Below are 56,468 nucleotides of genomic sequence, written 5' to 3' on the forward strand. Positions count from 1 at the left end.
CACGCCGCTAACCCCTGCCATCCACCTGTTCCTGCTCCATTTATCGTGAGGCTCGGATTCTTCCGACCGTTTCAGCCCCCCAAAGTAGTAGAAGAAAACACCGCCGGAGAGCACCAGCACGACGAAGGCTTTGGCAAGGAATCGAGAGGTGATCTCGCCCCGAAGGAAATAGGTCAACGCGGCGATCAGATCACCGATGATGACGCATGCGGCAATAACCAGCGCCATGTACGTCAACCACTTGCGGACGGGTGAGTTCAACTTCTCCGGGTGGATGCCCTCGTCGTGTAAAACTGCCCGGGAGACCAGCAGGTAAATCGGAAAGGCCACCAGCACCGAAGCCATCGATCCGGCGGCGCTGTAAATATCGTACCCTTGGTAATAGCCTGCTGAAAATAAGGTGTCCGCCAGCCAACGGTCGATCATTGTGAAGGCCAGTACGCCCAAGCCGATCGTCCAAATGGCCAGAGTCGAGAAGATGAGTAAGTGAAAGAAGGCGTCCTTGGCCGCCGTTCCGGTGCCCAGGCGGTGGGGGATCTCCATTCCTGTTACGCGTTCGTAGTGAGCAGCAAGCGCTTCGTAGACTTCTTTCTCCGGCCAGCCTCGAGCCGTGAGAATGCCCACCAGCGACTGCTCTGACGCGCCGCTTGCCTTGGCGCGCTCAATGAATTCGTGGATGCCCGGGCTAGGAGCCATAGCCAGGATCGTATCGTAGTATCTCGTCCTTTTCGAGTGCCTTGTCGGATGAGCCCGGATTCTAATTCGGGGTGCGCGATATTCGACGTTCATTGCAAGACGTGAGGTTGTGGATGGTTACCCTAATTCGCACCCACGTCATGCGTCGCCGCTCCCAACTCCTCCGCGTAGCCATCGATGCTGGCGGCACTTTCACAGATTGCGTTTGGATTGACTCGTCGACCGAAGTCCCATGCGTACGCCAAATAACTATGAAGCTTTTCATGGCCATATATTGCGAACAGATCGGAGGGCCGGAGAGGAGCAGCTGCGTGCCCGTTCTACGCGCGTTCCGGCCTCATTAACAGATCCAGATTGGCAGCTGAGGCAAACGTCCGGAAATCCCGGTCCCGCGTAAGCAACGGGATATCTCGGTCGATACAGGTCTGGGCGATCAGGGCATCACCCAGCCGGGCCTTGCGATGCTTTCGAAGCGCCTTTGCCCGCAGCATCCCCGCCCGTTGCCAGTAGCCAGCTTCAATTTCTATCATGGGTATTTCGGAGAGAGTTTCGGCTACGCCCAAAGGAAGATCAGGGTCGCTCAACAACTCAGTGAGCACGGCAGGGGCCATGACTACCTGCCGCTCGGCGAGCGCCTTATCGAGCAGATCCACATCTTCGCCTCTGGCACCTTCCAGAAAGGCGATCCAAGTGCTCGTATCAGCCGCAATCATTGGTCATAAACTCATTGCTCGTAAATTCAGCGGTCGGCTTTCAGTTCACTAAACGTGCGCGAGAAGAGCACTTTCCCTCGCAGTTTTCTCAAATGGGCGTAGGTCCTCGATGCAGCAACCAGCCGGAGCCCGGTACGGACCGTCTCTGTGATGCCCGCGCCGATGGCTACTTGGGCCTTTTCCAGCAGTTCCCCGGGTACCTCGACGGTGATCTTGCGCACAGTCTCCATATTGACGCCCATTCTACCATATTCCGTACCAGCATTGATTATGGCACTGAGGCCCGCCTCGCGGAATCTAAATTCGCGGCTGTGCCCGGTTCCTCGCGTCCTTTGCGAGAAGAGCCGCCTTTCGCGAGAAGAAGGCTTCGCCGGATGTTACCCTAGTCCTCTCATACCGCATGCCCAGCCGCTCTCAACCCCTGCGCATTGCCATCGACACTGGCGGCACATTCACCGACTGCGTTTGGATTGACTCGTCGACCCGCAGCCTGCGCCTGCTGAAAGTTTTTTCTACGCCGGCCGATCCCTCGCAGGCCATTGTCGAAGCACTCCACAAAATCGCACCTGGCGGAGACTTCCTCCTGCTTCATGGGACCACCGTGGGAACCAACACGCTGCTCGAACGCAAGGGCGCGCGCACTGCTCTCGTCACCACCGCGGGATTCGAAGATGCCATCGAGATCGGACGCCAGGCCCGCCCCAAGCTTTACGATTTCTTCTTCGACCGCGTCGAGTCGCTTGTCCCCGCGAATCTGCGCTTCGGCATCGACGAACGCGTTGCCAGCGACGGCGAAATCCTGACATCTCCCACGGCGGAAGAATTGGGCTCGCTCGTAGAGCGCCTCGCCGACGCGAAGCCAGGGTCGATTGCGATCTCCCTACTCTTCTCATTCGCAAATCCGAAAAATGAACAGGCGATTGCGAAAGCGCTGAAGCGGCTGTCTGTGCCGCTCTCAGTCTCGCACGAAATCCTCCCTGAGTTTCGCGAGTATGAACGCACGTCCACGGTAGTCATCAACGCCTATCTGCAGCCCGTGATGCAGCGCTATCTGCACAACCTCGCGGACCGGCTTCGGGCTCCCGGCTCTCGGCTTTCGGAAACCGATACACTTCCGAGTTCGCAAACCGGAAGCCGGAAGCCAAAAGCCGGAAGCCGCATTTTCGTCATGCAATCCAGCGGAGGCATTACCGCGCTCTCTGCCGCCGCCCGCGAACCGGTGCGCACCGTGCTCTCTGGGCCCGCCGGAGGCGTCGTTGGCGCTGCTGCCACGGCACGCGCCAGCGGCTTCGAACGAATCATTGCCTTTGACATGGGAGGAACTTCCACTGACGTCTCGCTGGTCGAAGGCGAAATCAAAACCGCCACCGACGCCCAGGTCGCGGGCCTGCCAGTGAGTGTGCCCATGCTCGACATTCATACCGTCGGCGCCGGAGGAGGGTCGCTGGCGCGCTTCGACGCTGCCGGTGTTCTTCGCGTAGGCCCGGAATCGGCGGGGGCCGATCCTGGCCCGATCTGCTACGGGCGCGGTATGCAGCCGACTGTTACCGATGCCAATCTTCTTCTCGGCCGGCTGCAACCCACTCGCTTTCTCGGCGGAAATTTCATTCTCGACATCGATCGCGCGCGCCGCATCACGCAGGAATTTTTGAAGAAGCAAGGCTCAAAGCTTACGCTCGATCAATTCGCCGGCGGAGTCATTCGCGTCGTCAACGCCTCGATGGAGAAAGCCATCCGTGTGGTCTCCATCGAGCGGGGCCGCGATCCGCGCCACTTCGCGCTGGTCGCCTTTGGCGGCGCGGGAGGCCTTCACGCTTGCGCCCTCGCCGAAGCGCTTAGAATTCCGCACGTGATCGTGCCGGCGCTTCCCGGAGCGCTCTCGGCCTTAGGCATTCTGGCCAGCGATGTGGTCAAGAATTATTCGCGCACGGTTCTGTGGCGCGTTTCCAAAGAGATTCCCCGGGCGCAACTCGCCGCCCAATTTTCCGCGCTCGAAGGAATGGCCGCCATAGAATTCCGTCGTGAATCATGGGCCGGAAAGCCGGGTTACAGCCGCAGCGTGGATTTGCGCTATCGCGGCCAGGGATACGAACTCAACATCCCGCTCACTAGAAATCTGTTGCCCGACTTCGAACGCGAACACCAGCGACGCTACGGCTACGCGCATTCCAAGCGCGAAGTCGAGATAGTTACCTTGCGCCTGCAAGCCGTGGTGAAAACTCCGAAGCTGGAAGTCACGACGGGTTGCGCGGGGACGGGCGCATTCGCCCGTCCAAGCCGAGCAAGGCTCGGCAGGCCTTCCGTACTCAAAGCCAAGGTCCTGTTCGAAGGCAAGAAATTAGAAACGAAGCTGTACTCGCGTGACGACCTGAAGCCCGGCAGAAAATACTCCGGGCCCGCCATCATCACTGAATACAGCGCCACCACGGTCATCCCGCTCAGTTGCCGTTTCCAGTTCGACCCCTCCGCAAACCTGATTATTAACATCCGATGAAATTCGCAGCCTGTGTACGTAAGCCAGTACTCGGTACTAGGTACTCGCCACCCGCTCCGCTACAATAATTCCGTGAAACCTAGCCTTTTTGTCGTTGAAGACGACCCGGACATTTCCCGCCTCGTTCGCCATCACCTGGAACACGAAGGGTTCACGGTGCGCGTTTATCCTACTGGCGCAAATGTTCTCTCCGACGCGGAACGGCAGCGCCCGGCGCTCTTCGTCCTCGACATTATGGTCCCGGGCAAAGACGGTCTGGAAATTTGCCGCACCATTCGTCAGACTCCGGGGCTCGCTTCGGTGCCGGTGATTTTTCTGACCGCGAAAAGCAGCGAGGCCGATCGCGTGCTGGGGCTCGAACTGGGCGCCGACGACTACATCGCCAAGCCCTTCAGCCCGCGCGAACTGGTGGCTCGCGTCAAGGCTGTGCTGCGCCGCTTCGAGCGTCCGCTTCCACCGAGCCCCATGAAGATTGGGGAGATCGAAATCGATCCTTCGGCCATGACTCTGACCGTGCACGGCAATCTGGTGCCCACCACCGCGACCGAGTTCCGCCTGCTCGATTATTTCGCGCGCCACAAGGGCCGCGTCTTCAGCCGCGATCATCTTCTCGACTCGGTGTGGCGCGATACGGCCTACGTTACGCCTCGCTCGGTGGATGTCTACGTCCGCCGCATCCGCGAGAAAATCGAGCCCGACCCGGAAAATCCGCGCTATCTGAAGACTGTGCGAGGAGCCGGCTATCGCTTCGAGGCTCCGAAGTGAGCTGCCTCGCGAGAATCAGACTCAGAAGAACGACGCTCAGGAGAATCGGGAGAACGTGAAGAATCGGATTTTCTTCAAGCTGCTGGCCGTCTTCCTGATCGTGATCGCCGCCACCGCCGCCATTCTCGACGTTATGCTGGGCGGCGCCTGGGAATCTTCGCTGCGCACCGAGATTGAGCGCAATCTTACCCAGAAGACAGTTCTGTTTGCGCATCGTGTGGAAACCGATCGTACGCATTCCCTGGCCGAAATTGCCGCTCAGGAAGCCCTCGCCGCCGGCGCCCGCGCCACCATCATCGACGCATCCGGGAAAGTGCTCGCTGACTCCGAGGCCAACCCTGCCAGCATGGAGAATTCGACCACTCCCAAAGAGTTTGCCGTGGCCCTCACTGGACAGACCGGCAAGAACGAGCGGCTCAGCGCCAGTCTCGGCGTCCCGTTTCTCTATGTAGCCGTGCCGGTTTCTGGAGGAGCGGTGCGTCTTGCCTATCCCCTTTCCGACGTCGAAGCCGTGCAGGCGCAGGTGCGGCGGCGATTATTTTGGGGCTCAGCGGTAGCTTTGATTATCGCGCTGCTCATCGCATCCTGGGCTTCGGTGTGGACTTCGCGGCGTCTCGAGCGAATTGTGAACGTCGCCGCGCGCATCGAACAGGGCGACCTGCATGCCCGCGTCAAAGACGCTCCCTACGATGAGATTGGCCGGGTCGCCGCGGCCATCGACAGAACTGCCGGCCAGGTCGAGCGCAGCTTTGCCGCGGTGCGCTCCAGCCAGCGCCAGCTCGAAACTCTGCTCAACAGCATGCAGGATGCCGTCATCGCCATTAGCTCTGACGGGTTGGTGCAGTGGGCCAATCAGCCCATGGATCGCCTGGTTCCTCAGCATACGCGGCTGAATGCTCCGGTTGTGGAAACCATTCGCGATCCCGATTTCCTTGCCGCGGTCCAGGGCGCTACCAACACTAAGCAGGTGAAGACCACGCGGGCTACATCGATTGTTCCTGGCCGCGCCTTCGATGTGACCGCGGCGCCCCTGCCCGATGGCGGGACGGTCGCCGTACTCCGCGATCTGACCGAGACCGAACGCGTGGAAAAAACCCGCCGCGACTTTATCGCCAACGTTTCCCACGAACTCCGCACACCGTTGACGTCCATTCAGGGATACTCGGAGACTCTGCTGGACCTCAGCTCCGAGAATTCTGGACCAACGCGTGAGTTTCTGGAGATTATCCGCAAAAACGCAGCCCGCATGGCGCGCCTGACGGAAGATCTTTTGACGCTGGCGCGCGTAGAATCGGGCGAGACTCGCTTCGACACCGAGCCCGTTCCTCCGGTCGAACTTCTGCATGACGCCGAAGAAAGTTTTCGCGAGGTCGCCCGCGGCCAGGAAGTGGATTTGCAGATCGTGGGCGTGCCCAGTCTCAGTCTGGAGATGCTCGAGTCCGGAGCCGAAAAAAGCTCCGGCGAAAAAGGCCCAGTCGAATCGCTGCCCGCAGTGCGAGCCGACCGCGAGGCCATTCATCAGGTATTTTCCAATTTAATCGACAACGCGATGAAATACGGAAGGTCTGGCGGACGGATACTGCTGGGCGCCCGGCCCGTCAGGCGTGGGATCGAATTTTACGTGCAGGATTTCGGCGCCGGCATCGCCTCTGAACATCTTCCCCGTCTGTTCGAGCGTTTCTACCGGGTCGACAAAGCGCGCTCCCGCGAATCCGGGGGCACCGGCCTCGGACTCGCCATCGCCAAGCACATCATGCTGGCGCACGGCGGCTCCATCCGCGCCGAAAGCGAACTCGGCCACGGCAGTACTTTCCTGTTCACCCTGCCAATCGCGTGAACTGCGTTTGCGAAAAATGACGGAAAATTCACAGGTTATTAACCAGACTTTCAACAGGCAGTTCTATGCTTAGGCGTTGGCAATCCCATCTCATAAGCAGCAGAGTCGTGACGACGGTTCTCCCATTTCTCTCCGTCGCCCGCGTTCTCGCTCGGCGGACATAAGTATGAGCACCGCGATAAAGCCTCCCGATCCTGAACCGGCGCATCATTACATCGTGCGCCGGACAGTGGAAGCCTGCAACATGGCGAAGGAGGCGGCCGGGGCCGCGGCCGAAGGCATTGCCACCGGCTCCAGCGCCCTCCTGAATTCTCTGCGCCAGCGCGAGCGCGAACTCGATACGCTCGACATGGAAATCGACAGCGGAGTAACCACCGCGATCACCGAAGTGGGCCCCGCCGAGGCTCGCGAACTGCTCGCCTGCATGAAGTTCATGATCGGGCTGGAGCGAATTGGCGACCTGCTGCTCAGCTTCGCCAATAGCGCGCTGTCGGTCAGCGGGCGGATCGATTCCGAAGACACCCGCGATCTGACCCATATGGCGACGATTCTCGAAAAAATGCTGACCGATTGCGGCGCGGCATTTTCTTCGCGCGAAATCGGTAAGGCCATCGACGTTCTCCGCGCCGACGCCGAAATGGACCGATTACGCAACCTGATCTTCCTGCGTCACATCGAAAATCCCGAAAACCTCGTTCGCCAAGCCAGCCTGCAAGTCATCTTCATGACCCAGTCGCTGGAGCGCGCCGGCGATCACGCCAAGAACCTCGCCGAAGAAGTCTGCCACTTCGTCAGTGGACACACCGTCCGCCACGTCCTCATCGCCTACGACAAACCAGTCGAGCAGATGTTCATCGACTACCTGCGGCGCAGGGATCACAAAGGTTAATTGTTTGGATGTGTTTCGTGTGGGGCGGACACACCTGTCCGCCAGCCGCAGGCAAGCATTTGCCCTATTCCGATCGCAGATCGTTTAACGTTTTGCCCGGCCAGCTGGCGAGATCCACACTCGCTCCGACGCGGCCGGACCAAGCGATACCTTACCCGAGTCAGTGGCCAGCGTGAGCGTCTGATCGTAGTTGCGTTCCAGTAGACGCAGCTTTGCTCCCGGACGCACGCCACGATGCTCGAGAAACTCGAGTAACTGCCGATCGCGTTCGTAGATTCCGCTGACGGTATAGGTCTGGTCGAGTGCGGCCTCGGCGAGCAGCACCAGCCCCCGACGGCGCCGGCTGCCCGGGCCTTCCAGTTCACTTAAGTTCCCGTGCGGACACGCGCCGCCCGAGCCCAGTTTCCCCAGCAGTTTGGCTTCAAAGTCGGGCGAAACGGCGTGCTCCAGACGCTCCGCCTCGTCATGAACCTTCCACCACTCCATGCCAAACAGTTCGGAGAGCATGCGTTCGATCAGGTGATGTCGCAGAGTGAGCTTGCGGGCGATCTTGCGTCCAGCGGCGGTGAGACGAACTTCGCCTTTACCTTCGACGCGGACCAGGCCGTCTTTCTTCAGGCGGCGGAGAGCCATCGTCACCGCGGGCGGCGAGACCTTTAACAGGCCGGCCAGCCGCGCAGAGATGACGGCTTCACCTTCGCTTTCCGCTTCGAGGATCGACTTGAGGTAGTCCTCCTTGGAGACGGTGATCATTGAGGATGATTATACGATGGTGGATTAATCGTGGTTAATGGCGGGACTTAAGGGCGGTGTGCACCAGCGCGAAACTCAAGGGCCTTCGATTGCGCTTCTCCTTCGGGAAGTCCGGTTGGGACGACAATGTTGTGGAGAGGGAACGATGAAGTCGTCTGAGGATTCAGGATTCAATACTGCAAAGCAAAAAGGACAGTCCGGAGCCCCCGAGACTGTCCCTCAAAACCCTCCCGGTTAGAAGGGTAACTTGATGACCCTAAGGTACTGAGGGCATGTTGCAAGGCGATTGCAGAACCATGAATATCTGATTAATTTGAGCCAAGTGTCGCTGCTATAGTAGTCGGTTGCATAAGTTCGATCAGCTGACATCTTTTGTCGTAGGTGCTTCTTGTAGTTGCTTCTCGAAATAATTATCGCAATCATTTGTATCAGTCGAGAGGGCTCGATGCCGCCCACTACATCGCGCAAAACCGAGCAGTCCCGCCGTCTACAACAGCGCGCCGAGAGCATGATTCCCGGAGGAGTGAATTCTCCGGTGCGAGCGTTTCGATCGGTCGGCGGAGATCCGCCTTTCATTGTGCGCGGCAAGGGATCGCACATCTGGGACGCCGACGAAAACGAATTCATCGACTACATCGGATCGTGGGGACCGCTGATTCTTGGTCACGCCGAGCCAAATGTGCTCGATGCCATTGTGGGCGCGGCCTGCAACGGCACCAGCTTCGGCGCGTCGACGCCCGCAGAGGCCGATCTGGCGGAACTAGTTCTCGGCGCATTTCCCAGCATGCAAAAAGTTCGTTTTGTCAGCTCCGGGACCGAAGCGACCATGTCGGCGATCCGGCTGGCACGGGCTTACACCAAGCGCAAATACATTGTGAAATTTGAGGGCTGCTATCACGGGCATGCAGACGCGCTGCTAGTGAAGGCAGGCTCGGGCGTGGCTACGCTGGGGATTCCGGGATCGGCAGGCGTGCCCGAGGAGTTCACGCAATTCACGCTGGCGTTGCCCTTCAATAATCTTTCTGTGGTCGAGCATGCATTCCAGAAATTCAAACATCAGATTGCCTGCGTAATTGTGGAGCCGGTCGTCGGCAACATGGGGTGCGTTCCTGCCGCCGACGATTATCTCGTTGGACTGCGGCTGCTGACCGAGCGCGAACGATCGGTGCTGATTTTCGACGAGGTCATGACCGGGTTCCGCGTGGCATTTGGCGGAGCGCAGGAGTTGTACGGCATTCGCCCTGACCTGACCACGATGGGAAAAATTATCGGCGGAGGATTGCCGGTAGGTGCCTACGGCGGGCCGAAGGAGATCATGGATCTGGTTGCGCCGCTGGGTCCGATGTATCAGGCCGGGACGCTGTCTGGCAATCCACTGGCGATGGCTGCGGGATGCGCGATGCTGAAACAGTTGCGCGATCGGAAAAGCGAGATTTATCCGCAGCTGGAACAAATGAGCGAGGCGTTGGTCAGCGGAGTGGCCGCGGCCGCGAAAGAAGCCGGAGTCGCACTTTGTTACAACCGCGTGGGCTCGATGTTCACCTGGTTCTTCAATCCGGGGCCGGTGACCGATTGGGACTCGGCGTCGAAATCGAATACCGAATCGTTTGGTAAATTTTTCCGCAGCATGCTCGAAAGCGGCGTGTATCTGCCGCCTTCGCAGTATGAGGCAGCCTTCTTGGGAGCCGCGCACAGCGAAGGAGATGTGCAGCGAACCGTGGCAGCGGCGAAGCAGGCATTTGCTGCAGTACGCGGCTAGTCTAGCGCTGCATCATCTGCGGGACGGTTACGAGTTCATAGCCTTCCGATTTGTAGCGGGCGATCAAACATTCCGTCGCGACTACCGTTTGTGAGCGGTCTGCGCCCATCTGCTTATGACCGCCGTCGTGCAAGAGAATCACGTCGCCGCCGTGAATTTGTTTTGTGACCTTGTGTTCGATCACGGCCGGCGGCCGAGAGTTCCAGTCATAGCCCGTCACATTCCACATCACGGGCTCAAGCCCGAACTGGCGGGCGACGCGCAAAACCGCAGGACGCCGTCCGCCAAACGGGGGACGAAATAGGTTGGAATGCTCTCCGATAGCATCGTGGAGCGCTGCCTGGCAATCGGAAAGTTCGCGCCGAATCTCAGCCTCGCTTTTGAAAATCAGCAGCGGATGCGTGAACGTGTGGTTGCCCACGACATGACCGGCCTTCACGATTTCGCGCGCGATCTCAGGCCGTTGTTTCACGTAGCGTCCGATCAGAAAAAAAGTCGCGCGTACATCGTGCCGAGCCAGCACTTCCAGCAGGCGCAGCGTGTGGGGATCGTTGGGCCCATCGTCGTAAGTGAGCGCGAGTTGTCTGGTGCCATGGGGCAGTCCGGTGAACGTGCGCCCGTACCACTGGCCAGTTGGCACCATCGACTGGTAGCCCGCGGCCACAGCGGCCGCTAATGACGCAGATCCGACGAGGACTGGGCCGAGCATGGCAAGGATTGTAGCGGATTGAGTAATTCGGTAATTTTGTAATTGAGTAATTGAAAAGTCTCATCCGCAGAGGAGCGCGGGATTTTCCAATTCCTCAATTACAAAATTCCCCAATTACTCAATTCTTCCTGTTAACTCATTCCGCAATTGCCACTCGGCGTCATCCGAGCTATCCTGCCATATTCGGACACATCGCACGAGGCGTCGCACGGGACATCGCACGAACTCATGGCCAACCTTTTCGAACTGCCCCGGTACATTGCTGTGGAAGGGCCCATCCGAGTGGGCAAGAGCACGCTGGCCCGCATTCTGGCCGAGCGCCTGAATGCACAGCGGGTGATGGAACCCGAGGCCAATCCTTTTCTGGAATCCTTTTATGAAGGCGACCGCGGGGCGGCGTTTCAGACGCAGTTCGCATTTCTGGTGCGGCGCTTTGAGCAGTTGCAGACGCTCGATCCGGGCGCGCGCTCGCAGAAAATCGTTGTCTCCGATTTCATCTTCGAAAAAGACAAGCTTTTTGCCTGCCTCAATCTCACCGACCAGGAACTCGACACCTACAACCGTTATTACAATCATTTCCGTGAGCAGTTGCCTACGCCCGATCTGGTGATTTATCTCCAGGCCACGCCAGAAGTTCTGAAGAAGCGGCTCAAAAAGAAAAATTCCGCCAGTGAGCGGGCGGTAAGCGACGAGTATCTGGAAGAGGTAGTGAAGGCCTACGAGCACTTCTTCTTTCACTACACATCGTCGGATCTACTGATCGTGAATACGTCAGAAATCGATTTCGTGGACCGCAACGAAGACCTGCAAGAACTCCTCCGCAAAGTGACGGAGCCGATTAAAGGCACGCAATATTTCCTACCGCTGGGCGGGCAGGACGCGCTGGGGGCTTGAGGGCAGTCGTTAGTCGTTAGTTGTTGGCCGTTGCTCGTTAGCACTGAAGATTCACTTCTCATGCCTCGGTAGCGTATAGACCGACAGGGCCTTCCCAACCTTGACAAATTCCGGATCGGCCGTGACTAGCCATGCGCCACGCTCGATGGCCAGTTCGGCGGCAAAGGCGTCGGCATAGCCAAGACCGTGCTTTTGTTTCAGAGCGGCCGCACGAGTGGCGCGCTCGCGATCCACCCCCATGATGGCGATAGGCATTTCCTGAAGAACTGTCTCGGCCTGCCAGGCTCCGGCCTCCCCGCGCGTTCTCCACTCCGTATAGAAGACCTCTCCCCAATTGACTGCGGACATCAATAGCGGCACATCTTGAAGGGCGGCGGCGCGCAGAAGGCGTTCAACTTTTTCGGCGATTCCGTGACGATCTTCAAACAGTCCGACAAGCGCGTTGGCGTCCAGTACATACCGGCGAGTTTCCTCGCCACGGAGGCGAGCCATTATTTTTCTCTCCGGCGCTCACGCTCGCGCTCCTCGAACAACGCCTCGAAAGCCGAAGGCTCGCCAGGAGCGGGTTTGAGAAATCCACGGATTTCTCTTATGCGCTCCGCCGTTATGGGAGTGAGCACGAGGCGTCCTTTTTCTTCGCGCCAGGTGGCGGGTGTGCCTTTCGTGAGGCCAAACTGCTCGCGCAGTTCGGCGGGAATGACAACTTGGCCTTTCGAGCTGATGACGGTGCGGTAGGTTGCCATAGGCTTATCTTACCCAAATGTAAGACGATAATCAATATGACTTACCTGCCTGGAAATCTCACTTGCAAGATTCCGCAGGAAGCCGACTTCGAGCTTACTTCCCGCCGGGCTTGCCCAAACTATTGAAAGGAATCAGGAACCATCGTCGCTTCTTGCCGCTTGTTAGCGCTACAATGCCTTAGCGTCATCCAAAGCTGTGGAGGCCACGCTCCTCCGGGAAGAATTAGCTTGAACTGAATCAGGATGACGCGTACAGGCTCTATCCGCCCGAGGCGGAGGGGCACTGGAGGACAGCATGAGTTTGACCCCGATCACCGGCGGTCTTAGTTCGCCTAGACCCGATTCGTCAAGACCCGGCGGCTCCGGCCATAAGGTCACCACCGCTTCTCTGCGGGACCAGAAACTTCGCCATCAACCCATCACCTGCCTTACCGCTTACGACTATGCGTCGGCGCGCCTGATCGATGAGGCCGGTATCGACATGGTGCTGGTCGGCGATTCGCTGGCCCAAACCATGCTCGGCTACGAAAACACGCTCTCAGTCACCGTGGATGAAATGCTGCATCACGTGAAGGCCGTGCGCCGCGGCGTGAAGAACGCGCTGCTGGTCGCCGATATGCCGTATGGGTCTTATCAGATAGACCCTAAAACCGCTGTGACCAATGCGGCCCGCTTCGTGAAAGAAGGCGGCGCCGAGGTCGTGAAAATTGAGGGCGGAGAGAAGCGCGCGGATCTGATTCGCCAGATTATCGACGCCGAGATTCCCGTCGCAGGCCACATCGGCCTGATGCCGCAATCGGTGAACGTGATGGGTGGCTACAAGGTGCAGGGCAAGAGCCTGAGCGGCATTGAGCAGCTCATGCGCGATGCCGTGGCGCTCGACCGCGCCGGCATAGCATGCCTTTATCTCGAGGGGATTCCGCGGGAAGTGGCGGCGATGATCACGGCGGAAGTGAGCGCCCCGACCATCGGCATTGGAGCCGGCCCCGAGTGCGACGGGCAGGTGCTGGTGTTTCACGACATTCTGAATCTGACGTTTGGTCCATCGGCAAAGTTTGTGCGGCGCTATGGTGATGCGGCGGCGCTGATCACGAATGCGGTGCGGTCGTTTCGCGCGGACGTGCAATCGCATCAGTATCCGTCAGACGAAGAGTCATATCATCTGCCGAAGGAGACCAAGGCCGGGCTGGATATAGTCTTGGCCCGCAAGCGCGCGATAGGGCGATGAGGAGTGTAGCCCGCGGAGCGCTATTGATTGCGCGGAAAACACGGAACGGAAACGCTTTCTCATGCGTATCTTTCTGTAGGCCGGTAGGCGCGTGTCCGATGGTGCTAGGCTATAGCAAAGGAGGGAGCCTATGATTCTCTCAACGATTCTGTCGACCTCAATTTTCTCGACATCGAGTCTCTCAACATTTTTCTTCTTCCCATTTTTCGGATTCGGATTCGTGATGTATTTTCTGCCTTCGATCATCGCGCTTGCGAAGAGCAAGCGCGACCTGCTCGCGATCTTTCTGCTGAATCTGTTCCTGGGATGGAGCGTGATTGGGTGGTTTGTAGCTCTGATCTGGGCTGCGAAGAACGACGTTCCCATGGTCGTGAGGTAGCTTCGGAAAAGTCATGCTCAAAACGGAGGCACCCGTGGATGCATGCTAGCTCTTGAAATGGGCTGCCCTTCGCATCTGAATATTTACTTTTGAAAACCCTCACCACCATTCACGACATGCGAAGGGTCTCTCGCGACTCTCGCCACGCGGGCAAGCGCCTGGGATTCGTCCCTACGATGGGCGCGTTGCATGAGGGGCATCTATCGCTGGTGCGGGCAGCGCGAGCCCACTGTGACGTGGTAGCCGTGTCAATCTTTGTTAACCCCACGCAGTTCGGACCGGCTGAGGATCTGGCGCAGTATCCGCGTTCATTCGACCGCGACTTGGAACTCCTTGAGCGGGAAGGTGTAGAGACCGTGTTTGCGCCGTCGGTGGAAGAGATGTATCCCACGGGTGGGGCAACCTGGGTCACGGTGGAAGGTCTGAGCGACAAACTGGACGGCCGTTCACGCGCGGGCCACTTTCGCGGCGTCACGACCGTGGTCGCGAAGTTGTTTCACATCGTGGAACCGGACGTGGCTTTCTTTGGCCAGAAGGATGCCGCGCAGGTGGCAATTATCCGCCGCATGGTGCGGGATCTGAATCTGGCAGTAGAAATTGTGGTCTGCCCGATCGTCCGCGATGCCGATGGCTTGGCCATGAGTTCGCGCAACGCCTACCTCAATCCCGAGCAGAGAAAACAGGCTTTGGTTCTGCATCGTGCGCTGCTGCGTATAGAAAAGTTGGCGGTTGGCGGCGAACGGAATGCAGCCAGGCTGGCGGCCGCGGGGCGCCAGGAATTTGAGCGGGTAAATTCGGTGCGGTTGGACTATGTTGACATCGTTGACCCGGAGACGCTCGATCCCATTGAAGATGTTACGCGTGGAGCGCTGGCTGCGGTCGCGGCCTATGTCGGCGCTACGCGGCTGATCGACAACGTCTTGCTGGCAGCAGCGAACGCCACTTCGCCAAAACCGCCATCGAAATAAAGCGCGAACCACATTCAGTACGGCTCAACATAGTCCGGCGCGTAATAGCCGGGCGTGGCATAACCGTAGCCCCACCACGGGTTATACCAGTACGGCCAACCCCAACCCCAATACGGGCCCCAGAAGCCGCCGAAACCAAAACCGAGTCCCCACCCGCAACATCCCCAACCCCATCCCCCCCAGCCCCAGCCCCCACGCCAGCCACCATGTCCCCAATTACCACGGACGAATTGTGCGCCCCCGCCGATTCTCGCACCCGAAGCCAGCCCTGCCGCAGCGTGGGTGCCTCCGAAAGCATGGAACTGCCCATCGCGAATACCCGCTTCGCTGCCGCCCATTCCGCGAGATGCCACTTCGCGAGTTCCAGTTTCCCGCGCTCCCACTGCACGAGTTCCTGCGGCGCCTACACCGTTACCGCGGCCCGAAAACGAGTGCCATCCGGGTGAGGCATCGCGAGAGCCGCTTCGACTCTCCCATGACCACGCCCTCGCTGTACTGGAATTCGAAGCGCCGCTCTCGCGCCCCGCCGCGCCTCCGCGCATGCCGGTGGACGATCCCCCGTATGCCCCTCCCCGTTCACCGCCATGATAGCCACCGGAATAGCCGCCACCGTGGAAGCCTCCGCCCCCGCCGTATGATCCCCCGCCGTGGAAACCGCCACCGCCGCCTCCACCGTGACCGCCTCCTCCATGTTGAGCAGCAGCAGGAATCGGTGCAATAACCAGGATGAAAGAAGCGAAACCTGGAAGAATAGCGCTCAGTAAATTGGATTTCCGCATAGACAGCTCCCGCCACCAAACACGGTCCAATGGACAATTTTCGTTGAACCAGCCCAACGAACAACCTGAGTGCCTCGCGTGGGCAGACCGTGTGATTGCATCGTACCTCTAGTTGGACTCTGGTTCCAGGGCGGAAGTTGTCCAGAGGGCAGCACAGAACTTCACATTTCAGAGCGCAGGTTTTCGATGGATTCTCGATTACCGAGTCAAAGCCCAGGACAAATCCGAAATCTACAATGAGAAGTCGCCCAGGGCTATGGCGCGGCCATACTCTGGCGGACCAGAGTTTCCACCTGCGTCCAAAGCTTGGGATCGCACTGGCTCTCGAAGTGGTCCGTGGCAAAAGTCCGCTGGAACCAGGAACCGCCTCCCTCGCATTTGACCGGCTTCTTTTCGTAATCGAAGCGATAGTTGCCGAGGATCTGCGTTTTGGAGACGTCGGCGGCGGTGATGCGCGCGCGGCCATGAACCCAGCCGTGCGGCTGATAGAAGTTGGCGGCGGCGGCCACATTTTGGGGAATGACGCCATCCAGTTGCCAGGGCTTGGCAATACTATCGACCTGCACTGTCAGCCGCACTGGAATTCCGGCTCGATTCAGTTCGCGCGCCAGCAGCACCACGGCGGATGCTCCCCAACTGTGTCCAAAAAGTATGATTTGGGCGTGCGCTTTTTCTGCGGCGCTCAGAGTGCCGTCGTGATCGGTGTCCAGCAGGCGAAGAATCGCTTGGTACGCAGCCTTTCTGTGCCGGTTCTCAAAGACCTGGACCGAAGCGCCTGGCGGAAGCACGCGCTGAATTTTCTGCGCCAGTTGCACCGGGCCGTGGCGCAGATCGTCGTGACGCACAAAACCGCCGGCAAAGCCAACAAGAATGTATGAGGTGGCTGGGGAAACGCTGGCCACGGCTCCGTCAGCGGCTGTGAGCAGGGGGGCGGTCGCGAACGCGGACACGAATAGCGTTGACACGAAAATCGCAGCCGAGATCCGGATGCGCGTGAAGCGAGGCACGCGAGCTCCTTTATGCGGTGAGATGAGTCAGGCCACAGCGGGGTTGCGCCGAAACCGCGTTCATCATGGGTAAAGCGCTGCGCGCGAAAAAGCTGATGGGGCAAGGCTTTTGGCGCGATCGATTCGGAGCTGAGTCTACACCCGCTGTCAATGCGAACAGTTTACTTGCGCGCGTTCGCGCGCAAACCCCGGACGGGGGGCGTCCGATGGGTGACGGTGGCCCATTCTAGCCGCGTCTTTTGCGGGCTAGAGTGGGGATTTTCGTGCGGCTGCTCCCCGACTGTCTGGGGCTCCACCAGCTTTTCGTCCTGAGACGAATGGGTTGCCAGCGAGAAAGTAGCGCAGCGGGTGTTCGGCGGCTTTGGTGATGCCGATCCGGGCCGTAACGCGGATTCGCGAGGCGCGATATCCGTCCTCGCCGATCCATAGGCTGCTTGCGCGCGAGGTGAGGTCGCATCCGTTGTCGCGAGCCCGATCGATTCCGAAGGCTTCACAGAGCCTTCCTGGACCGCTGGTAAGTCTGATCAGCTCTTTAATCCTGCTTGGTTCATTCTTGCTTTCCTGAATCTCGAGGCCGCGGGCGAGAGCCATTGCTTCGATGCCGCTGAGAGGTTCGAGTGCCCGAAACAGGACGCCTCCGGCCTGGCCCTCAGGCTCACAGGAGACGTTGAGGCAGTAGTGGTTCCCATAAATGAAGTAGACGTATGCGTACCCAGGGGGCCCGAACAGCACCGCGTTGCGCAGCGTCTTGCCGGCAGCGGAGTGGGCAGCGAGATCTTTTGCGCCGAGGTAGGCTTCGACTTCCACGATGCGTCCAGTAACGATGCGGGCGGTTAGAAGCGCGTCGGCTTCTCGTCTCACCAGCACCTTCCCCAAGAGTTCACGCGCCACGCGGCGCGGATCACGGGAGAAGAAAGCGCGATCCAGGGGACTGATCTGGGCGGTAGAGTGCAACTCGGGCATGCAGTTGAATCCTGAATGGTGAGTGGGGCGGATGAGGAAGGCTGGTCCTTTTTAGTTCGGGAGAGTTGTGGCTTGCATTCGAGGCGAATTCATTGGACTCGCATCTTCTCCGCCTACGCTGCGCCGTCACCCGATTCTTTCAAATACGCCAGCACTTCCTCCGCGTGGTCGTCGGGCTTCACTTTCTCGAAGATATGCTGAATCTTCCCATCCGGGCCGATGATGAACGTTGTCCGCGCGACGCCCCGAACTTTCTTGCCGTACATATTTTTTTCTTTCATTACGCCGAAAGCTTCAGCGACCTTTTTCTCGGCGTCGGCCAGTAAAGCGAAGGGCAGGTCGTGCTTGTCCTGAAATTTCTTTTGCGCTTTGGGCGTGTCGGGGGATATGCCAAGCAGCACGGCGCCGGTTTTCTGAATCTGTTTATAGGTGTCGCGGAACCCGCGAGCCTCGACGGTTCAACCCGGAGTGTCGGCCCGCGGATAGAAAAAAAGGATAACCACCTTGCCCTTAAACTCCTGCAGCGAACGGTCTTTTCCGTTCTCGTCCGGCAAAGTAAAGTCGGGAGCCTTATCATGGATATGCATGAGGATGTCTCGAAAAGAAGCGAAGTGGAATGCCGCGCAAGCTGCGTCGGCCCAGGCCGCTTATTCCAGGATTTTACACTCCAGATTCTTACACACCAGAATTTTATACCGAAGAATTTTCTCCTGGGGAACGGCTCTGGTCGCGCTGCTAACTTGCCTCGCGTCTTTCACTTCGAACGCCGCCGCGCAACGCGAAGAGGAGCGGCCACAGATTATACCCGGCAACCGCAACGTTCCCCGTAAGAAAGATGCCGGGCCGCGAGCCGTGGGCGTGTTGCAGATTACCGCAAACGGCAAATCGTCACTGATTCCGATTGCAATTTTAACCGGCGGCAAGTTCTGGGACGCGACTGCTTACAAAGCCGACCCTATCCCGATGGCATTGGAATCGGGGACTGTCTACGAAGCCGAACGCACCGGCACTTCGCTGGGCTTGTTCACGGTGAGCAGCGCCCTGCACAGTAATGCCGCGAATGTTCCCAGTCCCTGGATCGGCACCGGCAAGTGGGTTCCCGCGGGAAGCGAGCAGAAAACTGCTTTGAAGGCCGAGACAGTGCCGGCGGGAATCGACACGGGTGACGCCCCGCCACGGCTCACGCGCGATCCCGCGAAGGTTCACAATGCACCCGATGGCGGCGCTCGCTCATCGAGTGCCCCCTCATCGACTCCGTCGAAGCCGTCGTCGGATTCTGGCGACGAACCGCCGCGCATCACCAAAGGAACTCCGCCGCTAGCGTCGGCGCCGCCGCCAACGGGTCAAGGCCCGCCCGCGTCTGGCACGCCTTCCAGCACGCCGGCGGGGGACTCCAAGTCTTCTGACCCCAAGCCGTCCGATACCAAGGCAGGCGACAACAAGCCAGATGCAAACGCGAAGACGGCAGAAAACATTCCGGAATCCGACAGCGGAGCCACAGAAGCCAACCGCCCCACGCTGCGGCGAGGCAAGCCGGTCGAGCCTTTGCCCGAGGATGAGATTCCCGGCTATAGCAAGCCGGGCGCGACCGCACCCAGTTCGAGCGGGGCCAAGTCTGCGGAGCCCGCGGCTGGCCTTAACGCTTCGGGGGCTCAGTTAGATAAAGCAGCGGTCCAGCTGATTCCCGCAATTTCCGACGCGACCGGTCCGGACCCGCGTGCGTACGGATTCACGTGGCTCAAGGATGAAGAGGGCGAACGTCGCCAGCAACTGATCGGGCTAGCCAAGGAAAAGGTCCGCGCCTACGTCGAGGCTCGCGCCAAAGCCAGGATTTCGCCGGTGCCCGCGCACGCCGCGTCCACGAAAACGTCATCCATGAAACCCTCGTCCCCGAAAGTTAAAGATCCCATTCTCGAAAACGTGCAGATGGCCGCCTACGATTTGTGGAATACCAATCAGCCCGTAATCGTCTTCAGCGCCGAGGCGCACATGCCGCCGCCGCCGGCGGGCGCTGCCTTTTCGGCCGTAGACGCGGAGCTGACTTATCCGGTCACGCTAGTGGCTTATCCTGACATCTACAACAACCTGCATCCGATCTATGTCGGCGTGACCGACAAGTTCCATCTCGACCTGACGCCGCGCCTGGAATTGATCGACGCGGTCGACGCCGATGGCGACCTGCGCGGCGAATTGCTGTTTCGCCAAACTTCCGATGTGGGCACCGGTTGGGTGATTTACCGCGCCAGCGCCGACAAGCTGTGGAAGTTGTTTGACAGTTTGCACCCGGAATGAGAACTTAGTGCGCGGACGGCACTAAAGTTCCTCCCTTATCGATGTTCTATAACCTAACATGAGGGAGCGCCGAGTTGGCCCTGGCCGTCACACTTTTGAAGGAGCTCGAGTCTAGTTGCGTCTGACACGCCGCAAGTTTGTTCAAGCAATCCTTGGAGCTGGCGCCGCCGCCGGCTTGCCCGTATTTTCTTCGGGCTGCAGCGGATCCTCCAGGGCCAGCACTTCGACCGCGATCGCTGCCGCCAAGGCACATCCGTTCGCGCCATCTCAAGTTTCTCAATTCACAACGTCTTCTAACATCGCCTTCCCCAAGGGATTCTTCTGGGGCACCGCTACGGCGGCCTATCAGATCGAAGGGGCGTGGAACGAAGATGGCAAAGGCGAATCGGTTTGGGACCGCTTCTCGCACACTCCCGGGAAAATCAAGAATGGCGACACCGGCGACGTGGCTTGCGATTCCTACCACCGCTGGCGTGAAGACATTGCACTAATGCGGGCGATGAATCAGAACAGCTACCGTTTTTCGGTCTCATGGCCTCGCATTCAGCCGGCAGGAACTGGCTCGGCGAATTCCAAAGGCATCGACTACTACAGCCGTCTGGTTGACGATTTGCTGGCGGCACGCATCCGCCCGCTGGTCACGCTCTATCACTGGGATCTGCCGCAGACGCTCGAAGATTCCGGGGGATGGACTAACCGCGATACTGCCGCGCGTTTTGCGGAGTATGTGCAACTGGTGGCGCAAGCCCTGGGCGACCGGGTGACAGATTGGAATATTTTCAATGAGCCGGCGGCCTTCGTCGATTTGGGTTATCTGGAAGGAACGCATGCTCCGGGCCGCAAGAGTCTACTCGATTTTCTGCGGGCGACCCATGTGGTCAACCTGGCGCAAGGCGCGGGATTCCGCGCGTTGAAGGCGGCCCGACCCTCTTCGCGTGTGGGCACCGCGTTCAGCATGTCGTCGTGCGAGCCGGCCACCGATTCCGAGGAGGATAAGCTGGCAGCGGAGCGCGCCCACGCCATCACCAACACGTGGTTCCTGGATCCTGCTCTGCGCGGGCGTTATCCCGATGCGCTTACATTCCTGCCGGAGACGGCCATGCGCATTCAGTCGGGCGATATCGACAAGATGCGTGCCCCGCTCGATTTCATCGGCATCAATCTTTACTACCGCCTCATCGCGTCCGCACCTGGCGCCATCGAGCGGGCTGCTCACGCCCAGGACTGGCTGTTCCCGGTGAAGATGGAAGGCGGGCAACAGGGTTCGAAGACCGACATTGGCTGGGAGGTTTGGCCGAAAGCTCTTTACGATATGGTCATGCGCCTCACGCGCGACTACAATCGGCCCGCGATCGAGATCACCGAGAGTGGATGCTCCTATAACGACGGACCGGATGCGAGTGGAGTGATTCACGACAGCAGAAGGATCGCGTATCACCACCAATACCTTGCGGCGCTGGGACAAGCCATGGCTGAGGGCGCCGACGTCCGCGGATATAACGCCTGGAGTTTGCTCGACAACTTCGAGTGGGCCGCAGGCTACGGCCAGCGCTTCGGCCTCACCTATGTTGATTTCAAAACGCAGCAGCGCACAATAAAAGATTCCGGCCGCTGGTACGCGAAAGTGGCGAGTGAAAATCGGGTGAGGGCGGTAGATCGCGGATAGATTTCAGATTGCCGATTTCAGTTTGCCGATCTTCGAATCGCAGATTTCCAATTTAGAACCCCATATTCAAGCAGCGGGTTTTTCAATCTGAAATCAAAATCGAAAATCTTAAATTGTTCCTTACTTCTGCTGCATCACCAGTTCCCCGTTCTCCACTTTCATCGCGCCAACATTGTCCGGCAGTTTCAGGCGATCGCGCTGCTCAGCGAGCTTTTTTTGTAGAGCAGGATTCACCAGCGAAACAGGGACGCTCAGGTCGCCGACCTTGAACTCGGTGGGATCGAAAGTCGCGTAGCCGTCTTTCTCGCCAATATGCCCAGAGACAGTGATCCAAACGTCTTTGCCGGCGACTTCGGTGAGAAACTGTCCGTGCACCAGGTCGCCATCGAAACTCACTTGCTGATCTTTAATCGTGGGCGCGGCGCTGCCGATACTCGAGTCCGGAGTAAGGGCCGCTCCACCCGTGCCCAGCGACTGCGCCAGCACAGCGCTGATTTCATCGGAATTGATGTGGACTTCTGCCTTCGAAGTCTCTTGTCCAGCATCGGGCTTCGCTTCGGATCCACCCTTCGCGGGCTGCGTGGCCTCTGTGAACTCGGCCATCTTCTGGTCAAACGACTGAGCATGTTCTGCAATGGTTGCGGGCGCCTGCTTCACCGCCACGGGTGCCGGCTTTCGCAGCAGCAGTAATACGGCCACCAACGAGGCTACTAGAGTCACGATACTGATAATCCGATTAAGATTTTTCACGCTAGGCCTCGCGATGCGGTCAGCCAACACAGGCTCATCCGCATCGTAGCCTGCCTTCCTCTGAAGGTTTAGATGACCAAAGTGCTGCGATTTTGGGGACCGTTGGCACGGGAATTAGGCCGTCATTGCAGTTTCTTCGCCAGCAGTTCGTTTACAAGCTGTGGGCTGGCTTGGCCTTTGGAAGCTTTCATGGCCTGACCTACAAAGAATCCAATGATGCTGGTCTTACCGGCGCGATACTGCTCAAGCTGTTTGGGATTGGCCGCCAGCACTTCGTCGATGATCTTTTCGAGCGCAGAGGTGTCCGTCGACTGCCGCGGGCGGCCTTCTTCGTCATAAACCTCGGGAAAATCTTTGCCGCGCTCGAAGCTCAGATCGTAGAGATCCTTGAGCATCTTGCCCGAGATGGTTCCGGCCTCGACCAGATCGGCCGACGCCGCCACGCCCCGCATCGAAATCGGCGAGGCCTCGATGGCAACGCCCTTGGCCTTCAGACGGCCCATCAACTCGCTCTGCACCAGATTGGCGACGCGTTTAGGATTCTTGGCTGCCTTGGCCGCTTCCTCGAACTGATCGGCCAGCGCTTTCGGCGAGGTCAGCACTTGTGCGTCATATTCGGTGATGCCGTAGTCCTTCACCATGCGCGTGCGCCGCGCCTCAGGCAGCTCGGGCATGGCCTGCGAGATTTTGTCGCGCCATTTTTCGTCGACCACGAGCGGCAGCAGGTCCGGCTCCGGAAAATATCGATAATCATGCGCCTGCTCTTTCGAACGCATGCTGTAGGTCTTGCCTTCGTGCGCGTTGTAGAGGCGCGTCTCCTGAGCGATTTTGCCGCCGGCCTCGAGCACCTCAATCTGCCGCCCGATTTCATATTCCAATGCTTCCCGGATAAAGCGGAACGAATTCACGTTCTTAATTTCCGCCTTGATGCCGAATTCTTTTTGTCCGCGCGGACGCACGCTGACATTGGCGTCGCACCGCAGCGAACCTTCTTCCATGTTGCAGTCGCTGACCCCGGTATACAGGATGATTTCCTTCAGCCGCGTCAGATATTCGTAGGCTTCGTCGGGCGAAGCAATGTCGGGCTCGCTGACAATTTCGATCAGCGGCACGCCGGTGCGGTTGAGGTCGATGGCGGTTTTCTCGTCGGAGTCAGGAAAGCTCTCGTGCAGGCTCTTGCCCGCGTCCTCTTCGAGATGCACGCGGGTGATGCCGATTTTCTTGTGCTTGCCGCCGGCACTCGAGATGTCAATGAACCCATGCTCGGCCAGCGGCCGGTCATATTGCGAAATCTGGTAACCCTTGGGCAGGTCGGGATAGAAATAATTCTTGCGCGCAAAAATCGAAGTCTCGTTGACGCGGCAATGGAGCGCCATCGCAGCAAGCGTGGCGAATTCGACTGCTCTCTTGTTGAGGACCGGTAGCGCTCCCGGCATCCCGAGGCAGACGGGGCAGACGTTAGTATTCGGCGGCGCTCCGAACCGAGTCGAGCACGAACAGAAAATCTTCGTCGCCGTCAGAAGTTGGACATGCACTTCCAGGCCGATGACCGGCTCATAGGCAGCGTGGGCGGCAACGGAATCCGCTGGCGTAGTCACCATAAACAGTGATTATAAAGAAACAGTCGTCGGGCGTCGGACCTCAGGCGTCGGGCGAGAAGTATAGTTTGGCGTCCGAGAGCTGACACCGGACGCCTGCTCTTAGTTCGACGCGTTCACATACTTGTCCATCGCAATCTCAAAGTACAGCAACTCACTTCCCTTGGCATCGTCGACGCCCGTAATGTCGATGACTGCGCCGGGCAGAACCGTCTCGATTCCGCCTACATCGAAAAACAGGAATCCCGATTGCGTGGTATGCGGCTCGACCGCGCGGGCTGCGAATTGCGAGGACTCGATCTCGTCCATTTCTTTCTGGCCGATCGTGCCCTTCACCTTGTGCGGCAGCGGAATCGGGCTCGGCCGCGTGCTCACTTGCGGATTCGACAGCCGCCGGTAAAGATCTTCCGTTGCGATCGGCGTGAGCTTCGAGTGATTCCCGGTGATCAGCTTGACTTCCATACTGGCGATGGAGATGGGCTGATCGCCGTCGTTAGTTACGATAAAAAAAATTGGCAGGAATCCGTGGGCTGCAAAATTCACCGAAAAGACTTTGGCTTTTTCAGGATTGTCATAGGGATCGGCTGCGATGGCAGCCTTCTCCTCGCGATGAAAATCGTGGGCCGGATAATTAATTGCCGCTTTCGCGACTGGCTTCACGAAGTTCTTGCCCGCGCGCACTGCCGGCACAAGCCCGGCAGCGCAGACCACGGCGACAGCCGCCCGCCAGGTGAATTGTAAAGATGAAGCGCGCATGCTCCCATTATAAAAGGTCGCGCGCCACGCCAACGATGAAGCGGTTTAGAATGGCTCAGCTTGAGCTATTTTCTCTACAGTCTCGCGCTCGCGCTAGGCATGATCGTCAGCCTGCCCTACTGGCTCTACCAGATTTTTCGTCACGGCAAGTATCGCAGGGGACTTGCCGAGCGCATGGGGAGCGTGCCGGCGCGACTTACAAAGGCCGCGGAATCCCAATCGCACCGCGCGATTTGGGTTCACGCTGTTTCCGTGGGTGAAGTCCTCGCCGTGAGCGGCCTGATCGAGCAGATGCGGCGCAGCTTTCCGCAGTATCGCGTGTTCCTCTCGACCACCACGGATACGGGGCAGGAACTCGCCCGCAAGCGCTTTGGAGAAGAGAACGTTTTCTACTTTCCGTTGGACTTTGCATTTGCGATCCGGCCATATCTCCGCGGCTTGAAGCCAGAGCTAGTGATCTTGGCAGAAACGGAATTTTGGCCGAACTTTCTGCGACTGGCTCACGCCAGTGGCGCGCGCATCGCCGTCGTCAACGCCCGCATCTCCGACCGCTCATGGCCGCGCTACGCCCGTTTTCGCTGGTCCTTGCGCAGGATGCTGGAACACGTCGACCTTTTTCTTGCACAAACCTCAGACGACGCCGAGCGTCTGCAATCGATCGGCGCCGACGCCGCGCGCGTGCAAGTCACCGGCAATCTTAAGTTCGACGTGAGTTTGCCTTCGCCGCCGCCTATTGTAAACAGCCTGCGCCGCTCACTGGCTGCAGAAGGCGCCGGACCTGTGCTCGTCTGCGGCAGCACCGTCGACGATGAAGAGCCGCCGCTGCTCAAGGCGTTTGAAAATTTGCGGGTCCCGCATCCTCGGGCGGTGATGATTCTTGCGCCACGCCATCCTCAGCGCTTCGACGAAGTTGCCATCCTGATCCAGCAGTTGGGAATCCCCTCGCGCCGCCGATCGCAATGGCGGGGTGAGTCCCTGGCGGGAAGAATTTTTCTTGTGGACACCATCGGGGAGCTCGCCGCGTTGTATGTTTTGGCCGACGTTGCCTTCGTGGGCGGAAGCCTGGTGCCGCGGGGGGGCCACAACATTATCGAGCCCGCGCAGCACGGCGTGGCGGTTGTGACGGGGAACCACACCGAGAATTTCCGCGACATCGTCTCGCTTTTTCAAAGCCGCGACGCGGTGCGCATTGTGGGTTTGTCGGAATTGCCGCTCACGCTGATGCAACTGCTCGCGGATGACGCGGAGCGCCGCGCCCTTGGCCGGCGCGCCGAAGCCACCATCCGCTCGCAAATGGGCGCGACCGCGCGCACGCTGGCAGCGCTACAGACTCTGATGGAGACTGGCCGGGATTCGGTGCCGGTTTCAGTCCAGGCCGAAAAAACTGATTCTGCACACACTGATTGAATCCTCTCTCGCTCATCTACGGTGGCGTAGTCGGACTGCGGAACGCGCTCTATGACCGAAAGATTCTTCGGGCTCAGCGACTGCAGGGGCCGGTCGTCAGCGTAGGGAATCTTTCCACGGGTGGTTCGGGGAAGACTCCGTTCGTCCTGCTGCTGGGCAGTTTGCTCAAGCAACGCGGAATCAAGTTCGATGTGTTATCACGAGGCTATGGACGAAAGTCGAAGGGCGTGCGGCTGGTCGATCCCGCCGGCCTGCCGCAAGAGTTCGGCGACGAACCCCTTCTCATCGCCCGCAAACTGCAAGTGCCGGTAATTGTCGGCGAGAGCCGTTATCAGGCCGGACGCTTCGCCGAATCGAAATTCGGTCCCCAACTTCATCTGCTCGACGATGGCTTTCAGCATCGGGCGCTTGCCCGCGACTTCGACATTGTTCTGGTTGCGCCGCACGATGCGAGCGACCGCATACTCCCGGCAGGAAGGTTGCGGGAGCCGCTGCAATCGTTGCGCCGGGCTGACGCAGTCGTGCTTACCAGCGGGGCCACGTCGGATTCATTTCCGCTCGCAGAAAAGCTCGTCTGGCGCGTGCGCCGCGGTCTTGCGCTGCGGAATTTGATCCAGAATCTTCCGCCCCGCCCCGTAGTATTCTGCGGTATCGCCCGCCCGCAAAACTTCGTGCTGCAACTTCGCGCGGCCAACATCGAGCCCGCCGCACAGGCGTTTTACCGCGATCACCATGCCTACACTGAGAATGACATTCGCGAGTTGCTCGAACTCAAGCAAAAAACTGAGGCCGGCGGGTTCGTTACCACCGAAAAAGATGCCGTAAACCTGGGCGGATACCTCTCCGCTCTCGCCCCGCTCGCCGTAGTCCCCGTAAAGATGGAGCTTGTTGACGGAGCTAACGCCCTCGATACCATCCTGCATAAGTTCGACGAGCGCAAGCGCGGCGCATGAGAGAATCGATTTTCGCAGCGGAAAGCTTTGATTTCGGGTGGCGCAGCGCTTTCGGCGCCGCGATGAGCGGCAAGCTATCGCTGGCTTCAGCCACTGAGAGGGTTCTTAGCCCATTTCTGCCATGACCAAGCACCTGAAAGAAACCGACCGCCTGAAAAAAATCGTTGAAGCGTTTCCCAATCTCACCGTCACGGTTTTGGGAGACCTCGTGGCCGACGAGTTCGTCTTCGGCGAAATTTCCCGCGTGTCCCGCGAAGCTCCCGTCCTCATCCTCAAGCACCGCGAACGCACCATCGTACCCGGCGGCGCCGCCAATGCCGCGAATAACCTGGCAGACCTGGGTGTGAATGTCCTGCCGGTTGGGATCGTCGGCGACGACGAGCCGGGAAAGCTGCTGTTGAAATATTTCCGCCACAAGCGCATCGCCGTAAGCGGGATCCTCAAAGACAAAACTTATACGACGGTCACGAAGACCCGCATTCTTGCCGGAATGACGCACACCGCGCGCCAGCAAGTCGTGCGCCTCGACCGCGAGCCGCAGGACGCTCCCAACGCTCACTTAACCCGCGAACTCTATCTTGCTGCGAGAAATTATGCGCACGCTTCCGACGCGTTACTGGTTTCCGACTATGGTTATGGCGCGGCCACTCCTGCGATTGTGAGCACATTGCAGCAGAAGGGCAAGCTCGGGGCCGTGCCCATCGTCGTCGATTCGCGCTACCGCCTGGCGCAGTACTCCGGCGTGACGGCGGCCACTCCCAATGAACCCGAAGTGGAAGAAGCTCTCGGCGTTCGCATCGGGGATGATTGGAATAAAGTCGTCAGCGCCGGGCAGCAGGTCATGGAGCGCATGAAACTACAATCTCTGGTGATCACGCGCGGGCGCGATGGTATGGTTGCGTTCAACCATAAGCATAAGCCGGTCGACATCCCGATTTTTGGCTCCGATCAGGTCGCGGACGTAACTGGCGCGGGCGACACGGTGATCGCGGCCTTCACGGCTGCCCTGGCCGCAGGCTCGAATACTGAAGAAGCGGCGCAATTGGCCAACTATGCGGGCGGCATTGTGGTGATGAAACGCGGCACGGCCACGGTTTCGCGGGAAGAACTGCTGCATGCCATTGCGCAAACCCCGCCCGCGACGCGGCAGCATTGATCGGCGAGAAAGCGCGCGATTGAATGTGAACAATAAAATTCTAACCCGCGAGGGACTGCCCGCACGCGTCGAGGAATGGCGGCGCGCGGGCGAGCGGATCACGCTGGCCAACGGCAACTTCGACCTGTTGCATGTCGGCCACGTCCGCTATTTGCGCGCCGCGAAAGCGCTGGGTGGGAAGCTGGTGGTCGCGATCAATTCGGATGAATCTGTGCGCGCGCTGAAGGGCGACGGTAGGCCCATCATGCCCGCGGATGAGCGCGCTGAAATTGTCGCCGCGCTGGCCGACGTGGACGCAGTGGTGATCTTTCCCGAACTCGACGTCAGCGCCATTATCCGCGAAATTCGGCCCGACATTCAGGCCAAGGGCACCGATTACACGGCGGACTCCGTACCGGAACGCGACGTCGTAGTCGAAAACGGGGGCCGCGTTGCGATCGTCGGCGACCGTAAAGATCACTCTACCAGCGAGATCGTTCAACATCTTGAGCGGCGCTCGCGTTTCGCTCCGAGGAAATCTTGATTGCCGCAACAGGTTTCGATCCAGCGGGTTTCGATCCAGCTAAGATCGACCGTCTGCTGATCGTGCGCTTGAGCGCGATGGGGGACGTGATTCACACCCTGCCCGCGGTGCAGGCTCTGCGCGAAGCTTTTCCTATTGCACAGATCGGCTGGCTGATTGAAGAACGCTGGGCCGAACTTCTGTGCGCGCCCGGCAACGCGCGGCGCGGACCGCGGTCGCCGCAGAGGCCACTCGCGGATTGGGTGCACACGGTCAATCTCGGCGAATGGAGAAATTCTCTCTTCACGCTTGCGACGGGGCAGCAGATCGCGAAAGTATGGAACGATGTGCGCAGCGTGCGTTACGACGTTGCTATCGACTTGCAGGGCGCTATCCGCTCCGCGCTGCTTGCGAGTTGGTCGCGTGCGCGGGTGGTAATTGGAGCGGCTGAGTCGCGCGAATCCCCTGCGAGCCTGTGGTACACGCGCCGCGTAATTGCAGGTGGAACGCATGTCGTCGAGCAGAACCTTTCCGTGGTGCAGGCCCTGGTACAAAAGAAAATCGCTCCGCCGCGCGTGGAATTTCCCGTTGATTCCGCCGAAGAGAAACATGTTAACGAGGAGCTTGCGCTGCGCGGGACTGGCGAATTCGCGATCCTCAATCCGGGCGCGGGTTGGGGCGCGAAGCGCTGGCCTGCGGAACGATATGGCGAAGTGGCGCGGCAACTCGACAAAAATAGCATTTGCTGTCTCGTCAACTTTGGCCCGGGCGAAGAGAGACTCTTCCAGGAAGTGAATGCAGCGAGCGGCGGCATAGTGCGGCCAACGAAGACTGCGATCACCGGATTGATCGCGCTCACGCGGCGGGCGAAACTTTTCATCGGAGGGGACACAGGCCCGCTGCACCTGGCAGCGGCGTTGCAGGTGCCGGTCGTGGGGATTTTCGGGCCCACCGATCCGGCGCGCAACGGGCCTTACGGAACGCGCAGCATCGTCCTGCGCAATCCGTCAAGCCCGACCACACACGCGCGGAATACCCAGCCCGACCTGGGAATGCTGGAGATTGGCGTCGACGCGGTTGTAAATGCGGCACGGCGTTTGCTAGCGCAAAGCCGAGACGGCGGACAGGAGTCTCCGCCGCACACGCGCACACTTCACACAGAAGGCGCGCATGGTTGAGCCGCACACTGATTCGACGAGCCTCAATTGGGGCAAAATCGCCCGCCGCATTCGGGTGCCGCTGGGGTTCGCGTTCGCCGTGCTTTATTTCTGGCTGGCGCGGCCGACGTGGCGTTCGATTGCTCTCGGTGCTTTGCTGATCCTGCCGGGACTGCTGACCCGCGCGCTGGCTTCGGGCCACGTGCGGAAGAACGAGGCGCTGGCAACTTCCGGGCCGTACGCTTATACGCGCAATCCACTCTATCTAGGCTCGTTGCTGATTGGCGTCGGATTCGCCGCGGCAGCGCGGAGTTGGTGGGTGGGCGTGGTGCTCGTGGTGATGTTCTTCGCCATTTATCTGCCCGTGATTCGCGACGAAGAGAATTTTCTGCGCGGGAAGTTTCCCGAGTTCGACGAATATGCGCGCCGCGTGCCCAGAATGTTTCCACGACTCTCGCAGGGCGGCAGCGCCGAAGAAACTCCCTTCGGGTTCTCGTTCGAGTTGTATCTGAAGCATCGCGAGTACAATGCGCTGCTCGGAGCGCTGGCCATGCTGGCCGCGGTGATTGTCAAGATGGCCAAGACTCATTAGTGCTTCACTTCTTCGCCATTAATTCCCGTGCCCGGCTCAACTCCGGGCGCATAGAGTTTGAGCCATCGCAGACTTTCAGAAGCAGCGCGTAATATTCGTTCGCATCGTTTGGCTTGCCGGCGCCTTCGGCAGCGCGGGCTGCGCCGTAAAGGCCGTTGAATCGGTTGGGATTGAATTTCAGGTCGGTCTGATATTCCGCCAGCGCCTGCTTGGGACGGTTCGCTTCGAGCAGCATGTCGGCAATCATCTCGCGCGTCGGGATGCCCTGGGGTTCGTCGCCGAGCGATTCTTCTTTGTCGGCCATGGGCCGCAGGACTTCGACCGCGTCATCATACTTGCCTTCGGCAAAGAGCAGCCAGGCTTGCGCTTGTTTCAGATCGTTGTCGGTCGCCTCGACGAAGTCTTTCTTTTTTTCATCTGCAAATTTCTGATGGATGGCCGCGATCGCGGCGACATCCTTGCGAACTTCTTCCGCCTGATGAAGGTGCGCGGAGCCAACCGCTCTGGTCCAATAGCCGAACGACTCTTCGGCAGTTCCCGCGACCGGTACGGGCGTGAACGCGGCCGCGGTAGCCCAGTCCCGCATTTCGATCGGATAGAAGGCTGCGAAGTGCGCCTGCGTGGCGAGGTGCGGATCGAATCCGATGCCGTACATGTCGTGCATCTGCGGCATTTTGTTGACCTCATCGATCAGGGCGCGGGCGTCGGCTTCGCGTCCGCTCTGCATGTAGGCATAGAAGAGAAAATCCATAGCGTGGAACTGATGGCCCTCGCCGCCCATGCCCATGGCTGCGGTCTTGCGCGTGGCGGCGACGGAGGCCAGGTTGGAGTTGATGTCGTCCTGCCAGAGGCCGACTCGGGCGAAGATGTGCGAGGGCATGTGCAGCGCATGGGGCGCGGCGGGTGCGACCTGCGCGTAGCGGCGCGCGGCGGGAATGCCCAGTTGCGCCAGTTGCGGCTTGTCGTAGGCGTGGATCAGATAGTGCGCGACGCCGGGATGGTCCGGTTCGGTGGCGAAAAGTTTTTCAAGAATCGCAGCGGCGGCTTTGCGGTTGGCGAACGTGGCGTCGTCATGCGGCTCGGAGGCCAACAGCGAGAGCGCATAGAAAACTGCGGCTTCGTGGTCGTCGGGATAGGTGTCATGCACCTTCTTCATGGAATCGGAGTAGGCTTTGGCGCGCGCGGCGTGATCGGAGTTGTCAGAGTTCGTATAAAAAGCGGCGATGGCGTCGATGTAGCCGTTCTCGCGCGGCGTGGTCCTTTTCTCGGCCAGCTTTTTGGCCGTGGTCGCCTCTTCCAGGCCGCGTGCGATCACCTTGGCGTCGGGCTCATTCCACAGTTGATGCCAGATGCTCATGGCGATTCCCCAATGAGCCATGGCGCATTTCGGATCGTCCTTGGCGATGTCGATGAACTCCTTTTCGGCTTCCTCGTACCAGAACGAATGCAGCAGCGCCACTCCCCGGGCGAAGGGCTGTTGCACAGATGGGGCGCAGGAAACGGGGAAATGCACCGTCCCGAGCTGCGTCTGGGTAAGGTCTTCGTGGTGGTGGTGATCTTTGTCGTGATCGTCGTCTGCGACGACGGCGAAGGTGAAGAGGAATGAGAAGAGCAGCAGGCACGCGATGCGTTTCACTTGATACCTCATGCGCTTTCTGCGGGGATTCTAGTTGTCGGATGCAGGAGGGTCAACGCGGGATATATACCCCGGATTTTTTTAAAATGTTTTTTGGCTAAGATCCTTGTTTGGTTGGGGTTGCGGGGAATTTGATATGGCGATTGTCCGCAAAATATTGAGGGCGTGGGACTTGCTCGTAAAATATTATGGGACAAGGAGTTAGCAGGATGGTTCGAACTGAGGACGACGGGTTGCGTGAGGCTCATCACAACTGGTACTTACATCTATTTTAACATTCGAGCACGGGTCGAGGCTGATGGGGTGAACGTCTATTTGGTTTGGGTTGAGCGGGTTAGGGGTGGGTGAAGATTATTGTCTTGACACGGTGTTTTCTGGGCTGGCGGCCAATCCCCGCTTGTCGCAAATAACGCGAGAAAATGGGGCCAAGAGGATGGAAAATCACATTTGGTAGTGGCTGAATTTCCCTTGATTAGCAATTCGATTGGCGAGAGAATTGCGTCATGGCTAAATATTTATCATCCGATGTTCGCATTGCTAAGACGGGCGAAGATTTATATCACGTCGTGGTCGACAGCAAATTCCAGCAGATCGATGAGTATATCGATGGGCCGAAATTGCTCGGCATGTACGAGGGGAGGGCTCTGGTCGATAAGCAAGGGAATCCAATCTCGGCGCAGGCGATCTTAGGGCAATTCGACTCATCGGAAGTCGGGCAAGAGATCGTCGTGGCGCAGGTCGAAAGAGCAGCATAAATAGAAAGAGCCCGGATGCCAGTCCGGGCCTCAAGTTCAGCCACTACCTCACAGTTGATTGTTTTTCCCGTAATGTCGGTATTCTACCGAGAGCGACCTCGGAGGAACCCATGTCGGAAGGCGAGAGTTTTATAATTCGGCCAAAAGACCCTTCTGCAATCGTCAGACTGCAAGACCCGACGGTCATCGAACAAATCCTAGAAAATCCACTCCCCGTCCTCGCCGAATTGGTCACTGGCTATGTCATGACTGGAAATGGTTTTTGGGCCGGATTCGGAACTAGGTTGGCTCAAGCCGCATTCAAAGGGCAGGTGTTCCAGCAATTCGCTCGCGAATTCAAGAAACTACGTGACAGGGGAGCGATACCTGACGACTTCGCCGATAAGAAGTATGGTGCGAAGACGTGGGTTGAGTTGCTGACCGTGCTGGACGAAGAGTCGCCAGACGAGGACAGGGCAGAAGCATTAAAGGCAATGTTCTTGGCCGTCAACAAAGTCAACTCGACCGACGCTGAGAGGATTTTGAATTATCAGTTGTTCCAGATTTCGAAGGAACTGAGTTCGGGAGAGCTTCTCTTACTGAAGGCCATTGCTGAATTCGGCAGAAAGTATCCCGGGGGTGGTCCTGCGAACAGCAACTTTGTCACGGAGATTTCGAAACTGTTGGGTCACAATGTAACCGCCCTGATCCGCAAGGACATTCGCAAACTTTTGACGACTAGTTTGGTAATTTCCGGCAGCATTCTTAGCGACGCCCACGACCCAACTGACCCGACAGGCGCAGGCGTCACCGACCTCGGTCACCGATTCATCACTAACCTCGAAACATATTCGGTCGCGATAAAGACTCCAACCGAATGAACGACGCCTGCGACGACAATTAAACGCGTTCGAGGCGTGCGCTGCTGCATGGGCAGATACTGGCAGAGTCAAACGTCAGAATCCCCGCCCTGTCCCCGCAAAAGGCGCAGGGACAAGGACGGGGCAACCGCTTTTCTTTTGATGACGTTTTACGGCGCGACTGAAGTCGCGCCCTTCCCGGGTGTCTCCGACCGCGGCGTTTGGGCGCTGCGGAAGAAAGCAGATTCCTCGCTTCGCGAGGAATGACAAACCTTTCCAGGCGCAGAATCAAAAGTCAAAATCCCCGCCCTGTCCCTGCAAAAGACGCAGGGACAAGGACGAGGCAACCACTTCCATCTTTGATGGCGTTTACGCGGCCCTGAAGGGCCGCTCTTCCACCTTTCCTGCATACACGCGGAGTTTTGAAAACGCCTACTGAAACTCCAGCATGACGATTTCAGGATTCGACCCCAGGCGCAGCGGAGGGCCCCAGGTGCCGGCGCCGCTGGAGGTGAAGATTTGCATTTGGCCGATGCGGCTCAGGCCGTAGACGAATTGGCGATAGATGCGGCGGGCCATCCAGCTCCAGGGGACGAATTGGCCGAGGTGAGTGTGGCCGGAGAGTTGAAGCGAGATGCCGGCGGCTTCGGCGATTTCGGGATAGTCGGGAGCGTGGACGAGGAGAATGCTGGCGCGGTCGCGATTCAACTGGAGGCTGCGCAGGATCGATTGAAGATGTCCGCTGCGGGTGGCCTGATTATAGGGCACGCCGATGATCTGAAGGCCGTCGGCGTCGACGACTTCGTTGCTCAGGACGCGCACTCCGGTGGCGGCGATGGCTTCTAGATATTTGCTGTCGTCGCGGAACTGTTCGTGATTCCCGGCGACGAAATAAACGCCGTGCGGAGCGGTGAGTTGCTTCAGAGGCTCGGCGGCTCGGCGGGCATCGATGGCGGTGCCGTCGTAGAGATCGCCGGCAATGAAAATGGCGTCGGGCTGTTCGAGCAGAATCTTGGCGACCATACGGCGAAGGAAGTGGCCATTGCGGACGTGGCCGAGATGGATGTCGCTGATGAGGGCGGCTTTGCGTCCGCGCCATTCCGGCGGCAGATTGGCGAGTTGGACCGTGGTGCGAGTGATTCGGGTCCAACTGGCGTTGAAGACGCCGAAGAGTCCGAGGACGATGGCGGCGGCAAAGAAAGATTCGACCAGGCGATGGAAGTTCAGAGACAGGCCGGCGATGCGGGCAATGGCGAAGATGGCCCAGGAGACGATGGAGGCGATGAACAGAAAGCTGAATATGCCCATCCAGACGGCGGCGGTTTTATAGAACGCGCGCACTGGCGCCTGTGTGAAGCGGAAGGCCAAAAGTGAGGCGGAAATAAAACTCACCGACAAGACGCCGAGGATAAGTTCGAGAGGCAGGGAACCGGCGGTGGGGGTGTTGAAGGTCCAGGTTTGATAGAGGAGCAAGTGAGCGGCGAAGAGAGCGGACTGGACGATGACGATGAAACTTAGGAAGCTTCGGCGGTGCATGGCAATTGGATTCGGATCGGGGGTGTGGGGATTCTAGGCATTTGAGCGCTTGGATGCGAAAAAGCAGGTTCTTCGAATGCTGCGCTCGGAATGACAAAACTCTATAACAATCGGAATCCCAAGACTTTTAGGACAACTCGAATAGGGCAACTCGAAAAACCCATGAAAAAACCCCTCGCGTACGCGAGGGGGTTTTTCCGGGGGAGGGACTTGAGGCCTCACGGCTAAGCCCAATCATTTCGTGCCCAGCTTATTTCGGCTGTTGCGCTTGATCCGCACTGGTGGCAGGCGCTCCGGTGTTGGAGGAGAGCTGTTCCAGATCGTTCTTCAGCAGGCTGATTTCGACGCGACCGCCGCTCGCGCGCTTGTTCTTCGTGGTGTCGTCAGAAGGGGCGGGAGCATTGCCCATGCCGACCAGATAGATGCGATAGACGGGAATCTCGTGGTTCAGGACGAGATAGCGAACGACCGACTCAGCCATTTTCTGCGAGGTGGTAATCGCCGTCTGGCCTTTGCCCGAGGAGAATCCCTGGACTTCAATGATGTAGCCGCGCTGACCCTGGACGCCGGTGGCCATTTGGTCCAGAGCATCCTTGGCATTCTTGCTGAGGACGGTCTGGCCAGGGCGAAAGCGAATCTCGGTCTGGTTGGAGGCCTTGTACTGATCAATGTTGCTGACCACAGTTTCAACGGTCTGAACGCGGGCGGTAACTTGCTGGGCAGACTGCTGCGCCATGTTGGCTTTGTTGCCGGCGTCGACGGCATGCTGGTCGGCCATATCGGCTTTATCGGAAGCCATCTTGATGCCGGCTTGAGCGCGGGCGTCGGTGTCTTTGATCGCCTTGCCGTTCTGCGAAGTCAGTTCATCGAGTTCGTTGACGCGGTCGCGGATGGGCTCGGTCTGGCGCTTCACATAGTTCTTGCGGGCGAAGGGATTGACGCGTCCCCAAAAGCCTTCGCGCGACGGAGGCGCCAGAGGAGCCTTACCCGTGGCATTGCTGTCGGTGGAGGTTGCGGAAGTCGAGGCCGCGGGTGCGGACTGATCGTTCGAGGTTGACGAGGTGGTCTGCGCAAGGGCCGGAAACGCTAATACGGCGGCCAGGGGCAGGGCGAAGAGTAGGCGATTATTCATGATGACTTCCTCCAGTTTGGCAGCGTGACTTTGGCGCTACCCGCACGCCTGGGGCATGCGTGAAATCTGAGTTGCGTCCCGGATCGGTAAACTTGATCGGTACAGATGGCCAGCAGTTTCGCTGAGCCGGCCCGCGCTGACGCGGCGCTGGGCCTGGAACTGTCGGGCGCCTTACCAAGCCGCGCCTGTGACCCCTTTCCATATACATGTCGGATGCCAAATCGGAACTTAGGGTTGATCGCCTAAGTGATTGATATCTATAGAGATTATAGTGCCTTCGGGGCGGGAAAGATAGCTAGCGAGCACACGGCAGGGTAATTTTGGGAAACCTGATATAAAAACTGCGTGCAAAAAGCGGTCGTCAGTCGTCAATCGTTAGTCGTCGGTCGTTCGCGTCACAGTGCTGCGGGCGCTTCTCCGCGGAGCGGACGTGTCGTCCGCACCTTCGACAAGTGCTTAGCGAACGATTTTGATGGCGATTACCGGCGTGAACCGGCCAGCGCTAGCCAATGGCCGCCAAGGCCGCGAGTTCTCCGAGGCCTGAGATTTCCAGATCAGGCTGGGCTGTGGCGGCTTTCACGGCGCCGACGCCGGGGCGAGCCGAGGAACGGTTGACCCATACGGTGGCGAGTCCGAGCGCCTGCGCGGGGATCACATCGTGATAAATGCTCTGGCCGACATGCAGCACGCGATGGGCTGGCGCGTTGATTCGTCCCAAGGCTAGTTCGAAAATCTTCAACGACGGCTTGTACGCCCGGGCCTGCTGCGCGGTGATGACTTGGTCGAAATCTACCTCGAGCTTCGGACGCGTTTTGGCGAAGAGATCGTCGTCCACGTTGGAGAGAATCGCGAGGCGATAGCGAGTTTTGAGTTGGCGAAGGGCAGCGACGGTGTCGGGCCAGGGTAGCCACGTCGGAAGAGAATCAGGGAGTGAGCTTATTTCTTCGGCGGTGGGAGTGAGTCCGAGTTCGGCCCCGAACTGGCGGACTACCGACTGCAAAACTTCACGATATGGCTGAAATAGGCCTTGTTCGGCGCGCTGCTCGAAATCTCCGTAGAGTTTGAGTATGGTGGCGTCGTCGATCTTTTCCCTGAGGCTGTTTTCGTGGGCGGCGAGGATGCGATGAAAGGCTGAGAGGATTCCGGACTCCCAGTCGATCAGGGTGCCGTAGCAATCGAAAGTCAGGATTTCGAAGCGGGAGAAGTCAAGCATGCGTGGCGGTTCCTGTTCAGCAAAATGGGCTGACATCCAGAATAGCAAGACGATCGCCAGCGACGATCATGAGGGTTGGCTACGCTACGGGTCGGTTAAGCGGGAGATTGCTCGCTTCGCCTGAAGAGCGGTTGAATAATCGTTAACGGCGGGGTTCGATACCGGGCGTGGCGGGAGTGCGTTCGGAGAATTCGTCGAATTCGGGAGTGCTGTTCGCGGCGGGTTCGTCTGGCGGCGCGACTTTTTTTGGCGTCAGGAACTTTTCGGTGTTCAGGAGTGGGCGGCCGAGCGAAGCGTTGTAGCTGGTCCAGGGGCTGTCGAAACCGGATTCGCGCTCGAAGTGGGCGCGCATCGCTTCCATTTTGGAATCGAGGTCGTCGAGGTAGTGCAGCATGAGGGCTTCGGGGAACATCGGTAGTTTCGGCGAGCCGAAGTCGTACTGGCCGTGATGGCTGATGATGAGGTGCTCCAGCAGCGTTTTTAATTCCTCAGGAAATCCAGGGGCGGGAACGAGCGCAATCTTGGCCTGCAACATTTCCAGTTCGATGATCATGTGGCCGAGCAATTGGCCTTTGGTTGTATACGAGAAAGACCGGTTGTAGGTGAGTTCGTGGATCTTGCCGATATCGTGCAAGAACGCACCGGCGAGAAGCAGGTCGCGATTGATGGAAGGGTAGTTCTGACACATCAAGTCACAGGAACGAAATAAAGAGACGACGTGATCGAGCAACCCGCCGATGTACGCGTGATGCAACGTCTTGGCAGCGGGAGCGTTGCGATAGGCGGCGGCGATCTGCGGATCGTCCATGAAAGCCTGAATCACCAATCTGAGGTATACGTTCTGGATGGAGGCGACGAAGCTGGTCAGGGTTTGCCAGAGTCCGTCGATATCCTTGGTGGTTTTGGGGAGGTAGTCAGCAAAATCGATTTCGGATTCGCCCAGCTTGCGCAGCTTGTGGACCGTGAGCTGAAATCGGTTTTTATATTTGTTGATAAGGCCTTTGATTTTGAGGAAATCGTCCTGGTCGAAGGCGTCGAGAACTTCTTCGACGTTGTCCCACATTTTGGCTTCGAGTTGGCCGCTGCGATCGCCCAGAGTGAGCGCCAGGTAGGGGTCACCGGTTTTTTTGGGCTTGATCTGCTTACCCACGACGACGAAGGTCGAGGTCACGACCTTGTTCTCGTGGCGGGTGCAGTCGCAGATGTAGAAGTCTTTCATGCGGCGATTCCGGGCTGTTTGAGTATAAAGCAAGTAGGGCGGGAAAGTGCCGGTCGGGCTGGCGCGCCGGGCCGGTGGAGCGGGGAGATCGTCTTTTCGCCTGAAGAACGGCTCCACTTGACTGGCTAACGACGTTGGATGACAAGGCGATTCGTTATACTGCGACGAAACTTTTTGTACTCCGGCCAAACAAAGACTAGAGAAAGCCCAGCTTTTTGTGTTTCTTTTTGAGCTTCTTGGCGTCGGTTTCTTTGGCGGCGACGGTTTCGACGGGCTGGGTCTGGTTCGGGCTCATACCCGTGTCGACGTAGCCGTCGGCGTATTTAATGTAGGCGTCTTCGCGCAGCTTAGTGAGGTAGGCACGGAGAGCGGGCTGCAATTTCTGATAGTAGAGCTGATCCTGAATTCTTCCAACTACGTCCTTAAACGGGGGAATGCCGGCCATCTGGTGGTCGACAACTTTCAGGATCACGTAGCCCTGCTTGGTGCGGATCACGTCGGTGACTTCGCCGGCTTTCATAGCGAATGTCTTATCTTCCAGTTCTTTGGCGAGTTTGCCGCGCTCAAATGTGCCGAGATTACCGCCATCGGCGGCCGAGGGACCGTCTGAGTATTTCTTGGCGATGTCTTCAAAAGCGGCCCCGTCGTGAATTTGTTTGAGGAGATCCTTGGCCTTAGTTTCAGCAGCCGCGAGTGCGGCGGCATCGGCGGCCTGCTTCGCCGCGTTGTCGGCGGGAGGTTGAGCCGGAGCGGCAGCGTTGGCATCGGTTGCCGCTGGCGTCACTGCGGGCGCGGGTTCTGAGACTTTGGGTGCAACCAGAATTTCACTGAGGCGGATGAACTCCGGACCCTCCATCTCGGCTTTGTGGTCGTCGTAGAACTTTTGCTCCTCTTCCTTGGTGACGCTTAAATGCTGGCTGACTTCCTCGCCGATCACCTTCTGAGTGATGATCTGGTTGCGCATGTTCTGCTTGAAATCTTCCCAGGAGACGCCTTGCTTGGTGGCTTCTTTCTCAAGCGCTTCGAGCGAATCCAGCTTCATGTCTTTGCGCATCTTGTCGAGTTGCTTGATAAGCTCAGTGTCGCCGGTGATGCCGAGGTCTTTGCCTTTGTCGAGAAGAAGCTGCTGGTCGACGAGATCGCGGAGCACGTCTTTCTCGCGATCGGCGTAGACTTTGTCGGGATCGGGAGGGTTCTGCTGCTTGATTTCGTCTCGAAGCTGATCTTTACTGCGCTCGAACTCCGAACGGGTGATGATCTGGTTGTTGACGCGGGTAATGATCTCTTCGACGACCTGGCCGGTCGAAAGGGCGGGCAGACAGGTCAAACCAATCAGTACGAGGGGAAGCTTCTTCATAGTATTCGTTGGGCCACCACGTTTGAATTGAAAAGGATGGCAAGACCGATTTCGTTATTTTACTCCCTCCGAGCGCAGGCCGTGTAAGACCGCCGATTTGACTTCGACAGTCCACTACTCCGTTCGAACCAGGGCCAGGGCGGTTTGGTCGTCGGACACTGGGGAATTGCCGGCGAATTCTGCGACCGCGTTCAGGACGGAGATACAAAGGGCTTTGGCACCGCTGGGTGGGGCAGCTCGGAAGATCTGGCCGACGCGGTCCAGGCCGAATTCCGTGGTGGAATCTCCCGTTTGGCCCATACAGGCGACGACTCCGTGGGAAACTAGCAGCAGCTCTGCTCCTTTTTCCAATCCGACAGTGGGTGCGTCGGCGGTAGCGTGGGAAAACAGCCCAAGAGGCAGCCCTCTGGAAGCGAGCTCGGCGATGCCCTTGCTATCGCGGAGGAGACCGGGAGTGTGTCCGGCGTTGGCGTAGCAAAGAGTGCCGAAGACCTCGTGGTAGCAGCCGATGAAGGCCGGGCAGGATCGGACACCGCCGACGGCTTCGCCGCCCGCCATGTCGATGAGGCCGCGATTAATCCGCAGGCTGAGTTCGGTCATCGCTTCCGATTCATTGATATCGGAACGGGAAAAGAGTTCGGTGCCGACGGTGCGAAAAATTTCCTGCGCGGCGGCGAGAACGCTCCGGTTGTCGTCGCGGCGTCCGGAAACATCGAGCAGGCCGAACAGGACTCGTTCGGGGCTGACCCGGATAGAGTCGTAGAAATCTCCGGCGACGCGTTTGCCGATGAAGACCGATGCAATGTCAGCACCTTCGATCCTGGGAAAGACGGTCGTGACGGGCTCGGCCGTGGGCAAAGAATTGGCGTCGCGGGAGTGAAAGAGGGAATGCATAGAGCGACAGGTCCAAAGCCGAAAGTAGCACAGACGCAGGGACCGAGCAAACCGCGGGGCACGAAGGGTGGAGCGATTAGAATTCTGGGATGCCACGGTCGAATGGGCGTCAGGCGTCGGGCATCAGACCGCGGACCTTAGAACCGCGGACTTAGGACGTTCGAACAACGTTTAGAGTTTAGACGAGCAACGTTTGAAGCTTCGGCCAAGACAGGGTCTTCCAACAAAATTGTGTGACGATGCCCAGGGCCGGACGCCTGATGCCTCCCCTGCGAAGACAGGTAGCTATTCGCCATATTTGTCGGAGAGATACTTCGCGAGGTCCGTCTCGAGTTGACCGTAGTCGGAGTGGATGGTGGCGCGCAGGGCGGCTTCGGTGGAATTGCCTTGGCCGATGCGCTCCAGAATGCGTTGAATGTCGCTGAGTCCGTACGACTCATTGATAAAGGAAACGGCGGCCAACGATTCGGCGTAGGCCAGATTGGCCTCGGCGGGGGAGAAGCGCTGGAAGCTTCCTTCGAGAACATTGAGCGGAATATTGCGTTGCGTTTTGAAAAGCACTGAGAGCTGGCGGCCATTGCCGCCGAGACTTTTGGGCTCGAGGAATTGGGCAATGCCTTCATGCAGCCAGGGCGGGCAGCGGCCGGCGGAGAGGTGGTTAATAAAAGAGTGCGCGAGTTCGTGTTTGAGCACATGAGCGAGCGCCGGGGTCAGAGAGTTCAGGCCGTGGATGGGAATGCGCAGCTTGCCGTCGTTCATGGCGCCAGACCATGCTGGCGCCTGAGTGACATCGAAAAATTCCTGTTCGGTATAGAGAGTGACGAGAATGTTGTCGCGCGGCGGGCTGCCGAGATCGCGAGCCAGATCGTCATAGTCGGCTTCGAGGGCAGCAATGATCTGACCGCGAAAAGCCTCGGAGGTCTGCTGGCCTTCGTAATGCAGAATGAAATGGGTGCTTTCGCCCTGTGCGAAATCAGATTCGACGCTTTGCTCGCGCTGAGCCTTAGCGAGTAATCGCTGAACCGCCGCATCGGGGCGCAATTCGAGGGAACACTTCCAGGAGACAACTGCGTCCTTGGTGTGATCGGACGCGAACTGGGCGTAGCCGAGCATGGTGTAGGCATCGGGGGAATTGGGCGCGGTCCGGACGGCGCGCTGAGCATAGGACAGCGACTGGGCGGCATTTCCCGTGCGGACAAGCAACGCGGCGTAATAAATAAGGATCGTAGAATTGTCGGGCTGAAAGCGGAGTGCGCTTTCGAAGTACAGCCGGGATTGAGCGACGTTGCCGTGTTCGAATTCAAACTTACCAGCAATAAAGTCGGCGGTTGCGCTCAGCTCAGGGTTGCCTTTTGCTTCAAGGCCGGAAAGCACATCCGTGCTGACTTTGCCTTCTTTGACGATCCGGGCGACAAGATCCCCTTCATTGGCCAGGCTGTCGGCTGGAGTAAATACGGGAAGGTCGGCGGCCTTCGTACTTCCAGTCGTACCGGATGCGGAATGAACTGGCATTCCTCCGGCTTCGACGTGGTCGACGACAGACTTGGGAACGGCGTAGGAGTCTTCGCCGATGTCGTATTCGTAGTGATTGCCCTTTTCGTGGACCTCATCCGCTAGGATGGTGCGGCCGTTCTTGAGGTAGATGGTGTCCGCCCATGCGCCGGCACTGGAGAGCAGCAGCGCAGTAAAGCAGAGAATGGTGACACGCAGGCGCATTCAGGCGCATTCTAGCAACGGAGGGTGATCCTACTCACGTGACGAAGGTACTAACGAAGATGGCAAGCTTACGGGTCGCGCTGGCGATTATTGCGTTGACAGCTGCTTGCGCTGCTGGCAGCAACCCTCCGGAGAAGCCGGCGGAAGCGCTCTATCTACAACTGGGACAGGTAGGCCTCGATCCGGCGAGGGTGTATCACGTGCGGGGCGCGTCCCTGGATCGATCGGCCATTCACATCAGTTTGGAGGATGGAACTATCGGGTTCACCGAGGACGTGATGGGCCGTATTACCGGAGCGTTTTTCGAAGGCGACGGCGAAGTTCTGCTGACGCCTCCCAACAGCGTCGAGCGGAAATCGATGAGCCTGTTCACCGGGATGGCGATATTGGAAGAACATTTTGCCACTGCATATTTTCGCTTCAACGATGACGCCGCCAATGATTTGCGGCCCGATTTGCGCGCCAGCGACAACCAGAAGGAGTTTGTGGAGCATTGGGGAGTGACGGCACGGAATCTGGCGCAAGCCGACGCCATGCGGCTGCTGGTGACTTTTAGCCGGATGCTGCCGGGGAATGGAACCGCACCCATATCAGAGCGCGCGAACTTTTTGGGCCGCGCACCCGACCAGTTTCTGCACGCGCGGCTGCAAGGATTGAACCTCGGCGTTTTCGATGTGGTTTTCGATTCACTGTCGACAGAACAAGTGGAAGCCGGACAGCCGAAGACCGCGACGAACGGTATTACTTACTACGACGTTTGGAGTTCATTTGCGCCCAACACCCCGGCGACGGGGAGAACGGCGGTCGGCAGTACCTCGGCTCCCGGCAATCCGAGTCCGCGCGAAGACTGGATCGCGGTCGAGCGCTATACGATTCGGACGGTGGTCGAACCTCCCAAGCGCATTCATGCGCGGGCGCGCTTGCAGCTCAACGTGCGAGAAGGTGGAACGCGCGCTCTCTTGTTCGAGCTTTCGCGATTCCTGCAGGTCGAGAGCGTGACGCTGGACGGTCAGGCGGTGGAGTTCATTCACAATCCAGCCGTAGAAGGGACGCAGCTTTCCCGGCGGGGAAATGACATTGTTGCGGTAGTTCTGCCGGAGCCGGTGCGAGAGGGACAGAAGCTGAATCTCGAATTTGTGTATGGCGGTGAAGTGTTGGCGGAAGCGGGCAGCGGATTGCTTTACGTGGGCGCACGAGGAACGTGGTATCCGAATCGCGGGATGGGGATGGCGGATTTCGATTTGCAGTTCGAATTTCCCCAGGGCTGGACGCTGGTGGCGACGGGGAAACCGACGGCGGTTTCGCAGGACGAGACGGTGCCGCAGCATGGTCAGGCAACTGATGGTCAGCAAAGGTTGCGCTGGGTGTCGGAGCGGCCGATTCCGCTGGCGGGCTTCAACCTGGGCAAGTATAAAGTGGCGGCGGCCCAGGCCGGAAGCGTCACGGTCGAGACCTATGCGACGGCCGGAGTGGAGCGCGACTTCCCGACTCCACCCATACAGGTGGTTGAGTCGAGTCCATCGAATACTCCTTCCCGGCGAGGGCCGCAGGTAATCGAACCGATCCGGCCGTCGCCGTCGAGTAATGAAGCCGCGGTGGCAGAGGCCGCGGCGCGGGCGATTCAATATTACTCTGAGCGATTCGGGCCGTACCCCTACAGTCACCTGGCTTTGACGCAGATGCCGGGGCCGGAAAGTCAGGGATGGCCCGGGTTGGTGTTTCTATCCTCATATGCATTTCTCGATCGAGCGGAGGGTGAGCAACTGCACTACCCGCCGTATCGAATTCTGTTGCAGGAATCGATTCCGGCGCACGAGACAGCGCATCAGTGGTGGGGCGACCTGGTTACGTGGAAAAGCTACCGCGACCAGTGGTTTTCCGAAGGGCTGGCGAATTACTGCGCCATGATGATACTGCAAGAAAAAGATGCCGCCGGTTTTCGGCTGGTGATGGAAAAGTATCGCCGGGATTTGGTCGAAAAAAATAAAGACGGATCGTCTCCGATGGATGCGGGGCCGGTGACCCTGGGGACGCGGCTGCTGTCGTCCAAATCTCCGGAAGGCTACGAAGAGATTCTCTACGGCCGGGGAACATGGTTATTTCATATGCTGCGGTCGATGATGAAAGATGCTTCCACAGCAGAGAGCGGAGGCAAGGGCGGCAGTGCGGAGGAACCCTTCGTGCGGTCGTTGCGAAAGGTGCGGGAGAGGTACGAAGGGAAATCGATCAGCACCAGCCAACTGATCGACGTTTTTGCGGAGGATCTTCCCCCCTCGCTGCGTTATGAAGGGAAAAAATCGCTGGATTGGTTCCTGGCCGGCTGGGTCAACGGAACCGCTTTGCCCAGGCTGGAGCTGAAAGGAGTGAAATTCATTCCCAAAGGTGCGGGCAGCGTGGTGACGGGGACGATTTTGCAGAAGGACGCATCGGAGGACCTGGTGACATCGGTTCCGGTGTATGCGGTTATGACTGGGAAACAGGTGGTATTACTGGGCCGCGTATTCGCCGATGGCGAGGAGTCTGCGTTCCGTTTGCCAGCTCCGGCCGGAGCGCACAAGATCGTACTCGACCCTCAAGAGACGGTTCTGACCAGTCCGCGATAGCAGCCATCATGAATCAGGGATCGATGCACTTTCCTGAATTGGACTTCTATTCCATACTTCCTTCCCAAAAGGGCCAGCGGAAAATGGTCACGCACAAAGCCCGCTTGTGCGATCTTGGGAAAAAGCCCTCGTAAGCGCTAGATTTTCTTGGCCCGGTCCCTGTCAAGCGCATTCAGCGCGCCTGGCAACTCATTTGCATGTGCCTCGGCAGATCGGGAACATCCATAACTATGAGCTTGCAAATCGGCGAGACGCCGGAAGAAATAAGCGGATCGAGTCTTGCGACCAAAGAAACGAGATTACAGAGAGAAACAATACTGTTGGTCGAAGACGAGGCATTCGTCCGGGAAGTGACCTGTGAAATTCTACGCTCTGCCGGATATCGAGTATTGACTGCAAAGAATGCGGCGGAAGCGGCCTGCGTTTACCAAGCGAGACGCGATCAGGTGGAACTCCTGCTGACGGATATGATTCTGCCGAGCGAATCCGGACTCGCTTTGTCGGAAAGACTTCGAAAAGACGATCCGGAGCTGAAGGTCTTGCTGGTCACGGGATATACCGAGCAGATTGCGAGGCTGGCACAGATGCAGGAGGAATGTTTGGCCAAGCCGTTTTCGTCGGACGTGCTGCTGCGGCGAGTGCGGCAAGCGCTGGATCGAAGGGAGGTGTGATCGCAACCGGTGTGATTGAAAGAAGGCAGAGGGGTCAGGCGCGTTTACGGTAGCGGGTGGCTTGCAGGATTTGTGCGGGAATTGAGGCGAGCGGGACCACGCGCGACAAGATGCCCAATTCGGCGCAGGCTCTCGGCATGCCATAGACGGTGCAAGAGGCTTCGTCCTGCCCAATGGTGAGACCACCTTGGCGGTGGATGGCATTCATCCCTTCAGCCCCATCCGAGCCCATCCCTGTCATGATGACACCGAGGGCGAGATTCTTGAAGGCGGAAGCGACGGAGTTCATCAGGATGTTGACGGATGGAATGTGCAGGCAGTCCTGAGGGTGAGAATCAAGGGAAAGGAAGGCGCGCAAACCGGAGGGGCGCTCGACGCGCATGTGCCGACCGGCAGGAGCAATGTAGACCACTCCCGGGTCGACGGGTTCGCGGTGAGAGGCTTCACGAACGGCGACGGCGCATAGATTGTTCAGTCGTTGGGCGAAGGGCGCGGTAAATCCCGCCGGCATGTGCTGGACGATAAGAATAGGGACGGCAAGGTCGCGAGGAAAAAGCGGCAAGATTTCCTGAAGAGCTTTGGGTCCTCCGGTCGAGGTTCCGATGGCGACGATTGCCGGCATGGTGGAAGCCGGGTCCGGTGGTTGCGAGAATGGTTGAGGCGGTTTCTTCGCCGCGAAATTCGCAGGATTCGATTTTTTCGATGCGGCGGCGCGAATCTTGGCGATGAGGTCGGCGCGAATGTGGTGAATATCGAGCGAAGTAGCCGATAGTTGTTTGGGGATGTAGTCGAAGGCGCCGGCGGCGAGGGCGTTAAAAGTATTTTCCGCGTCTTTCACGGTGACCGAACTGACCATGATTACGGGCCGCGGAAATTGCTTCATGATCCGCTGCAAAGTTTGGAGACCATCGAGGCCGGGCATTTCGACATCGAGAGTGACAACATCGGGATTTAGCGAAGGAATCTTGTCGAGCGCTTCCGAGCCGCAGCTGGCGGTGGCAACCACCTCGAGGCCTGCTTCGGACGTGATCATACGAGAGAGAGCGGTGCGCATGAATGCGCTGTCGTCAACGACGAGCACGCGGATCGACGGGATGGCGGGGGCTTGCGTCATTTCCGATAGATGGTGCGGACGAGCGCATGCACCTCGTCCAGATAGGCGTCCATTTCAAAAGTGAGGCGAGCCCAGTCGAAATCTTTCAGGTCGCGGCATTGGTGGGACAGGATGGCAAAGCCGGTCTGGTCGAGCAGATTGACCTCGCGGTGTTCCGGGTAGCCGTAATTGAGTCCACTCATACGGCATAGCAAATCGCTGAGTTCGACCAGGGCGACGAGCCCGGCGTGTTCCTGCGACGCGGCCAGGGTGTGATGCTGCGAGACGACCTCGCGTAGATCGGCAGAGAGTTCCCACTTGTCGGCTAACAGGCGGCCGCTTTCACAGTGCGTAAATCCCAGGACGGACTGTTCCGCCTCGTGGAGTGGGATCCCCTGGCTCCGACCAAAGTCGTAAGCCTGGCAGAATTCCTTGGGAAAGCACCAGAGGTTGACGATGATGCCGAGATCGTGGAGAAGTCCGGCCAGATAAGCTTTGCTCGGGTCGGGGTAAGAAATCTTGCGGGCAAAATGACGGCAGACGAGGGCGCATCCCAGCGAGTGCTCCCAGAAAACGACAGGATCGATGCCAGTGACGTCTTTGGGCATCATGTTCAATACGCCGCAAGACATGGCAATGTCGCTGACGCGGTGAAATCCCAGGCCGAGGATGGCGCCGCGCAGCGAGTCAACTTTTTTCCAGCGGCCGAACAGCGGACTGTTAGCCATTTGCAGGCACTGGGCGGCCAGTGATTTGTCCTGGGCGATCATGTCGGTAACTTTTTGAATGTCAAGTTTCTCGACCGGTTGTTCGAGGTAGCGAAGCAGCGGGGCCAGGACCGCGGGGATCGTGGGGATGTGCTGGAGTCCCCCGATGCGACTGAGTAAAGTAACTTTTTTCGCTGCCGTATCCATAGATATTTACTTTCCTGCCGGGGGGCGTTCTCCCTTGACATAGGCCGTGGCTCCCGGCAAGTGGACCAGGCGGAAGTCGTTCGAGACTCCGTAGAGCGATTCGGAATGCCCCATGAAGAGATATCCGTGAGGCAAGAGGTTGTTGTAGAAATGCTGAATGACCTTACGTTTGGAAACCAGATCGAAATAGATGAGCACGTTGCAGCAGAAAATCAGGTCGAGGCTCTTCATGAAGTTCATGCGATCGTCGTCGGAGAGATTGAGCCGGCTGAAAGTGATGCCGGTGCGGGCCAACGGCTGAACCTGGAGCTGGTCGGCCGCGGGGATGAAATATTTCTGGCGATAATGCGGATTCAGATTGCGGGTGCTATAGGTTCCATAGAGGGCGTTCTTGGCGTGCACCAGGGAACGCTCATTAAGATCGGTGGCGACGATCTCGACGCTCCAGTCCTTGAGACGGCCGTGAGCTTCTTCGTGCAAGAGCATGTTCAGGGTGTAAGGCTCCTCGCCGGTGGAGCAGCCGGCGCTCCAAATGCGCAGGCGGCGCAGTGGAACTTCGGCCTTGGCCTCAAGGATTTTGGGAATTACAACCTGGCGCAGCGCCTCTAATTGGGGCTGATTGCGAAAGAAGCAGGTTTCGCCGATCGTGATTTCGTTCAACAGCGCGACCAGTTCCGCCTGTCGCGTGGGTTTGACCGTAAGGCATTCGTGATACTCGCGCAGGTTTGAAGTCTTGAGTTCTTTCATGCGGCGGCCCACGCGATCGAAGAGCAGGCGCAGCTTGTTTTCGGGATGGAAGATGCCGGCTTCGCGATAAACCAGGTCGCGGATGCGCACCAGTTCAGGGTCGGGCGGCCCCTCCGCCACGACGGCAGAGGGTGCTGTTGCAGCAATCGTCATGCTGACCCCTTCGCAGTAGTAGAGAGCAGACCCGAATCCTCGGGCGGTTTCGTTTGCAAGTTAGCCTGGCTCACTGAATACGCTCACGCTGAAGCGAATCTTTGCCGAATTGCGGGACGCAACTATCCATTCCATCGGCGAAGCGAGAGGCAACTTTAATTAATTACTGCCGGAGGCGAGCGGGCGCGACGGTGCTCGTCAAGCTATTGCTGAGGATAACGATATCGACGCGGCGGTTCTGGGCTCGACCTTGCGCTGTGCTGTTACTGGCGATGGGGTGATATTCGGCAAATCCGGCAGCCGCTAAACGCTGAGGAGGAAAGCCGTAGCGCAGGATCAAAAGACGGACCAGTTCGGTCGAGCGGGCGGTGGAGAGCTCCCAGTTGGAGGCCATTTGTGCGGTGTGAATGGGAACGTTGTCGGTGTGCCCTTCGATGCGAAGCCGGCAGATGCGGATGGCGAGGATGGAGGCGATGCGATCCAGGGCCGGCAGAGCCGATGTCTTCAAAGCCGCCGACCCGCTGTCGAAGAAGCCGAACTCGCGCAAGCTGATGACCAGGCCTTCGGTCTCGCGGTGCAAAGCGACGCTGTGTTGGGCGATCTCGCTTTGCAAGGCCTGCTGGAGTTCGGTCTGCAAAGTGGACAGACTGGACTCTTCCGCAGCGGCGGCGAGGGAATCGTCTGGAGGCGAAGAGACGCGGCCAAGATCGGTATTGCGCTTTGCATTCGCAATGGCCTGCACGGTGCTGAAGGGCATGGGGTCGTTCATGTCGATTGGAACCTCGGTGGTGGAGGCGGGAAAGACGCCGAGTTCCTGAAAAGCGACCTGTATCGCCAGCGCGAGGCGGCCGACTTTGCGTTGATCGACTTGCGCCGAAGCGTAAAGCACAACGAAGAAAGCGAACAGCAGGGTAATGAAGTCAGCGTAGGAGACGAGCCAGCGCTCATGGTTGGCGTGGGGACGGGCCCGTTTGCGGCGGCTCATCGCTCCTCACCCTCGGTATTGCCGGACTTGCTCGACTCCACCAGGAAACCCAGTAATTTAGTTTCGAGCATGTGGGGATTCATGCCTTCGAGGATCGAAGCCACCCCTTCGAGCGTCATCTCACGAGTGATCTGCTCTTCGCGGATGCGGAGTTTCATCTTACCCGCGACCGGGAGGTAGAGAAGATTGGCGGAGGCCACTCCATAGATAGTAGCGACGAAGGCCACTGCGATGCCGCGACCGACCTCATCGATCTTATCGAGGTGCTGCATGACTTGAATCAGTCCGAGCACTGCGCCGATGATGCCGACGGTAGGCGCAAAGCCGCCGGCCGATTCAAATACCTGGGGAACTTGCTCTTCGTACTCTGCTTGATTATCGAGTTCCAGCTCCAGGATTTTGCGCAGCTCTTCGGGCTCGGTGCCGTCGACTGCAAGCATGAGGGATTTCTTCAGGAAGGGATCTTCAATCTCATTCAGGATGGCATCGAGGGAGACAATGCCTTCCCGCCGCGCTTTCTGCGCGAATCCGACCAGGCGATCGATCGTTTCCTTGGGATTCTCACTAGGCGCGATGAAAACAGAGCCGAAACGGCGCATCGCCTGTAAGACGACGGACAGAGGGAATTGCAACATTACGGCTCCGATGGTACCTCCAAAGACGATCATGGCGGCGGTGGGCTGGACGATCTGGCCAAGATTACCGCCTTCGATCAAAAGCCCGGCCAGGATTCCGCCGACGGCGAGGACAATTCCGATGACGCTGGATTTATCCACGCTTACTTCTCCGGCTCAGGGCTGCCCGGCGCGGGGGATCTGGAAATCAGCGCGTGCGAAGAAGCGGAATCCCAGTGGAGTGAGAGGCCCTGCAAAACCGAGCGCCGAAAGGCGATGATGCGGGTTAGGAGTTCGTCGATTTTTTCGAGCACGACGATTTTTTCCCCGGTGATCAAAGTGACAACCGTGTCGGGAGACTGCTCCACGAACTTGATCAGGTCGGAATTCACGATGAGGGGTTTGTTGTTGAGGCGTGTGAGCTGAATCATGGATTGCCGCGCTTTCTAGTTCCAACGCGAGGCGATACACGCCTCCCTGAGCGGAACATCGGCGAGGGAAAGCAATAGTTTAGGAGTGAGATTACCTGCGGATGCGAGAGCGAAGATTCTGAAATGGCACGCACGACTAAAGCAGTCCTGCAATTTGCCGATGGACAGGAAGTAAATTCGGGGTTCGGCGAGCGCCTAAAAGCAAGCGAGAAGTTCGCAGAACATTCTTGAGAAAAGACTCATCGCTTCGAAAAGAGACTCAGGAGAACCGAACGAAAAATTCAACGGAGAAGGTGGCTCACAATGCCCATTGGAATCCTGAACAATATTGCGTCTCTCTCGTCGGAAAATAATCTGACGATAACCAACAACGCGTTGAACAATGTACTGTTGCAACTGTCCTCCGGGTCGCGCATCAATAGCGGCGCCGACGACGCCGCGGGTCTTGCGATCGCAAATGGATTGCAGGCCAACATTAGCGCTCTTTCACAATCGGCCAATAACGCCAATGACGGAATCGGCGCCCTGCAAGTGGCCGACGGATCGCTGGCACAGGTGTCCACGTTATTGAACCGCGCCGTTACCCTGGCTACGGAGTCGGCCAACGGAACCATATCCACTCAGCAGCGGCAGGCGCTCGATGCTGAGTATCAGCAGATTCAGACTGAAATCAATCGGATCGGGTCCAACACCAACTTCAACGGAACCCAGGTGTTTACTTCGAATCCGACCTCGATCTACATCAGCGATGGCACCGGCAACACATCCCAGGCGAGCAACTTCATCACCGCCAACGTCGGAGCATTGACCGCGCAAGGGCTATTGGGTACGGGCGCGGGCGCGACGCTGGCCGCCAACGGCGCGGTGACGGCTGGCGACAACATCACGATTGGGGGAACGACCTACACGTTCGAATCCGCGGCCACTCTGGCGGCCGCTCCCACCGGAGCCACGCAGACCGCAGTTGCAGTAGCAATCGACGGAAGTTCCGATCCGGTGACCGCGCTGCAAAATACGTTGGCCAATTTGGCGGCGGCCGTGAATGGCGGCACCGGCGCCGGGACGCTCTATCAGGCCGATGCTACCCTGTCGGGTCCTAACTCGAACCCCGACGCAACCGCAGCCGCTTCGGGCAACAGCGTCACTTTTACCGCGACGGCGGCCGGCCAAGCTCTGGGCGGTGCAAACATCGCGAGTACAGTAGGGAGGGGCGCCGAATTTGCCTTCGTGCAGACTGGCGGCACGACCTTCACGACCGGCACGACATCGGATCTGTTGACTGCGACGGATGCCCAGGCCGCATTAGAGTCCATTAACACGGCGATTCAGACCGTGGCCTCAACTCGCGGCCAGATTGGCGCGGTCGTCAACCGCTTGCAGAGCGCCAGCAATGTGATCAGCAACCAGGTCACGAACCTGACTTCGGCAGAGAACACGATCACCGCTGCGGACATTCCGACCGCGGTGGCGAACTTGACGAAGTACTCGATTCTGGAACAAACCGGCATTTCGGCTCTGGCCCAGGCCAACCAGCAGCAGCAACTGGTTTTAAAGCTGTTGCAATAACTTAAAACTCAGGGGGGCGGCAACCGGCTCCCCTGCATTTTCTCTTTACGTTTCTCTGACGCACGTTCTCCGGAAGGGAGCTCGCTATGAGCATCAATCCGGTACCAGCAGTCGGGCCCGCGGCAGACGGGCCATCGGCGGGCAGCGGGCATCGTGCAGTGCCATCGCCTTCGGCAGCGGAGAGGACGGCATCTGCCCTGGATTCGGGAGTTTCGCCGAAAGCAGAAGCTATCCGAGCGGGGAATGTTTCGGCCCCGCCCGCAGAGCCGCAAGATGAAGTTCAAGTGCAGCGGGACAGTGAGACCAACGGCGAAATCGTGATCCGGTACCTGGACCGATCCGGCGACGTGATTTTGCAGGTTCCGAGTTCCCAAATGTTAGCTCTAACCCGCGCCATCGATCAGAACCTGCAACAAGAGGCCAAAGTGCGGGCGACGGCGAGCGATTCGCCGACGGCGGACAAAGGAGACGACACGTATGGGGATTAGCTTAAGTCCGGCCACTTTGTTAAACGGACAGGGAATCGACGTATCCTCCCTGGTGCAACAGGTCATCAGCGAAACCAGCGGCCAGCTCACCGGATGGCAGAATGAGTTGGCGACGCTACAGTCGCAGTCCAGCGATCTGACGATCGTGAACGGCGATCTTAGCAATCTGCAAACAGCCGTACAGGCTTTGTCGGACCCTTTGGGTGTGCTAACAACGCTAACGGCAACGTCTTCCGATAGCGGGGTGTTGACAGCAACCACCACTTCGGCCGCCACTGCGGGAACGCATCAGATTGTGGTCGACAATCTGGCGACTCCGGGGTTGGTTTACAGCAATGACTTTGCCGGCGGGGCTGCTGCGTCGATTTTGCCGAGCGGAGCGAGCAGCGGAGAAATCGATTTGCAGATCGGCGGCAGTGGCGGCACGACCCAGGCCATCAACATTACCGCGGGCAGCAATGACACGCTCAACACGCTGGCCACCTACATCAACGCGCAAAACTGGGGAGTCCAGGCCAGCGTGGTGACGGATGCCAACGGCGCCACACTTGCGTTAGTCAGCCAATCCACGGGCAGCGCCGGAGCATTGGCCATCACCAGCAACAATACCAGCCTGAATTTCAATGCGCCTTCGGGCGGCGCGAATGCGTCCTTAACGATTGACGGAGTTCCGTACAGCAGCGCGAGCAACACGATTACTGGAGCCCTGCCCGGAGTCACGCTGAATCTGGCGGGCGCCGATCCTGGCACTCCTGTGCAGCTCACGGTCGGCGCCAATACGACGCAAATTACGAATGCCATTAACAATTTCGTTTCGGCGTACAACCAGGTGATCGGGGATATCAATCAGGAGTTCACCGTCAACTCTTCGACTAACAGCCTGGGTCCGCTGGGAACGGATGGTTCGCTAGGGGAATTGCAATCCAGCCTGCTGTCGGATGCGGCCTATGCGATCTCCGGCAACAGCGGGTACGTGAATCTGGCCTCGCTTGGCATTAACACGAACAATGACGGCACGCTCACGGTTGATTCCACACAACTGAACAGCGTGTTGGCCTCAAATCCTTCGGCGCTCGAAAACTTCTTTCAGAATTCATCGGCAACGGGCTTCGCCAATAACTTCAATACCGATCTGACCGGTTTGACCGATCTTACGGCTGGTCCTATCAATGTGGATCTGAGCCAGAACGCCGCGCAGCAACAGGATCTGACCAACACCATCACCAACTTTCAGACCCAGCTGACGGCCGAGCAGACATCGCTGACCACGCAATTCGATCAAGTCAACGCCTCGTTGCAGGCTTATCCGCTGTTGTTGCAGGAGATCACTTCGACTCTCGGCACGCTTGGAACCGGCGGGAGCAGCACGAGTTCGTCGTCGCCTACTCTTACGTCGGGACTTTAAGTCGGAATTTTGAACATTAGGTCTTCCCTTCATGAATGCACGATTGTCCTATCGCAAAGCGGCAGTTCCGGGCGCGAGTCCAGTACGGCTCGTGATTCTGTTATACGAGCAGGCGGTCGAAGACTTGAGACGCGCTCTGGCTGCCCATGGACGCGGAGACATTGAGGCGCGCACGCGTGAGATTAACCATGCCATTTTGGTCATCGCCCATCTCCAGTCATCGCTCGATAAGGATCAAGGCGGGATGGTGGCGATCAACCTGGAGCGTTTCTACAACCAGGTGCGCGCCAGCCTGGTCGATGCCCAGTGCCGACAATCTGCGGCGGAACTGGAGCGGCAGATTTCATTTCTCATGCAAGTACACCAGGCCTGGTGCGAGGTAGAACGGGCGCAGCCGGCGGGGACTGCAACGGGCGCGGGCAGGTCGGAAACGCATCAATCGGAACTGGGCCAAACGGAACCGGATCAAATGAAACCGGGCCAAACCAAGCTGGGCGAAACGAAACTGGATCAAACAAGGCCAGGTCACGCCCAGCCTGGGCAGCTTCAGCCGGAGCCGGATAGTCATCTTTCCACAGAATGGAACGCCTGATGCCAACGCTCTTTCCCACTCCAGTTGCTCAAAATATTCACGAAACCAATGCGCGGCTGCGTTCATTGCTAGACACTCTGGATACCGGTGCCGGTCCAGCCCAGGCGCCGCTCCCTGCCACTCCTCAGCAGATGGCCGGACTGTTATCGGAACTGATGCGGGTCGGGGAATGGTTACGCATCTTGCCCGAGGACAGAGATACGGATCTGGAAGAGGAACTGAGTGAGTATCGGAAGAATGTGGAATGCCTGCGCGCGCTGCTGCCTTCGATGCACGCCGCGCTGCTGCGGGAGCGAGCCCGCCTGGAACAGGAACGGGCGCGGGTAGAGGGCGCTGCAGAATGGGCTCGGCGTTCGCGCCAGACGTTGTGATCCTTGCGAGCCTCGCCACTGCCGTCGAAGTTGCCGGAGCTTAACCCACTAAAGACACGAAGGTAAATTGGAAAATTCCCACTTCCGTGGTTAGGCTCGTTTGCCCTCAGACGAAACTGACGCTCGCTCCGCGCCGGGGGCTGCTTCGGGGATGCTGCTACTTGATGTAAGTAAAAAGATTGTTTTGCTGCGTCTGAGCAATGGCTTCGAGCGTCGCTTGACGTGAGGTCTGCTCGCTTTCGAGATTGCCGATGACGCTGGTCAGATCGGCGCCACCGATGGTGTTCTGCTGCTGCGCCAGTTGCGTGGTCTGAGCGTTCAGGAAAGTTTGCTGCGAATCGAGTTGGTTGATTCCGTTGCCGTAGAAGACGCGCTGCTGATCGACGTAATTGGAGGCTGTATTGAGTTCGCCGACCGCGGTGCTGATACCGGCGGAGTTGCCGCTTTGTAGGTTGGTGATGAGATCTTGAATGGCCTGAAAAACATCGTTCCCGGAGCTGGAGAACAGCTGCGAACCGGGTAGGTTGGTCTGCACCTTGAAATCATTGCCTACAGTGAGGCTGTTGGTGTTGGCATTACCGACATAGGTGACGCCGGAAGAACTGTTGGGATCGAGAACGTAGGGAGCGGTCTGCGTCGCAGTCCCGGCAAAAACATAGCTCCCCTGATAAGAAAGATTGGCCAGGCTGACTAACTGCGATTGAATTCCCTGCACCTCGGCCGCAATGGCTGCCCGATCGGAGTCGCTCACCGTGCCATTGGCCCCCTCGGTGCCGAGGGTAATGGCCCGTTCGAGCACGGTGGTCACACTGTTCAGCGTGGAATCGGCAGTTTGCAGCTCTCCGAGCACGCTGCCGCTGCTGCGCAGGAATTGATCGGTCTGCGAGGTTTGAGCCGCATTCTCGACCAGAGAGGCGGCCGCCGCAGGATTGTCGGAAGGGGCGTTGACGCTCTGTCCCGAAGAAATTTCTTCGAGGTCGGTGTTAATGAACTGCTGGTTCTGGCCAAGAGCGGCGAGCAGGTCGGGAAGCGGATTGGGATTGACTCGCATGCTGGGTTATCCAATCTTGTTTATCCGGTTAAGGTCGTCATTTGAATGACGGCGTACATCATGTCGTTGATGGTGGTAACGA

The 56,468-nt window shown here is 58.6% G+C and carries 57 protein-coding genes (2 of these 57 only partly in view); 26 read left to right on the plus strand and 31 right to left on the minus strand.

Translation table 11 applies throughout. The features are described 5' to 3' along the window. The 3 genes from VGM18_02355 to VGM18_02365 all read right to left on the minus strand — a co-directional run. A protein-coding gene (locus tag VGM18_02355; protein ID HEY3971814.1) for a DUF5671 domain-containing protein crosses the window boundary here: on the minus strand, nt 1–696 show its 5' portion. The gene continues 387 nt to the left of window position 1, outside the view; only the first 696 of its 1,083 coding nucleotides appear in the window; it begins with the start codon at nt 694–696; the stop codon falls past the left edge of the window. 320 nt (nt 697–1,016) lie between these two features. Then, on the minus strand, nt 1,017–1,409 hold the full coding sequence (locus VGM18_02360) for a PIN domain-containing protein (protein HEY3971815.1): 393 nt from the start codon (nt 1,407–1,409) through the stop codon (nt 1,017–1,019). 26 nt (nt 1,410–1,435) lie between these two features. Further along, entirely contained in the window at nt 1,436–1,651 is a 216-nt protein-coding gene (locus VGM18_02365) for a hypothetical protein (GenBank protein HEY3971816.1), read from the minus strand. Nucleotides 1,652–1,809: 158 nt separating this feature from the next. On the opposite strand from VGM18_02365, the gene VGM18_02370 reads away from it, so the two are divergent. The 4 genes from VGM18_02370 (at nt 1,810) to VGM18_02385 (ending at nt 7,394) form a co-directional block, all read left to right on the plus strand. Continuing rightward, nucleotides 1,810–3,903, plus strand: a complete 2,094-nt coding sequence (locus tag VGM18_02370) for a hydantoinase/oxoprolinase family protein (GenBank protein ID HEY3971817.1) — start codon at nt 1,810–1,812, stop codon at nt 3,901–3,903. A 72-nt stretch (nt 3,904–3,975) separates the two neighbouring features. Beyond that, entirely contained in the window at nt 3,976–4,668 is a 693-nt protein-coding gene (locus tag VGM18_02375) for a response regulator transcription factor (GenBank protein HEY3971818.1), read from the plus strand. A gap of 55 nt (nt 4,669–4,723) precedes the next feature. Then, complete coding sequence (locus VGM18_02380; protein HEY3971819.1) at nt 4,724–6,505, plus strand: ATP-binding protein; 1,782 nt, start codon at nt 4,724–4,726, stop codon at nt 6,503–6,505. 166 nt (nt 6,506–6,671) lie between these two features. Further along, complete coding sequence (locus tag VGM18_02385; GenBank protein ID HEY3971820.1) at nt 6,672–7,394, plus strand: PhoU domain-containing protein; 723 nt, start codon at nt 6,672–6,674, stop codon at nt 7,392–7,394. 84 nt (nt 7,395–7,478) lie between these two features. Here VGM18_02385 and VGM18_02390 read toward each other — a convergent pair whose 3' ends face one another. Next, nucleotides 7,479–8,147: a metal-dependent transcriptional regulator gene (locus tag VGM18_02390; GenBank protein ID HEY3971821.1), complete on the minus strand. Its 669-nt coding sequence runs from the start codon at nt 8,145–8,147 to the stop codon at nt 7,479–7,481. Nucleotides 8,148–8,592: 445 nt separating this feature from the next. Here VGM18_02390 and hemL point away from each other — a divergent pair, with 445 nt between their 5' ends. Beyond that, nucleotides 8,593–9,906, plus strand: coding sequence for a glutamate-1-semialdehyde 2,1-aminomutase (hemL, locus tag VGM18_02395; protein HEY3971822.1), 1,314 nt, complete (start codon nt 8,593–8,595; stop codon nt 9,904–9,906). A gap of 1 nt (nt 9,907) precedes the next feature. Here hemL and VGM18_02400 read toward each other — a convergent pair whose 3' ends face one another. After that, the gene (locus tag VGM18_02400; GenBank protein ID HEY3971823.1) at nt 9,908–10,615 is read right to left on the minus strand and encodes a polysaccharide deacetylase family protein; all 708 of its coding nucleotides are present in this window, start codon (nt 10,613–10,615) and stop codon (nt 9,908–9,910) included. Between the two features lie 228 nt (nt 10,616–10,843). On the opposite strand from VGM18_02400, the gene VGM18_02405 reads away from it, so the two are divergent. Beyond that, nucleotides 10,844–11,509, plus strand: a complete 666-nt coding sequence (locus VGM18_02405; protein ID HEY3971824.1) for a deoxynucleoside kinase — start codon at nt 10,844–10,846, stop codon at nt 11,507–11,509. A gap of 51 nt (nt 11,510–11,560) precedes the next feature. Here the strand turns inward: VGM18_02405 and VGM18_02410 are convergent, their stop codons facing one another. Further along, on the minus strand, nt 11,561–12,001 hold the full coding sequence (locus VGM18_02410) for a type II toxin-antitoxin system VapC family toxin (GenBank protein HEY3971825.1): 441 nt from the start codon (nt 11,999–12,001) through the stop codon (nt 11,561–11,563). Then, nucleotides 12,001–12,252 carry an AbrB/MazE/SpoVT family DNA-binding domain-containing protein gene (locus VGM18_02415; protein ID HEY3971826.1) on the minus strand — a complete coding sequence of 84 codons (252 nt, stop codon included), beginning with the start codon at nt 12,250–12,252 and terminating at the stop codon, nt 12,001–12,003. The genes VGM18_02410 and VGM18_02415 overlap by 1 nt, the downstream gene beginning before the upstream one ends. A gap of 295 nt (nt 12,253–12,547) precedes the next feature. Between VGM18_02415 and panB the strand changes: the two genes are divergently transcribed. The 3 genes from panB (at nt 12,548) to panC (ending at nt 14,827) form a co-directional block, all read left to right on the plus strand. Beyond that, on the plus strand, nt 12,548–13,480 hold the full coding sequence (gene panB, locus VGM18_02420; GenBank protein HEY3971827.1) for a 3-methyl-2-oxobutanoate hydroxymethyltransferase: 933 nt from the start codon (nt 12,548–12,550) through the stop codon (nt 13,478–13,480). Nucleotides 13,481–13,610: 130 nt separating this feature from the next. After that, nucleotides 13,611–13,859 carry a superinfection immunity protein gene (locus VGM18_02425; GenBank protein HEY3971828.1) on the plus strand — a complete coding sequence of 83 codons (249 nt, stop codon included), beginning with the start codon at nt 13,611–13,613 and terminating at the stop codon, nt 13,857–13,859. Between the two features lie 89 nt (nt 13,860–13,948). Continuing rightward, nucleotides 13,949–14,827: a pantoate--beta-alanine ligase gene (gene panC / locus VGM18_02430; GenBank protein HEY3971829.1), complete on the plus strand. Its 879-nt coding sequence runs from the start codon at nt 13,949–13,951 to the stop codon at nt 14,825–14,827. 14 nt (nt 14,828–14,841) lie between these two features. Here panC and VGM18_02435 read toward each other — a convergent pair whose 3' ends face one another. The 5 genes from VGM18_02435 to bcp all read right to left on the minus strand — a co-directional run bounded on the left by VGM18_02435 (nt 14,842) and on the right by bcp (nt 18,163). Next, nucleotides 14,842–15,180: a hypothetical protein gene (locus VGM18_02435; protein ID HEY3971830.1), complete on the minus strand. Its 339-nt coding sequence runs from the start codon at nt 15,178–15,180 to the stop codon at nt 14,842–14,844. 50 nt (nt 15,181–15,230) lie between these two features. Beyond that, nucleotides 15,231–15,545 carry a hypothetical protein gene (locus tag VGM18_02440; GenBank protein ID HEY3971831.1) on the minus strand — a complete coding sequence of 105 codons (315 nt, stop codon included), beginning with the start codon at nt 15,543–15,545 and terminating at the stop codon, nt 15,231–15,233. Between the two features lie 315 nt (nt 15,546–15,860). Next, nucleotides 15,861–16,613 carry a hypothetical protein gene (locus VGM18_02445; GenBank protein ID HEY3971832.1) on the minus strand — a complete coding sequence of 251 codons (753 nt, stop codon included), beginning with the start codon at nt 16,611–16,613 and terminating at the stop codon, nt 15,861–15,863. 246 nt (nt 16,614–16,859) lie between these two features. Beyond that, nucleotides 16,860–17,576, minus strand: a complete 717-nt coding sequence (locus VGM18_02450; protein ID HEY3971833.1) for a DNA-3-methyladenine glycosylase — start codon at nt 17,574–17,576, stop codon at nt 16,860–16,862. A 113-nt stretch (nt 17,577–17,689) separates the two neighbouring features. After that, the gene (gene bcp / locus VGM18_02455) at nt 17,690–18,163 is read right to left on the minus strand and encodes a thioredoxin-dependent thiol peroxidase (GenBank protein HEY3971834.1); all 474 of its coding nucleotides are present in this window, start codon (nt 18,161–18,163) and stop codon (nt 17,690–17,692) included. A gap of 4 nt (nt 18,164–18,167) precedes the next feature. Here bcp and VGM18_02460 point away from each other — a divergent pair, with 4 nt between their 5' ends. Both VGM18_02460 and VGM18_02465 read left to right on the plus strand, forming a co-directional pair. After that, complete coding sequence (locus tag VGM18_02460; GenBank protein HEY3971835.1) at nt 18,168–19,868, plus strand: hypothetical protein; 1,701 nt, start codon at nt 18,168–18,170, stop codon at nt 19,866–19,868. A 115-nt stretch (nt 19,869–19,983) separates the two neighbouring features. Continuing rightward, nucleotides 19,984–21,534, plus strand: coding sequence for a GH1 family beta-glucosidase (locus tag VGM18_02465; GenBank protein HEY3971836.1), 1,551 nt, complete (start codon nt 19,984–19,986; stop codon nt 21,532–21,534). A 120-nt stretch (nt 21,535–21,654) separates the two neighbouring features. Here VGM18_02465 and VGM18_02470 read toward each other — a convergent pair whose 3' ends face one another. From VGM18_02470 to VGM18_02480, 3 genes are all read right to left on the minus strand, one after another. Continuing rightward, a complete protein-coding gene (locus VGM18_02470) occupies nt 21,655–22,284 on the minus strand; it encodes a hypothetical protein (GenBank protein ID HEY3971837.1) in 630 nt (209 codons plus the stop codon). 122 nt (nt 22,285–22,406) lie between these two features. Then, nucleotides 22,407–23,885 (minus strand): Asp-tRNA(Asn)/Glu-tRNA(Gln) amidotransferase subunit GatB, encoded by a 1,479-nt coding sequence (gene gatB / locus VGM18_02475; protein HEY3971838.1) that lies wholly within the window; start codon nt 23,883–23,885, stop codon nt 22,407–22,409. 99 nt (nt 23,886–23,984) lie between these two features. Next, the gene (locus VGM18_02480) at nt 23,985–24,638 is read right to left on the minus strand and encodes a hypothetical protein (protein HEY3971839.1); all 654 of its coding nucleotides are present in this window, start codon (nt 24,636–24,638) and stop codon (nt 23,985–23,987) included. A 60-nt stretch (nt 24,639–24,698) separates the two neighbouring features. Here VGM18_02480 and VGM18_02485 point away from each other — a divergent pair, with 60 nt between their 5' ends. From VGM18_02485 to VGM18_02510, 6 genes are all read left to right on the plus strand, one after another. Beyond that, nucleotides 24,699–26,045: a 3-deoxy-D-manno-octulosonic acid transferase gene (locus VGM18_02485; GenBank protein HEY3971840.1), complete on the plus strand. Its 1,347-nt coding sequence runs from the start codon at nt 24,699–24,701 to the stop codon at nt 26,043–26,045. Further along, nucleotides 26,042–26,998: a tetraacyldisaccharide 4'-kinase gene (gene lpxK / locus VGM18_02490; protein HEY3971841.1), complete on the plus strand. Its 957-nt coding sequence runs from the start codon at nt 26,042–26,044 to the stop codon at nt 26,996–26,998. The genes VGM18_02485 and lpxK overlap by 4 nt, the downstream gene beginning before the upstream one ends. Nucleotides 26,999–27,119: 121 nt before the next feature. Continuing rightward, nucleotides 27,120–28,154, plus strand: coding sequence for a PfkB family carbohydrate kinase (locus VGM18_02495; GenBank protein HEY3971842.1), 1,035 nt, complete (start codon nt 27,120–27,122; stop codon nt 28,152–28,154). Further along, complete coding sequence (locus VGM18_02500) at nt 28,114–28,677, plus strand: adenylyltransferase/cytidyltransferase family protein (protein HEY3971843.1); 564 nt, start codon at nt 28,114–28,116, stop codon at nt 28,675–28,677. Before VGM18_02495 ends, VGM18_02500 begins: the two co-directional genes overlap by 41 nt. Beyond that, nucleotides 28,674–29,834 (plus strand): glycosyltransferase family 9 protein, encoded by a 1,161-nt coding sequence (locus VGM18_02505; GenBank protein ID HEY3971844.1) that lies wholly within the window; start codon nt 28,674–28,676, stop codon nt 29,832–29,834. The genes VGM18_02500 and VGM18_02505 overlap by 4 nt, the downstream gene beginning before the upstream one ends. Further along, on the plus strand, nt 29,827–30,405 hold the full coding sequence (locus VGM18_02510) for an isoprenylcysteine carboxylmethyltransferase family protein (GenBank protein HEY3971845.1): 579 nt from the start codon (nt 29,827–29,829) through the stop codon (nt 30,403–30,405). The genes VGM18_02505 and VGM18_02510 overlap by 8 nt, the downstream gene beginning before the upstream one ends. Nucleotides 30,406–30,409: 4 nt before the next feature. Here VGM18_02510 and VGM18_02515 read toward each other — a convergent pair whose 3' ends face one another. Further along, the gene (locus VGM18_02515; protein ID HEY3971846.1) at nt 30,410–32,041 is read right to left on the minus strand and encodes a hypothetical protein; all 1,632 of its coding nucleotides are present in this window, start codon (nt 32,039–32,041) and stop codon (nt 30,410–30,412) included. A gap of 503 nt (nt 32,042–32,544) precedes the next feature. On the opposite strand from VGM18_02515, the gene VGM18_02520 reads away from it, so the two are divergent. Both VGM18_02520 and VGM18_02525 read left to right on the plus strand, forming a co-directional pair. Further along, entirely contained in the window at nt 32,545–32,796 is a 252-nt protein-coding gene (locus tag VGM18_02520; GenBank protein ID HEY3971847.1) for a hypothetical protein, read from the plus strand. A 110-nt stretch (nt 32,797–32,906) separates the two neighbouring features. Then, nucleotides 32,907–33,656 carry a hypothetical protein gene (locus VGM18_02525; GenBank protein HEY3971848.1) on the plus strand — a complete coding sequence of 250 codons (750 nt, stop codon included), beginning with the start codon at nt 32,907–32,909 and terminating at the stop codon, nt 33,654–33,656. Between the two features lie 411 nt (nt 33,657–34,067). Here the strand turns inward: VGM18_02525 and VGM18_02530 are convergent, their stop codons facing one another. The 7 genes from VGM18_02530 to VGM18_02560 form a co-directional block, all read right to left on the minus strand. Continuing rightward, nucleotides 34,068–35,171, minus strand: coding sequence for a metallophosphoesterase (locus tag VGM18_02530; protein ID HEY3971849.1), 1,104 nt, complete (start codon nt 35,169–35,171; stop codon nt 34,068–34,070). A 250-nt stretch (nt 35,172–35,421) separates the two neighbouring features. Beyond that, complete coding sequence (locus tag VGM18_02535; GenBank protein HEY3971850.1) at nt 35,422–36,303, minus strand: OmpA family protein; 882 nt, start codon at nt 36,301–36,303, stop codon at nt 35,422–35,424. Between the two features lie 502 nt (nt 36,304–36,805). Then, nucleotides 36,806–37,516: a haloacid dehalogenase type II gene (locus VGM18_02540; protein HEY3971851.1), complete on the minus strand. Its 711-nt coding sequence runs from the start codon at nt 37,514–37,516 to the stop codon at nt 36,806–36,808. A gap of 142 nt (nt 37,517–37,658) precedes the next feature. Next, a complete protein-coding gene (locus VGM18_02545) occupies nt 37,659–38,735 on the minus strand; it encodes an OB-fold nucleic acid binding domain-containing protein (GenBank protein ID HEY3971852.1) in 1,077 nt (358 codons plus the stop codon). Between the two features lie 196 nt (nt 38,736–38,931). Continuing rightward, nucleotides 38,932–40,092 (minus strand): peptidylprolyl isomerase, encoded by a 1,161-nt coding sequence (locus VGM18_02550; protein ID HEY3971853.1) that lies wholly within the window; start codon nt 40,090–40,092, stop codon nt 38,932–38,934. A gap of 114 nt (nt 40,093–40,206) precedes the next feature. After that, nucleotides 40,207–40,986, minus strand: a complete 780-nt coding sequence (locus tag VGM18_02555; GenBank protein HEY3971854.1) for a SpoIIE family protein phosphatase — start codon at nt 40,984–40,986, stop codon at nt 40,207–40,209. 285 nt (nt 40,987–41,271) lie between these two features. Next, nucleotides 41,272–42,702, minus strand: a complete 1,431-nt coding sequence (locus tag VGM18_02560; protein HEY3971855.1) for a hypothetical protein — start codon at nt 42,700–42,702, stop codon at nt 41,272–41,274. A 59-nt stretch (nt 42,703–42,761) separates the two neighbouring features. Between VGM18_02560 and VGM18_02565 the strand changes: the two genes are divergently transcribed. Together VGM18_02565 and VGM18_02570 are read left to right on the plus strand one after the other, a co-directional pair. Further along, nucleotides 42,762–45,305 (plus strand): M1 family aminopeptidase, encoded by a 2,544-nt coding sequence (locus VGM18_02565; protein ID HEY3971856.1) that lies wholly within the window; start codon nt 42,762–42,764, stop codon nt 45,303–45,305. Between the two features lie 230 nt (nt 45,306–45,535). Further along, complete coding sequence (locus tag VGM18_02570; protein ID HEY3971857.1) at nt 45,536–45,976, plus strand: response regulator; 441 nt, start codon at nt 45,536–45,538, stop codon at nt 45,974–45,976. 34 nt (nt 45,977–46,010) lie between these two features. Here the strand turns inward: VGM18_02570 and VGM18_02575 are convergent, their stop codons facing one another. The 6 genes from VGM18_02575 to VGM18_02600 all read right to left on the minus strand — a co-directional run bounded on the left by VGM18_02575 (nt 46,011) and on the right by VGM18_02600 (nt 50,913). Continuing rightward, the gene (locus VGM18_02575) at nt 46,011–47,090 is read right to left on the minus strand and encodes a chemotaxis response regulator protein-glutamate methylesterase (GenBank protein ID HEY3971858.1); all 1,080 of its coding nucleotides are present in this window, start codon (nt 47,088–47,090) and stop codon (nt 46,011–46,013) included. Next, complete coding sequence (locus VGM18_02580; protein ID HEY3971859.1) at nt 47,087–47,983, minus strand: HDOD domain-containing protein; 897 nt, start codon at nt 47,981–47,983, stop codon at nt 47,087–47,089. Before VGM18_02580 ends, VGM18_02575 begins: the two co-directional genes overlap by 4 nt. Before the next feature lie 6 nt (nt 47,984–47,989). Then, nucleotides 47,990–48,883: a protein-glutamate O-methyltransferase CheR gene (locus tag VGM18_02585; GenBank protein ID HEY3971860.1), complete on the minus strand. Its 894-nt coding sequence runs from the start codon at nt 48,881–48,883 to the stop codon at nt 47,990–47,992. A 163-nt stretch (nt 48,884–49,046) separates the two neighbouring features. After that, nucleotides 49,047–49,868, minus strand: a complete 822-nt coding sequence (locus tag VGM18_02590) for a flagellar motor protein MotB (GenBank protein ID HEY3971861.1) — start codon at nt 49,866–49,868, stop codon at nt 49,047–49,049. Then, complete coding sequence (locus tag VGM18_02595) at nt 49,865–50,644, minus strand: flagellar motor protein (GenBank protein ID HEY3971862.1); 780 nt, start codon at nt 50,642–50,644, stop codon at nt 49,865–49,867. Before VGM18_02595 ends, VGM18_02590 begins: the two co-directional genes overlap by 4 nt. 2 nt (nt 50,645–50,646) lie before the next feature. Continuing rightward, nucleotides 50,647–50,913 (minus strand): flagellar FlbD family protein, encoded by a 267-nt coding sequence (locus tag VGM18_02600; protein HEY3971863.1) that lies wholly within the window; start codon nt 50,911–50,913, stop codon nt 50,647–50,649. A 303-nt stretch (nt 50,914–51,216) separates the two neighbouring features. On the opposite strand from VGM18_02600, the gene VGM18_02605 reads away from it, so the two are divergent. From VGM18_02605 to VGM18_02625, 5 genes are all read left to right on the plus strand, one after another. Then, nucleotides 51,217–52,479, plus strand: a complete 1,263-nt coding sequence (locus VGM18_02605) for a flagellin (protein ID HEY3971864.1) — start codon at nt 51,217–51,219, stop codon at nt 52,477–52,479. An 86-nt stretch (nt 52,480–52,565) separates the two neighbouring features. Beyond that, a complete protein-coding gene (locus tag VGM18_02610; protein HEY3971865.1) occupies nt 52,566–52,967 on the plus strand; it encodes a hypothetical protein in 402 nt (133 codons plus the stop codon). Then, nucleotides 52,957–54,372 carry a flagellar filament capping protein FliD gene (gene fliD / locus VGM18_02615; GenBank protein ID HEY3971866.1) on the plus strand — a complete coding sequence of 472 codons (1,416 nt, stop codon included), beginning with the start codon at nt 52,957–52,959 and terminating at the stop codon, nt 54,370–54,372. The genes VGM18_02610 and fliD overlap by 11 nt, the downstream gene beginning before the upstream one ends. 31 nt (nt 54,373–54,403) lie before the next feature. Then, nucleotides 54,404–54,964, plus strand: a complete 561-nt coding sequence (locus VGM18_02620; GenBank protein HEY3971867.1) for a flagellar export chaperone FliS — start codon at nt 54,404–54,406, stop codon at nt 54,962–54,964. Then, nucleotides 54,964–55,335: a hypothetical protein gene (locus VGM18_02625; GenBank protein HEY3971868.1), complete on the plus strand. Its 372-nt coding sequence runs from the start codon at nt 54,964–54,966 to the stop codon at nt 55,333–55,335. The genes VGM18_02620 and VGM18_02625 overlap by 1 nt, the downstream gene beginning before the upstream one ends. 157 nt (nt 55,336–55,492) lie before the next feature. On the opposite strand, the gene flgL is transcribed toward VGM18_02625, so the two are convergent. After that, a complete protein-coding gene (gene flgL, locus VGM18_02630) occupies nt 55,493–56,386 on the minus strand; it encodes a flagellar hook-associated protein FlgL (protein ID HEY3971869.1) in 894 nt (297 codons plus the stop codon). A 20-nt stretch (nt 56,387–56,406) separates the two neighbouring features. After that, a protein-coding gene (flgK, locus tag VGM18_02635; protein ID HEY3971870.1) for a flagellar hook-associated protein FlgK crosses the window boundary here: on the minus strand, nt 56,407–56,468 show its 3' portion. 1,315 nt of this gene lie beyond the right edge of the window; the window shows 62 of its 1,377 coding nt (coding positions 1,316–1,377); its start codon lies beyond the right edge, outside the window; its stop codon occupies nt 56,407–56,409.

This window comes from Candidatus Sulfotelmatobacter sp. (assembly GCA_036500765.1).
Lineage (GTDB): Bacteria > Acidobacteriota > Terriglobia > Terriglobales > Acidobacteriaceae > Sulfotelmatobacter.

What these genes read in the sequence shown, in the direction of transcription:
- VGM18_02360 (HEY3971815.1), bottom strand. Translation starts at nt 1,409, where the DNA reads ATGATTGCGGCTGATACGAGCACTTGGATCGCCTTTCTGGAAGGTGCC.
- VGM18_02365 (HEY3971816.1), bottom strand. Translation starts at nt 1,651, where the DNA reads ATGGGCGTCAATATGGAGACTGTGCGCAAGATCACCGTCGAGGTACCC.
- VGM18_02370 (HEY3971817.1), top strand. Translation starts at nt 1,810, where the DNA reads ATGCCCAGCCGCTCTCAACCCCTGCGCATTGCCATCGACACTGGCGGC.
- VGM18_02385 (HEY3971820.1), top strand. Translation starts at nt 6,672, where the DNA reads ATGAGCACCGCGATAAAGCCTCCCGATCCTGAACCGGCGCATCATTAC.
- VGM18_02390 (HEY3971821.1), bottom strand. Translation starts at nt 8,147, where the DNA reads ATGATCACCGTCTCCAAGGAGGACTACCTCAAGTCGATCCTCGAAGCG.
- hemL (HEY3971822.1), top strand. Translation starts at nt 8,593, where the DNA reads ATGCCGCCCACTACATCGCGCAAAACCGAGCAGTCCCGCCGTCTACAA.
- VGM18_02400 (HEY3971823.1), bottom strand. Translation starts at nt 10,615, where the DNA reads ATGCTCGGCCCAGTCCTCGTCGGATCTGCGTCATTAGCGGCCGCTGTG.
- VGM18_02405 (HEY3971824.1), top strand. Translation starts at nt 10,844, where the DNA reads ATGGCCAACCTTTTCGAACTGCCCCGGTACATTGCTGTGGAAGGGCCC.
- VGM18_02410 (HEY3971825.1), bottom strand. Translation starts at nt 12,001, where the DNA reads ATGGCTCGCCTCCGTGGCGAGGAAACTCGCCGGTATGTACTGGACGCC.
- VGM18_02415 (HEY3971826.1), bottom strand. Translation starts at nt 12,252, where the DNA reads ATGGCAACCTACCGCACCGTCATCAGCTCGAAAGGCCAAGTTGTCATT.
- panB (HEY3971827.1), top strand. Translation starts at nt 12,548, where the DNA reads ATGAGTTTGACCCCGATCACCGGCGGTCTTAGTTCGCCTAGACCCGAT.
- VGM18_02425 (HEY3971828.1), top strand. Translation starts at nt 13,611, where the DNA reads ATGATTCTCTCAACGATTCTGTCGACCTCAATTTTCTCGACATCGAGT.
- VGM18_02450 (HEY3971833.1), bottom strand. Translation starts at nt 17,576, where the DNA reads ATGCCCGAGTTGCACTCTACCGCCCAGATCAGTCCCCTGGATCGCGCT.
- VGM18_02460 (HEY3971835.1), top strand. Translation starts at nt 18,168, where the DNA reads ATGTCTCGAAAAGAAGCGAAGTGGAATGCCGCGCAAGCTGCGTCGGCC.
- gatB (HEY3971838.1), bottom strand. Translation starts at nt 23,885, where the DNA reads ATGGTGACTACGCCAGCGGATTCCGTTGCCGCCCACGCTGCCTATGAG.
- VGM18_02480 (HEY3971839.1), bottom strand. Translation starts at nt 24,638, where the DNA reads ATGCGCGCTTCATCTTTACAATTCACCTGGCGGGCGGCTGTCGCCGTG.
- VGM18_02495 (HEY3971842.1), top strand. Translation starts at nt 27,120, where the DNA reads ATGACCAAGCACCTGAAAGAAACCGACCGCCTGAAAAAAATCGTTGAA.
- VGM18_02500 (HEY3971843.1), top strand. Translation starts at nt 28,114, where the DNA reads ATGCCATTGCGCAAACCCCGCCCGCGACGCGGCAGCATTGATCGGCGA.
- VGM18_02510 (HEY3971845.1), top strand. Translation starts at nt 29,827, where the DNA reads ATGGTTGAGCCGCACACTGATTCGACGAGCCTCAATTGGGGCAAAATC.
- VGM18_02520 (HEY3971847.1), top strand. Translation starts at nt 32,545, where the DNA reads ATGGCTAAATATTTATCATCCGATGTTCGCATTGCTAAGACGGGCGAA.
- VGM18_02525 (HEY3971848.1), top strand. Translation starts at nt 32,907, where the DNA reads ATGTCGGAAGGCGAGAGTTTTATAATTCGGCCAAAAGACCCTTCTGCA.
- VGM18_02530 (HEY3971849.1), bottom strand. Translation starts at nt 35,171, where the DNA reads ATGCACCGCCGAAGCTTCCTAAGTTTCATCGTCATCGTCCAGTCCGCT.
- VGM18_02535 (HEY3971850.1), bottom strand. Translation starts at nt 36,303, where the DNA reads ATGAATAATCGCCTACTCTTCGCCCTGCCCCTGGCCGCCGTATTAGCG.
- VGM18_02540 (HEY3971851.1), bottom strand. Translation starts at nt 37,516, where the DNA reads ATGCTTGACTTCTCCCGCTTCGAAATCCTGACTTTCGATTGCTACGGC.
- VGM18_02545 (HEY3971852.1), bottom strand. Translation starts at nt 38,735, where the DNA reads ATGAAAGACTTCTACATCTGCGACTGCACCCGCCACGAGAACAAGGTC.
- VGM18_02550 (HEY3971853.1), bottom strand. Translation starts at nt 40,092, where the DNA reads ATGAAGAAGCTTCCCCTCGTACTGATTGGTTTGACCTGTCTGCCCGCC.
- VGM18_02555 (HEY3971854.1), bottom strand. Translation starts at nt 40,986, where the DNA reads ATGCATTCCCTCTTTCACTCCCGCGACGCCAATTCTTTGCCCACGGCC.
- VGM18_02560 (HEY3971855.1), bottom strand. Translation starts at nt 42,702, where the DNA reads ATGCGCCTGCGTGTCACCATTCTCTGCTTTACTGCGCTGCTGCTCTCC.
- VGM18_02565 (HEY3971856.1), top strand. Translation starts at nt 42,762, where the DNA reads ATGGCAAGCTTACGGGTCGCGCTGGCGATTATTGCGTTGACAGCTGCT.
- VGM18_02570 (HEY3971857.1), top strand. Translation starts at nt 45,536, where the DNA reads ATGAGCTTGCAAATCGGCGAGACGCCGGAAGAAATAAGCGGATCGAGT.
- VGM18_02575 (HEY3971858.1), bottom strand. Translation starts at nt 47,090, where the DNA reads ATGACGCAAGCCCCCGCCATCCCGTCGATCCGCGTGCTCGTCGTTGAC.
- VGM18_02580 (HEY3971859.1), bottom strand. Translation starts at nt 47,983, where the DNA reads ATGGATACGGCAGCGAAAAAAGTTACTTTACTCAGTCGCATCGGGGGA.
- VGM18_02585 (HEY3971860.1), bottom strand. Translation starts at nt 48,883, where the DNA reads ATGACGATTGCTGCAACAGCACCCTCTGCCGTCGTGGCGGAGGGGCCG.
- VGM18_02590 (HEY3971861.1), bottom strand. Translation starts at nt 49,868, where the DNA reads ATGAGCCGCCGCAAACGGGCCCGTCCCCACGCCAACCATGAGCGCTGG.
- VGM18_02600 (HEY3971863.1), bottom strand. Translation starts at nt 50,913, where the DNA reads ATGATTCAGCTCACACGCCTCAACAACAAACCCCTCATCGTGAATTCC.
- VGM18_02605 (HEY3971864.1), top strand. Translation starts at nt 51,217, where the DNA reads ATGCCCATTGGAATCCTGAACAATATTGCGTCTCTCTCGTCGGAAAAT.
- VGM18_02610 (HEY3971865.1), top strand. Translation starts at nt 52,566, where the DNA reads ATGAGCATCAATCCGGTACCAGCAGTCGGGCCCGCGGCAGACGGGCCA.
- fliD (HEY3971866.1), top strand. Translation starts at nt 52,957, where the DNA reads ATGGGGATTAGCTTAAGTCCGGCCACTTTGTTAAACGGACAGGGAATC.
- VGM18_02620 (HEY3971867.1), top strand. Translation starts at nt 54,404, where the DNA reads ATGAATGCACGATTGTCCTATCGCAAAGCGGCAGTTCCGGGCGCGAGT.
- VGM18_02625 (HEY3971868.1), top strand. Translation starts at nt 54,964, where the DNA reads ATGCCAACGCTCTTTCCCACTCCAGTTGCTCAAAATATTCACGAAACC.
- flgL (HEY3971869.1), bottom strand. Translation starts at nt 56,386, where the DNA reads ATGCGAGTCAATCCCAATCCGCTTCCCGACCTGCTCGCCGCTCTTGGC.